Genomic DNA, 57,671 nt, shown 5'->3' on the forward strand with positions numbered 1-57,671 from the left:
CAGCACAACCGCACCCAACCTGGAAAGCTCCCTCGCGTCGTCGCTGTGCTTGGTATTTGAGCCGGGATCTGGATCAGATCGATGCTGACGCCAGGCTGTTCCTCGGTCACTTGTTTGCGCGAGCTCCGGAACTCGCCACGACAGCAGAGCTAGCGAAGAGGTTTGTGTCTCTTCTCAGGGGCAGCGACATCGCCGAGCTCGATAAATGGATCGCACAAGCAGCCACCAGCGAGCTCAAGAGCTTCGCCAACGGCATCGCGCGCGACATCGACGCGGTCCGAGCGGCAATAACTACCTCCTGGACAACCAGTCCAGTCGAAGGCCAGATCAGCAGGATCAAAGCCATCAAACGACAAATGTATGGCCGGGCAAGCTATCCGCTATTACGTCGACGTGTCCTTCTGGCTGCTTGAGTATGACCGGGCAACCTATCCAACCCAAGCTACCAAGCTGCACCAAATGTGCGGAAGAACCCCTGATTGTCGCGCTATAGGGATCGGCGTTGCGCGCCGCCTTGAGGCGGCGCTCAAGTTCGTCTTCGATGAGGTGTCGGTCTTCAAGTAAACGCGCGATCTCTTTCCATACCACCTCGTCCAGCAAATCCTGGCGCATCGGGCGACTGTCGCAGACCGGCCCGCCGAGCCGGCGCCGGCCATCCGAGCCCAAGCAGCGGTAGTAATGGATGGTTCGAGCGCTCGACCTGGTGGAGGTGCGATAGAGCCCATAGCCGCATTTGGCGCAGCTCAACAATCCTTGCAGGGCGCTCGGCGTGATCGTGCGTCGCGGGGCATGCTTCTTGTTGGCTTCCAAAAGCTCGTTCGCCAATGCGAAGGTCTCTTCGCTGATGATGGTCGGCACGGGGATTTCGATCCACGCTGTGCGAGGAAGCTCATGATTGGCGCTATTGCGAGGCGCGACGCCGCCGCGCAATCGCAACGGCCGCGTCACACGCATGCGCGGCGCGATCCGCGTCTTGCCAAAGCAGGCCGTTCCTTTATACGCCGGATTGCGCAGCATCGCCCAGACCGTCGAGCGCTCCCAGCGGCCTGTTTCTTTGGCTGTCGGAATCTGGCGCTCATTGAGCAGGCGCGTGATGGCGCCGATGCTGTGGTTTTTTGCGGTGTAAAGCTCGTAGACCCAGCGCACGATACCGGCCTGTCGCTCGTCGATCTCATAATAGGCGGCCGAGTGATCGGTCTTGCGCTTGTAGCGATAGCCAAACGGAGCGCCGGAAAGCACGCTCACTTGGCCTTGAAGGGCGCGATGGCGCTTCCCTCGCCGCGACCGTTCCAGGATTTGAGCGCGTTCATATTCGGCGATCATGCCCTGAAACTGCAGCAGGAGCTCGTCTTCCGGCGTCGCTGCCCGTCTCGAGCGAATGAACAAGACCTCGACGCCGGCGCGCGCGAACTCTTCGATAAGAAGGATTTGATGCGCATAGCGCCGGCTCAGCCGATCGGGAGCGTAGACGAGCACGGCTTGGATCCGCCCTTCTGCGGCGAGATCGCGCAGTCGTTCAAGTCCGGGGCGCAACAAGCTCGCGCCGCTATAGCCGTCGTCTTCGATCACCCATTCCGCCGGCACGTCGCAGTTCTGCTCGCGCGCGAAAGCGATCAGCGCGCTCGTCTGACTGGCGATCGTGTTCTCCTCCTTCTGTTTGTCCGACGACACTCTGGCGTAAATCGCGGCGGTCTTCATCTTCGCCTCCCGTCACATCGGCGCCAGCGCGCGCGAAGCGCACCTGATCTGGAACGAGAATTTCGTAAACCTGTTCAAGTTTGACGGCGACGAGGCGATCGAACGCAAATTCGAGTCGAACGTCGCGTTTTCTTCGCCGCTCAGCCATCTTCGCGGACAGACGCGAGATAAGCGGCCACCGCTCGGCGCATCACCTCGCTTGCCGAAAGCCTGGAAGCCGTCGCATGCGTCTGGAGTTTTTGGGCAAGATCGGCCGGCATCTTCAGGGAGAGCGTCACTGATGGCTGCGGCGCGGGAAGGAGCCGCTCCCTGCTTTTGGCCACTTCGAGATAGCGATAGGCCTGCCGCAGCGACAAGCCGCTTTCGCGCGACAGCACCAAGGCCGCCTCCGCCATGCCGATTTTCTTCGCGAGCAAGCGTCGCGCCGCCCTCAGCCGCTCGGCTTTCTGCGCTTGCGTCGATCGAATCATATGACATAACGGTATTACCTTTTGCGTCTCAAATCAACAACGGCTCTATCACGCCAGCCGACGATGACGCGTTCAAAGCGGAAGTTATCATTTGCGTTCAGGGAGCCGTCAGTCCAATCCTGGCAAACTTGTTCCTGCACTACGTGTTCGACGTTTGGATGAAAGGGTCTTATCCCCACATTCCGTTCGAACGCTACGCCGACGACATCATCTGCCATTGCCGCACGCGGCAGGAAGCGGAGGAACTTAAATCGGCGCTGGAACGACGGTTTGCTGACTGCCATTTATTGCTGCATCCGGAGAAGACTAAAGTGGTCTACTGCGCTGACAGCAATCGACTACCCGCGTATCCATTTTGACTTCCTAGGCTTTAGCTTCCGCCCCCGTATGGCGAAGAACCGGTGGGGCAGGATCTTCACCTGCTTCCTTCCGGGCGTGAGTCCGAACTCTCTCAAGAAGATGAGGGCTCGCATTCGAGGATGGCGCTTGCCTCGGCACTCGCCGCTTCCGCTTGAAGACATCGCGCGTAGTCTCACCCCGTCCTTCGGGGCTGGGATCAATACTACGGGCGATTCTACCCGACGGAACTGCGTAGGCTCTATGAGTACTTCGATGAGCGCCTCGGCGCGTGGCTTCGGTGCAAGTACAAGCAACTGAAGGGCCATCGGGGACGGTCGTTGCGGAAACTCAACGAGATGGCGAAGCAAAATCCAAAGCTCTTTGTCCATTGGCAAAAGCTTGGACGGGCCACGGTTGGATGACAGGAGCCGGATGATGCGAGAGTATCACGTCCGGATCTGTGAGCGGCCGAGGGTGAAACTCCCTCGGCCTACTCGACAATATTTCTGCGGCGAGTTGAGCTTCTGCCACCGGCTGCCGTTCGATCGATCGTCGATGACGCGCTGGCGCCAGCGGCTCGGCGAGGAGCAGCTCGTCGCGCTGATCCAGGAAAGTCTGTCGGTGGCGCACAAGACAGGCGCCATCGGTCCCAAGGACCTGGAGCGGGTGGTAGTCGATACCACGGTGCAGCCCAAGGCCGTTGCGCATCCGACCGACACGCGGCTGATGCATCGGGCCATCACCAAGCTCGTCGGGCTCGCCAAGCGCAACCGTGTGCCGCTGCGCCAGAGCTATCTGCGCCTGGCCAAGCGCGCCGCCATCATGGTCGGCCGCTATACCCACGCTCATCAGTTCAAGCGCGCTCGGCGTCGACTCAAGTTCCTGCGGACGCGGCTTGGCCGGATCATCCGCGACATCCGCCGCAAGATTGATGGCGATGCGGTGCTGGAAGCGCGCTTTGGCCCGCTGCTCGATCTGGCGCAGCGGGTGCGCACCCAGGATCAGCATCAGCGCGGCCCCAAGGTCTATGCGTTACATGCGCCGGAGGTCTCGGCAAGGGGAAAGCCCGCGCGCCCTACGAGTTAATGGCATGGACCACGCCCGCTCCCGGCGGCAACATAAAGTCCCCGGTAAGAGAAGGAGCGCAAGCCATGCCCCATACGATGGTCACGATCGGTATCGATCCAGGCAAGAACACCGCATGGACCGCAACTATCTCAAAGGTCGCGTCGGCGACCGCATCAATGCCGTCCTCGCCGCGGGCCGGCTACAACGTCGGCCTGCTCCTGCGATGGCTCGCAGAACTCTTGCGTGCCATCATCCGCGCCTTCGCCGAAACTGTCCCGGCTCAAAAGATCGCTTAAATCAGCGCTCGTCCGCGTTTTTCACGGAGGACATCCGAAGTTGCTCGTAGCTGCCGTATGCTGCGCGACCTCAGGCAATGCCCTCGTCAACCCGCCCGTGCTCCGCTGAGCGGCTAGACGACGATCTGAGCGTGACTATGGCGTGGGCGATCTCAGACGGAGAACGATCCCGGCATCAGCAGGTCAATCATAGACCGATTCAGCTGGATGAGCAGAATCAGTCGTGCTTGCGTCATCATCCTCAACCCTGACTATCGCCAATGGGAGTGAGCGTTACCTTCCTGCCGCTCGAGTGGAACGGTCGATAACAATCGGGAATTGCGGACAATGGGGAGATCCAAGTCGGCTCCTGGTTACCCAGCCTGCAACCGCTTTGCAGGGCCAGATTAGCCTGAAACGCGATGCAGAACTAATCCTCACACCTTGCCGAAGCCGACGAGCAAATCGGTGCAGACAGCTTCGGGTCGCTCCGCCGCGGCTAATTCATTGGCAGCGCCTGCGCGCGACAACTTACTTTTCATGACCGCCAGCATTCGCGCCACGTCGGGAAGTTGAGCACGCGCTTCGCCCCCGAAACGATTGCTTGGGATTAGCGGTCGAGTTTCTCCCTTAGATCGCGCGTAGCAGCAACTCATTCAATCCGGTTAAGCCGCACGCGCCACCGCGGCCCTCCCCACCTGCTACGCGTCATCAAAGGATCGTTAGAAACCGGACATTCCCGCGCAAAGCCGAGCGCCTGGAATCAAGTGCAGGTAATTCGCCGCGTCGGAAGGACGCGGCGCCACCGGCTATGTGCGGCAGGCAAGTATTATTGGCCATTATCTGACCCAGCGACAGCCGACCGGCTCGTATAGCAGGATCGACCAGCCTCGCGGCGACGCGGGATTTGGCACGACTGGCAAATTCGGTTGGTGGGCCAGCGATCGCATCGGGTTCCTATCGCGGAGCCGTAGATCTGGTTGACCAGAACAACCGCTCCTCATTCTCGGCATGGGAATTGCTATCCCGCTCCTCGAACGAGACTGCTGTCAGCGCATGTCTGGGAGTGCGGCGCCGTAGGGCAGCCTCTACGTCTCTATCGTTTCAACGCTCGCACCGAAATATGATTATGCACGCAAATCTTAGGGTCACAACCTCAACAACGCAACATAGTGAGCTGGCTTGCTGGGTTAGGCGTCCGTTCGCAATACTCCAAGGAGGAACGAGATGAATGATCGGAATGTGGCCGAAGTCGATCTTCACGACCTACAGGTCTTGGATCCGCTGATTGGGAAATGCCAGCAGCTGGTCAGGGAAGTGACAATTCCCTACCAATGGGAGGTGCTGAACGATCGCGATCCCGAGGCAATACCGAGCCACGCGGTAGAGAACTTCCGCCTTGCCGCCGGACGTGCGAGGGGCCAGTTCCATGGCACGGTTTTTCAGGACAGTGACGTCGCAAAATGGCTTGAGGCGGCTGCATGGTCGCTATGCCAGGCACCCAATCCAGACCTGGAGAAAGCCGCTGATGAGCTGATTGAATTGATTGCGGCGGCCCAATGCGGCGACGGCTACCTCAACACTTATTTCATACTGAACGCGCCTCAGGAGCGCTGGACCAACCTAGCGGAGTACCACGAGCTTTATTGCGCCGGCCACTTGATTGAAGCGGGTGTCGCGTTCTTTCAGGCGACTGGCAAACGGCGATTGCTGGAGGTCGTTTGCAGGCTTGCTGACCACATCGGCAGAGTTTTTGGCCCGGAGCGCGATCAGTTGCACGGCTACGATGGCCATCCGGAAATCGAACTTGCGTTGGCACGCCTCTACGAAGCGACAAAGGAGCAGCGATATCTCACGCTAGCCAACTATTTCGTGGAGCAACGCGGCACGGAGCCACACTTCTACGACATTGAGTACGAGAAACGCCAGCAATCCTGCGTCCCCAAATCGGACGGCACGCCTTGGATGATAAAAAATAAAGCGTATAGCCAAGCGCACTTGCCACTTTCGGAGCAGCGGACTGCAATCGGTCATGCGGTTCGTTTTGTATACCTCATGACCGCGGTAGCTCATCTCGCGCGTCTGCGCCAGAACGAGCAGCAGCGCCAAGCTTGCCTACGGCTATGGCAAAACATGGTCCAGCGCCAGATCTATATTACCGGAGCCATCGGCTCGCAAGTCGCTGGCGAAGCGTTCAGCAGCGATTACGATCTGCCGAATGATACGGCGTACGCGGAAAGTTGCGCATCGATTGGCCTGATGATGTTCGCACGCCGTATGCTGGAGATGGAACTGGACGGTCGCTATGCGGAGGTGATGGAGCGCGCGCTCTACAATACCGTTCTCGGCAGTATCGCGTTCGACGGGCGTCACTATTTCTATGTTAACCCGCTCGAAGTGCATCCTAAAACGCTGAGGTCTAATGGCATCTACAATCACGTCTCGCCGGTGCGACGACGCTGGTTTGGCTGCGCGTGCTGTCCACCGAACATCGCACGCCTTTTCACATCGATTGGTCATTACATCTACACGCCCCGCACCGACGTGCTCTATGTAAACCTCTACGTTGGTAATAGGGTGGCTATATCCATCGACGGACATACGCTGCAGTTGCTCGTAAGCGGCAGCTATCCCTGGAGAGACGAGGTGGAAATCGCCGTCGAATCTGCGCCGCCAATTGCCCACACGCTCGCCCTGCGCCTGCCGGAATGGTGTAGCGCGCCGCAGGCGAGCCTGAACGGCGAGCCTGTCAATTGCGAGCCGCGCAAGGGCTATTTGCACATTCGTCGAACATGGCGGCAGGGAGATCGCGTCAAACTATCGCTGCCGATGCAAGTGCGTCGCGTATACGGCCATCCACAAGTTCGCAATTTGGCCGGCAAGGTGGCCATCCAGCGTGGCCCGTTAATTTATTGTCTGGAGGAAGCCGACAATGGGACCGAGTTACACAACGTTTGGCTTCATGCAGACAGTCGGTTTTCCCTTGTCGAAGGAACTGGTCTCTTTAACGGCAAGATCTTGCTGCAGGCTGACGGGGCGCGGTTGCAACACACCCATTCTGAAGAAGCGGTTCTTTATCAGTACGACAAAGTGGCTGGACAGCTAGAACCGCAGCGGCTGACATTCATTCCGTGGTTCAGCTGGGCTAACCGCGGCGAAGGCGAAATGCGGATTTGGATAAATGAGCATTGACGCCGAACGCGCGGGGCGCGCTTCCACGAATCGAAGTTTGATAACTTTTCTAGCGATATCGTTGCTCAAAGTCTGGAAATCGGCCAAAATATGGAAGGCGGCTCGTCCGCGAACTCCACTGCAACGTCGACACCCAGAACCCGACATGAGGTGGCGCGGCGCAACTCCGGCGTCAGCAGGTCAATCATCGATCGACCTGATTTCTAATGGAGGAGCATCCTCGGGCGTGCTCGCCGCCTCTCATCAAACCTGATGAATGCCAATGGCACGAGCGTACCAAGGCGCTGCAGGCAATCCCTTTGACGGCCACACGCTCGGCCCCGTGGTCGCCGACATGGAGAAGCTCACCGGCATGGAGGCTCGTCGTATCCACGTCGAAAAGGGGTACTGCGGCCCAACTACCCGCACCGGTTCAGGGTCTGGATCTCGGGTCAGGTTCGCCGCGTCACGGCTTCCATCCGGAGCGAGATGAAGCGTCGCGCGGCTGTCGAACCCGTCATCGGTCACGTCAAGGCCGAGCACCGCATGGACCGGAACTATCTCAAAGGCCGCGTCGGTGACCGCATCAACGCCGTCCTCGCCGCGGCCAGCTACAACTTCGGCCTGCTCCCGCGATGGCTCGCAGAACTCTTGCTTGCCATCATCCGCGCCTTCGCCGAAACTGTCCCGGCTCAAAAGATCGCTTAAATCAGCGCTCGTCCGCATTCGTCACGGAGAACAACTTAATCCGTCGTCCTGGCGAGATTGTCGTCGCGTGGAGCGTTTAGATCGGACATGAACCCAAGCTGCAGGTTGATTGCATCAGATGCCCTCTCGGCCACCATACGCCTTCAGTGCGGTATCGAGGAGCTCGATTAACGCTTGTCCGCCAAAGGGTTTGGCGAGGAAGCCAATCGCTCCGGCGCCCAGGGCTGACGCGCGCACGCGGTCGTTGGGGAAAGCCGTAATGAAAATGAACGGTGCGTCGTAGCCACGCGTCCGCATCTCTGCCAACAGCTCCAGGCCGCTCATAGCCGACATCTGCACATCGGTAATGACACAGGATGTCTCGTTCAACTGCGGCGACCGCAAGAGTTCCTCGGCCGACGCAAATATTCGGACGATGTAGCCACGCGATTTCAAAAGGTTCTCTGTCGCCGCACGGACTGAGGCGTCGTCGTCAACGACGGAAATCAAAGGCGTAGACAACACGAGCCCTCCCGACGCGGGTATAGTGGCTGCCAAAGTAGTAGCCACATTCGCCGAAAGTGGGCTTGAGTGACGAAATTGTAAAATCATACGTGGGTTTATTCGGGACGATTGGCGCGGATTCCCAGCGTCTCAGTCATTCTGATCAAGTCGGCCAGCGACCGGGCACGCATCTTTTTCATGACGTGTCCACGGTAGATCTTGACCGTAATCTCGGCGAGCCCAAGCTCGGCTGCTACCTGCTTGTTCATCAGGCCGGCCGCGACCAGTTTCATCACCGCCTGCTCGCGCGGGCTTAAGGTTTCAAATAGAGACTGCAGCTTCGCGACGGTCTGCTGAGCCTGCCGTCTTTTGCGATCGCGTTCGGTCGCCGCAACCACGGCATCAAGGAGTTCCTGGTCGCGAAACGGTTTGCTGAGAAAATCGACCGCTCCTTCCTTCATGGCCCTGACGCTCATGGGAACGTCGCCATGGCCGGTAATGAAAATGATCGGAATATGTATGTTTAACCTCGCCAGCTCGGTCTGGTATTCAAGGCCGCTCAAGCCTGGCAGCCGGACATCAAGAACGAGACAGCTAACAACGTCCGGAACTGTGCTCTGCAGCATTTCGCGGGCCGATCCGAATGCAACCACGTCCAACCCTACCGATCGAAAAAGGTTCGTAAGCGAGCGACGCAGGGAGATGTCATCCTCGACGACGAAGACTATCGGCTTTGTCGACGCCTCGGCATTGCTGCCTTCACCTGGCGAGTCAAATCGTCCTGTCACGAGACGGCCTCCTTATGCAGCGGCAGGGCAAACTGGAAGGTCGCGCCCGGTCCATCTTTGTGGACGATTGACAGCCGCCCTCCGTGAGCTTCCACGATCGATCGGCAGATCGAAAGACCCATTCCAAGGCCACTCGCCTTTGTGGTGAAGAAGGGATCTAAGACGCGGTCCGCGTCGTCTTCGGCGACCCCGACGCCGCAATCGGTCACGGCAAGCTGCACGTGCCCCAGATCGTCCTTTGATGATTGAATCAGCAGTTCGCGCGTCCGGTCTGTAACGGCGTCCATGGCTTCGATTCCGTTCATCACCAGATTGATGATCACCTGTTGTAGCTGAATCCGGTCGCCGAAGATCATGGGCAGCGCGGCCGTCAACTCGGTTCGTAACGTCACTCGGTGGCTAACCAGCTCTCGTGTTACCAGCGCAATGACGTCCTTAACGACCTCATTGATATCGAGCGGCACCATCTCAATCTGGCCTTTCTTCGCGAGTGTGCGAACACGACGGATCACCTCGCTTGCCCGGATCGCGTCTTCGATGATCCACTCCACCGAAGAGCGCGCGGCGGAAAGATCAGGAGCGTCGCGACCCATCCAACCGAGGCACGCATCGGCGTTGCTGATAATAGCGGCGAGTGGCTGGTTTATTTCGTGGGCGATGGAAGTTGTCAGCTCGCCTAACGTCGTTACACGCGTCACATGCGCAAGCTCCGCCTGTGCCTTTCGTAGTGCTTGTTCGGCTTGATCGGCGCGAATGGTAGCGGTGATATCAGTGCTGACGCCGCGGTAGCCGAGAAAATTGCCCTTTCCATCGAAAAAAGGCTTGCCACTCGTGCGGACGTAGATCAGAGATCCCATCCGAGTCACGGTGCGGTAGACGAGATCCCGAAACGGGAGATGGGCCTCCAACATCGCCCGATGCTGCCGCCACTTCTCGGGTTCCTCTTCGACGTCGCACGCAATGTCCCAGCGAAGCAGGCCCATCACTTCTGTCGCCAAAATTCCCGCAGTGCCGGTGTGCTCGGATAAGTGAGTGACCTGATGATCCGGCCCGGTCTCCCAGAGCCAGTCGGAAGCTGTTTCGGCGTAGTCGCGAAAGCGCTGTTCGCTTTCGCGCAGCGCAGCAAGTGTGTTCTCCAGGCGTTCCCTAGCTGCGTGCTGTTCGGTGACATCCATATGTGTTCCGATCAGCTCGCTGACGTTACCGTCGCTGCCGACCACCACGTGCGCAACGGCGTGTATGCGCCTGATCCCGCCATCTGGTAGAAGGATACGGAAATCATATTCGAACCGCCCCTCCTTGTGTTCAATTGCCTGGCGCTGCACCTCCTGTAGCCGCGGCAAGTCGTCCGGATGGATGCGCGATCGAATGGTCTCTATCGATACCGGCTCTTGTGGGCTAAAGCCAAACAGACGATCGACCTCGGCGGAGCGATACACGAAATCTAGACCGTAGACGTCCCAGGACCAGCTGCCCGTGTGACTGAGATGCTGGGCTTCGGCCAGATAGGCCTCGCTCCGGCGCAGCTGCTGTTCTGCTCGCCTCGCCGCCGTGATATCCGTAGCTGCCCCAACAAACTCGATCTCACCAGAGGCAGTTCTCGTGACTCGTGCCCGCGCATGGATGTGCTTCACCGAGCCGTCCGGTAGCAGCAGCCGGTATTCGTGCTCGAAATCGCTCAGGTCTCGCATCCCTCGATCGATAGTTTCTCGAACCGAAGCCCTATCATCTGGATGAGTGCGCTCAACGACGAGCTGCGGCGTCGGGACCGTCTCAGGGTCTAGTTGGAAAATCCGAAATGTTTCCTTTGACCAGAGGGCCTTGCCGGTGGTGGCGTTCCAGCTGAAGCTGCCCGTATGGCTCAACTCCTGCGCCTGGGCCAAATGTGCTTCGCTCCGCTGCAGGGCAAGTTCGGTCCGCTTTCGCTCCGTGATATCTTCGCAGGCTATAAGGATGATGGGCTGGTCATCGGTCCAGAGCATGGCTTTGGCGTTTTCACGTACCCACAATATCGAGCCGTCCTTCCTGACTTTCTGGACATCCCAAGTGCGCGATTGTCCGATATCCTCAAGGCATTTCCGAACGCATTGGCGAACGAACGCGCGATCCTCCTCAAGAAAAACGCGCAGCACGGATTGACCGGTCAGTTCAGCACGAGCATAACCGAGTTGTGTCGCGCCGAACGTATTGACGTTGAGGACAGTGCCGGCTTCATCGACCATGAAGTACATGGCCGGATTGTGCTCGAAGATTGCGCGCCAGCGTTTTTCGCGATCCTCTAAATCCGCCGCACTCTGCTGAAGCTTGGCCGCGGCCACACGCGCAGCCTCTCTTTCCTGGCGGAGCTTTCCGATCAGGTGCGTTCCCACAATCGAGACAATAAAAAAAGCAACAACTACCGGAAGATCTTGCGGGTCATCGATTCGCAGACTGAACGCCGGCGGCGCAAAGTAGTAGGTGAGAGCAGCGATGGCTAGGATGCAGAGCGCTGATGACGCGACGAAGCTGCCCATCAATGAAAACAGCAAGACCACTAACAAATAGGCGAACGCCGTCGCGGCGAAATGCGACTGAAGGTACAAGCAAAGCAGTGTTACCGCGGCCAGCGTTATGCTGCCGAAAGTAAATTGAGGAGCTGAACGTTTAAAATTGCTGATGTGGCTACGCATTTTGATAACGTCCGGCCTTTCCGGCGGGAGAACTATAACATTTTAGGCAAAAATGGGGCAATCCCCGCCGCCCGGCCCCTGGTGGGCGGTTCCGAGATTGATTGCTTGCTGCGGAACTCAGCACGCGCCGAGAAAAAACGCATCATAGACATACGTATAGTTGTTCTAAACATTCTAATATTGCGCGCCGGCGCGCCTGCATTCGAAGCTGAGATGTCTGCTTTCCTCAGCTGTCGATAACCTCAGGGCAGGCGCTTGAGGCTGCGGCCGATGACAACCCCCTTACGCCAACGGCACAAGGACAGCGGCTGCAGTTTCCCCAAGACCTGGAGGCGGAACAATCAGGCGCCCCTCGCCGAACCCGGCAAGAGCAGGGACAAGCTGCCGGACCACTCATCTCGCCGGCACGATCGGTCATGCGGAAGAAAGCGCAATGGTCATGTGTCAAAAAGCGAGGGCGAAGTTACGCGACTGCTTTGGTGCCCTAGGGCCAGCACGCCAGATGTGGAGGACCTTTCCCCGAGTAGTTAGCCGCAATCGAGCGCGCAACGACGCCGGACCGGCACCAGCCGTGTGCGTGGTCGGGCGAGGCAAGTGCAGTGACCGCGCACATCGGCATTTGTTGGCTGGACCAACACCCAGCTCCGTCAGGCTGACACGTTCTGTCGCTATCATGTTATCTAGCCCGGCAAAATGTTGCACAAGCGTTCAGATAGCCGGGAGCATTGACGGCCAAAGACGCGCTTGAAATGACTGTTAAAAAGCTCCTACTCTTTTTGCTCGCGTGGGGCATCTTTTCAGGGGCGGCTGCCGGGCGCGACGCGGAGGGCTGCGCACTGGAGATCGCGTGAGAAAGTCCCGGCTCGTGTCAAGTCGACTGTGCGGATTCGAAGTGCGAGAAATGTGGCTCCGCTTGCATTCGATGCGTCTTCGAATGGCGGCGGTCAAGTCCGGGACCTACCTCATTGTTCTTTTACGATAGTGCTGGAAACGGTGGGCTGGTTGAGACGAGCCTGCAGCGTCTTGTGCTCGAGCTCGTTTTCCCACCAGGATACGAACACGGCGGCGATGCCATTGCCGGTGATGTTGGTAAGGGCGCGCACCTCGCTCATGAACTTGTCGATCGAAAACACGATTGCCATGCCCGGCACCAGCGCCGGATTGACCACCGACAGCGTTGCAGCGAGCGTGATAAAGCCGGCGCCGGTGACGCCGCTTGCTCCCTTCGACGTTAGCATTGCCACGAGCAGGATCGTGAGCTGCTGGCCAAAGGTGAGATCGACCCCGAGTGCCCGGGCAATAAACAATGTCGCAAGTGTCATGTAGATATTGGTGCCGTCGAGGTTGAAGGAGTAGCCAGTAGGCACCACCAGGCCGACCACGGGCTTGGAGCAGCCCAGCCGTTCGAGCTTCTCCATCAATTGCGGCAGCGCGCTTTCAGAGGACGAAGTGCCGAGCACGATCAGAAGCTCGTCCTTGATATAGATAATGAACTTGAATATTGAAAAGCCTACGAGGCGCGCGATCAGACCGAGCACCACCGCCACAAATAGCGCCGCCGTAGCGTAAAACAGCGCGATCAGACCGATCAGATTGCCGAGTGCTGCCGGCCCGAACTTGCCGATCGTGAAGGCCATGGCGCCGAAGGCGCCGATCGGGGCCGCTTTCATTATGATAGCGATTACGCCGAACACCGCGTTCGCGACGTCGTCAATGATGCCGCGCAGGCGCTCCCCACGCTCTCCCAGCGCCATCAGCGAAAAGCCGAATAGGATCGCGAATAGGAGAACCTGCAGAACATCGCCGCGAGAGAAGGCGCCGACCACGGTATCGGGAATGATGTTGAGAAAGATATCAACGGTCTTCGAGGCTTCCGCCTGCTTGACGTAATTGGCGACCGCCGCAGCATTCGGCTTAACCGCAAGGCCATGTCCGATTTGGACCAGATTGCCCATAACGAGGCCCAAAAGCAATGCAAAGCTGGAGACGATCTCGAAATAGACCAGCGCCTTGACGCCGACGCGCCCGACTTTCTTCGCATCTTGAATATGCGCGATACCAGATGTGACGGTGCAGAAAATAATCGGCGCGATCACCATCTTGATGAGCTTGATGAACCCGTCACCGAGCGCCTTGACCCAGTCGTTGGTCGCGACGGACGGCCATAGGCAGCCGACCATGGCGCCAATCAAGATCGCAATCAGCACTTGGACGTAGAGAATCTTATACCAAGTTTGCGACGCGCGCGCGGGCGCCGCAGTTGCCATGGTGGTCATGACGCTTCCTTCCCGAAAATACTCGAATGTGAGCCGTCCCGTCGTTGAGAGGAGACAGCGTCATACGAGACTCATCATTTTTTAGCCGGGTCCAATTGGAGACGGTTCCGAGAGCCGGCGCGTCGTTCCAAGGGCAGGCGTTCAGTTACGTATCCTTTCTCGTTAAGCAAGATATGCACCAGACGCGCAAACTGCGGCCGATTAAGTAGTCGCGGACAAACTGCCTGTCTCCGGGTGGCATCGGCTTGAGTGCTCAAACCGCGTTCGCAAGGTCGAACGAGAAGTTGCAGCGTGACTCGTAACTTGATCGGCTGGGCGCATTAGCGGAGTCACGGATCGGCCTGGAAGCCTAGCGTGATCGACATGCGCCGATTGCGGAGATGGATGCAACAGTAGGCTACATCGGTAAAATTGATAGTTTGGATTGTAGGCATCCATGCGATGGAAGCCTGATTTAGGAAGTCGATTGCACGGAAAAATCGCCTATGGATGCACTGCGTTGTCGCTAGCGGCGAAGCTTGTTTTCGTGCAAAGGGCATTTGTCTCCAGGCGTGTGCTAACGATTCCCATTAGGCAGGTTGGTTGAGAGGCGGCCTTCGCTCTTGGCCCCGCGCGCCTTTTGCCGCGTCGCAGAAGCAGCGTTACAATGATTTCTCCGCTAGATCGTTCGCGTTGCTGCCAACGGCAGGCTTTCTGCGATCCGTTCCATTACCGGCGCGGCGAGTGCGGCCTTTGAGCCATCGACAAACCAAACAGGCATGTCTCGGGGCGTCAAATGCTGCCGTTTCGTTGCGCGACTGTCGCTGTCTGCTCGGGAACAAAGATGCCGTAAATCTGACAGATCGTTAGATCCGCTCCACAGCGACGTCGTGCGTCTATGCGAATTTCTCTCACGTAGAGCATAGAGCGCGCCACAGTGCGCACGCGGCACAGGAATTGCTGATGGCGAACGAGCAGCTGCCGCCGTCAGATGGATGGAAAGGTGGCCCAGTCACAGGAGTTGCCGATGAGGCTTGCGAAGCTGCTCTTGCTTGCAGAAACGACGCGCGTGAATGTGGCGGCTACAAAGTGCCGCGCGACTAAAGGGCGATCCGCGCCACATCCCTGGGCGAGCCGGACGTGCAGGCGATCACTGTGCCGATACGGCGACCTGATCTCATTGTTGGGCTGACGCATGGATGTCTTTTCGGCAGAGATTGCGAATCCGTTGCGCTCACGATTGAGCTCGCCGGGAGAGAGATGACAAATCTACCGAATGCGAGCCCATGTTGTCTGAAACCCTAATTCGCAAGGCCCCCTGTTGCCGATTCCTTCAATCAGGCAACCGAAAGCCCGCCGCAGCAGTACTGTCCGTGATTTAGCGAAATTGCTGTCCCTTAGTTAGCGAAACCACTGTCCGGTTTTTGCGAAATACGCACTGTGAACCAACTGTCGAAGAGCGTCGGTGCGGGAACAATCCGCACGCCACGATCTGTGGGAACCGGGGCGGGCCGCCTTCGGTGACCCGGTGAAGTCTCATTGTTCGAGGCCACGGTCTGCGAGCAGTCGGTCCATGATTTCGCGATTGATCTCGCCAGCGATTTGGTTTCGGACTTGGGCTCCGAGCACCCGCTCGGCATCCAGGTCGCCTAACAAGCCCTTCTCGGCCAGTCGATGATTCAAGCGGGTTTGAAATTCCTCGCCCATGGCTTCGACGCGCCGGTCTTGCATCGCTGCATGTTCGCCCGGAGCGATGCGCCTCAGCACCGTCTCCCAGGGGTGCCAGCGGGTTGCCATGTAAGCGTCGAACTGGTTCGCTTCCTGCTCCCGAACCAGGTCCAGCGCCCGCGCAGCATCATCCGGGGTTACGTGAGAGACCGCCAGGAATTGCATGTTGGGGGCGACGTGACTGAGCTCGAGCGGCTCGCGCAGCAGATGTTGATAGGCCAGGTAGACTTCGATCTCGTCTATGCTCGGGTCGACCCTGACGAGCGAGTTGACCCTGTCGCGCGCGATCCCGTCCAGCGCCTCCAAGCGGAACGCAACACGGCCGCGCTGGATCAGTTCGCCGAGCCGATCATCATAAACTCCGTCCTCGACGTCAGCGTTAAGGCGCGCGGTCTGCATACCGTTCCAGTGCAAAGTAACGCGATCATCGCAACTCAAGTTGGCCTCGGAAGCATGCGTGAAAAACTGCTCGCGCAATCTCGGATTGGTCGCCGCCCGCCGCAAATCATCAGTCACTGCCTGCCGAAACTCGTGATTGCCATGGTTCACGGTCCCTCGTAGCCGCTCTAGGAACCGTGCGTAGTCTTGGGCGCCTGGCTCATCCGCAAAGTGCTGCCATTCGGCCAGTGTCGTCGGGTCGTCTGCGAGCCAGTCCGCGATAACCTCGTGCAGAGGCCGCGGCTCAACTTCCATCGCTCCTTCGGGCACCGGGAAAAAGATCTGCGGACCGGCATAGTCTCCGGCATGCATTGCTATCGCCAGATTGGTCCGCACCGGCTCGGGCAGCGGATTATTCTCCAGATCAACGCTGGACTCTTGGCCTAGCTGCGTCAGCAGGGTCTCGGGCACGCTGGTCAGCTGATTGTTGCTGGCGCCGAGCCACAGGAGCTCGGCCGGTACCGGCTCTGGCAAGCTGGTCAGCTGGTTGTGGCTGGCGCTGAGCCATTCGAGCCCGGCGGGGAGGGGGTGGGGCAGATTGGTCAGCTGATTGTAGTCGACGTTCAGCCGCTGGAGTTCGGCGGGAAGCTCGGGCAGGCTGGTCAGCCTGTTGCCACTGGCGTCCAGCTCCTGAAGCGTTCCCGGAAGGGGGGGCAGACTAGTCAGCTGGTTGTTGTCGACGCTCAGGCGACGCAGCCCGGGCGGCAAGTCTGCGGGCAGGCTGGTCAACCCGTTGCTGATGGCATAGAGCCGCCGGAGCCCGATTGGAAGGTCGGGCAAGCTGGTCAGCCGATTGTTGCTGGCGTAGAGCCGCTGGAGACCGGCCGGAAGGGTATCGGGCAAGCTGTTCAGCTGATTGTCGTCGACGTTCAGGCGGCGCAGCCGGGCCAGGAGGGGGGCGGGCAAGGCGGTCAGGGACAAGGACGACAGATCCAGCGCCTCATCGACATCGCCCGCTTCTCGCCAATCCCTCATTCGACTGACCGCCTCTTGCCGATTCTCGTGTTCGCCCTGCCCCTCTTCGGCAACCCAGCCCGCCAGGACCTGGTCGCGCGACGAGGCGGCGTCGGTGCCCGCCTCCGTCAAGGCTTCGACCCACTGCGCCGGGGCGGGAGCCCCTCGTTCGGAAGCCTCGGATTCTGAAGTTTCGGAAGGAGTGCCAGCGCCAAGCCGGGCCTGTTCTGCATTCATGGATGTCGTCTCTTCGGTCGTCAGATGAAGTCTAGATGGAGACGTTCTCATGCTACGAGGCTTTGCTGTCGACAATCTGACAAGCCTCGGAACGATCCCGCATTGCCTCGTCAGAAATGCTCCTGAATACGGAGTTGTTGCCTCACGTAAATTGCTCCCCAATAGCAACGGAGCGCAGAGGCGGCGATGAGGCGATTGAGCATGGCGACGCGCACGGAACTGAAGTCTGTTTTGGCACGGCGTTACGGGATGTCGAGCCGCGTCGAGAGCCGCATTCTCGACAGTTCGTTGCGATTACCTGCTTCCATCGGAAGCATGTGATCCGGATGTTGTCGGCGACCTCGTCGACTTTTCTGGCGAGCGGCTTGGTGCCGGACAGACCGAGGATGTAGTCGATGCCGTTGGTCTCGCACCACGCCATTGCCTCCGGCCGGGCATAGTGCCCGTCGCCACGGAACGTAATTCGCGTGTCGTGCCATCGCGTGCGGATGTGCCGTACCAGGCGGCGCAGATGGGCACACACCTCGACGCCGCCCGGCGTCTTGCCGGGCCGCAGCACGACTGCCACGGGCCGGCTCTTCTCCGTGTCGTAGACGTGGATCGGCAGAAAGCAGCGCTCGTCATAATGAGCGTTGAACAGCGAGAGCTGCTGATGGCCGTGGACGACATCGCAGCTATCGTCGATGTCGAGCGTGACGGATGCCGGCTCGCGCGGGTAGCTATCCATCCATGCGTCGACCAAAGTGTAGGTCAGTCGGATCACGTCGCGCTGGCGCGGAGCATTCTCCAGGCGCGACAGCGTCGGTTGGGAACACAGATCGCGACCGCTGTCCGGCAGCCGTCCGCAGGCCAGCTTGAATGCGGGATCGGACCTCAGATGATCGAGGTCGTCGGCGTCCTCGTAGCCGCAGCAGATCGCGAACATGCGCGCGCGGAACATATCGACAAGGCTGTGCACGACCCGCGTCGGATCGCGCCGATCCGGGAACACCCGGGCCAAATTGTCGGCCAAGCCAAGACGCCGCTCGGCCATCGCCAGAAGCATCACGCCCCCATTCGAGGTTAGGCGCCCACCATCGAGGCAGCTGTGACTTTCTTGGCGTGAACGGCTGGAAACGAAAAGGGCGGAATCGTATCGTCGGTCATGGCGGGTGTGGCGTTCGCGGTTGAAGGTGATGGGTTGGCTTCGCAACCGAATCCTACGCCGTATCAGCGCTTTACACCACGCTCGCCAGCCCCTCAGGCGCACTCTTGCGAATAAGACGGGCTAGCTTTTCCACAAGCCGAGAACGCAATTCGAAACGAAGTCGTCGCCATCGCGCACTTTCGACGGTTAAGCACAGCGGGCATGCTCACACGAGCCGCTCGGCACGCCGTGGGTTTGAAATCCTGCGAAATTTGTCAAATATCGCTGAATTCCTGTGCCATTTTGGCGGCTCCATCGCGATATCGCTGCGCGCTTCCGATTAGAAAGGCGCTCTAGGCAGGAGTTTTCAAATGAAGGTCGGAGTCCCCAAGGAAATCAAGGCGCACGAATATCGCGTGGGCCTTACCCCTGGAGCTGTCCGCGAATACGTGGCAGCGGGTCACCGCGTGATGATCGAGACCGATGCTGGCGCTGGCATTGGTGCAACCGATGACGATTATCGCAATGCTGGCGCAACGATTCTAACTTCCGCAGTTGAGGTATTCGCATCGAGCGAGATGATCGTAAAGGTTAAGGAACCTCAGCCGTCCGAATGGTGTCAGCTGCGGGAGAATCAGATCCTGTTCACTTATCTGCATCTGGCCCCCGACCCCGATCAGGCCATGGGCCTCCTGAAATCTGGATGCACCGCGATCGCCTATGAGACCGTAACTGATGCGCATGGTGGTCTTCCACTGCTGGCGCCGATGAGCGAGGTCGCGGGTCGGCTTGCGATCGAAGCGGCAGGTAGCGCCCTTAAGCGGAGTGCAGGCGGACGAGGGCTGTTGATCGGTGGTGTGCCCGGTGTTCAGCCGGCCCGAATCGTGGTGCTTGGAGGTGGCGTCGTTGGTACGCACGCGGCACGCATGGCGGTCGGTCTGGGCGCTGAGGTGACCATCATCGACCGTTCGATACCTCGGCTCCGCGAGTTGGACCAGCTATTCGAAGGACGCGTTCGCACCAGGTTTTCGACCATTGACTCCGTGGAGGAAGAGGTATTTGCGGCGGATGTGGTGATTGGTGCGGTGCTCGTTGCAGGTGCGAGCGCGCCGAAGCTGGTCCGCCGGAGCATGCTGAGCTCGATGCGCAAGGGGGGGGTGCTCGTGGACGTCGCTATCGATCAGGGCGGCTGCTTTGAGACATCGCATCCAACCACTCACGCTAATCCAACTTACGAAGTGGATGGCGTCATTCATTATTGCGTGGCCAATATGCCCGGCGCCGTGCCGCTGACCTCGAGCCAGGCACTGAATAACGCGACGCTGCCGTTTGGTTTGGCTCTGGCTCAAAAAGGTTTTTCCGCCGTGCTCGAAAGCCCGCATTTGCGCGCAGGCCTCAACGTCCATCGAGGCCGGCTAACTTACAAGGCGGTGGCCGAAAGCCTCGGGCTACCCTTCTCACCGATCGACCAGGCTGCTGCCTGATCCCAGAGGCCCGTTATGGCGTTTCCTCCCTGACTTTGGCCACCCTTCGGGGTGGCTTTTTTTGGCTCTATCGATCTGCTGACCGCCGCCGGCATTTATTTGTAACGCGGAGCGAAGTGGAGGATCACCAGACGAACGCCCGGCTTCAGTCGCCCTCGTGACGCGAAGCAATGTACTTTTGCTCCATACAGCGTATATGAATGCCGGTCTTGCCAGGTAAATCCAAGGCAATTGAGAATGCGCCCCGCGGGTCCCCAGGGGACCCGCGATCACCGGTGCGACATTATCTGACGCGATCGCCGCGACCTTTTCGGACTGGCTGTGGAGACGCGGACCAAGCCGGTGACGACTGCGCCGGTTGTTCATCGTGGTGCTGTCGCCGAAGCCGCCGCCGTCCCGGGTGGGGAACCAACAAGATGCGGCTCGCGGTCGACCTGACGTGAAGTGGCGCGGCGCATCGATCGTAGCCGCCGCACCGCGGCTAGGATCGCAGATCGCTCCCTCGTGCTGGCGAACGCGGTTCACCTGATCGGCTGACTGCCGGGAGATCGACCATGCGCAAACGACGGCATCGAGATCAGCAGCTGTCATGCCGATTGTAGGATTTGCGACACCGTGTCGAGGCGGCGACTTGCGTTGTCGAAAATAGCCGAGACAAATCAAGGTTAAACTGTCTGGCACAAGACTTGAAAGCAAGAAGCTGTCCCGCACCTTTTTGCTCATGGAAGCGCAGTGATGGCCTACAAGATAATCGCATCCCAGTGCACCGTCTGTGGTGCGTGTGAGTTCGAATGTCCCAATGCTGCGATCAGCCTGAAGAACGACATATATGTGATCAATCCGACCCAGTGTACCCAATGTGAAGGGCATTTTGACGCGCCGCAATGCGCCGTCGTTTGCCCGGTGCCTGATACCTGCGTGCCGGCATAGGTAGCCGATGAGAGGAGCTCCGACGCGAAACATGATGAAGACGCTATCGACAGCCGCCGCCCTTTGGATCCACCTCCTGTTTCTCTCACTGGCTGGTCCCGAGTTGGCCGTGATTCGCGCGATCCACTCGGAGAGGGCGCCGCGCAATCGTCGCCGGCGGCCGTTGTCCTTGCGCGAGCGGAGCGGGCAATGGTAGCTGTACAAGAGACCGTCGAGCGCGTGAAGCGCATCGACGTCGATCAGTATCGTTATGGGTTTGAGACCCTGATCGAGTCCGACAAGGCCCCCAAGGGATTGTCGGAAGAGACCGTCAAGTTCATCTCCGAAAAGAAGAACGAACCCGCCTGGATGCTCCAGTGGCGGCTCGAGGCCTATCGGCGCTGGCTGACCATGACCGAGCCGACCTGGGCCCGCGTCGACTATCCCAAGATCGACTTCCAGGATCTCTATTATTATTCGGCGCCGAAGCCGAAGAAGTCGATCACCTCGCTCGACGAGATCGATCCGGAGATCCTGAAGACCTACGAGAAGCTCGGCATTCCCTTGCGGGAAGTCGCCATGCTCGAAGGCGTCGAGCCCAAGGTGGGCGAGGAAGACCCGGCCCGCCGCAAGATCGCGGTCGACGCGGTGTTCGACTCGGTGTCCGTTGCCACGACCTTCAAGGCAGAGCTGAAGAAGGCCGGCGTGATCTTCATGCCGATCTCGGAGGCGATCCGCGAGCATCCCGAACTGGTGCAGAAGTATCTCGGCTCGGTGGTTCCGACCTCCGACAATTTCTACGCGACGCTGAACTCGGCGGTGTTCTCCGACGGCTCGTTCGTCTACGTGCCGCCGGGCGTGCGCTGCCCGATGGAGCTGTCAACCTATTTCCGCATCAACGAACGCAACACCGGCCAGTTCGAGCGCACGCTGATCATCGCCGACAAGGGCTCCTACGTCTCCTATCTCGAAGGCTGCACCGCGCCGCAGCGCGACGAGAACCAGCTGCACGCCGCCGTGGTCGAGCTCGTCGCGCATGACGACGCCGAGATCAAATATTCGACGGTGCAGAACTGGTACCCGGGCAATTCGGAAGGCAAGGGCGGCATCTACAATTTCGTCACCAAGCGTGGCGACTGCCGCGGCAACCACTCAAAGATCTCCTGGACCCAGGTCGAGACCGGCTCCGCCATCACCTGGAAATATCCGAGCTGCATCTTGCGCGGCGACAACTCGCGCGGCGAGTTCTATTCGATCGCGATCTCGAACGGCTTCCAGCAGGTCGATTCGGGCACCAAGATGATCCATCTCGGTAAGAACACGTCGAGCCGGATCATCTCCAAGGGCATTGCCGCCGGCAAGTCGCAGAACACCTATCGTGGGCTCGTGACGGCGCATCGCAAGGCGACCGGCGCGCGCAACTTCACTGCCTGCGATTCGCTGCTGATCGGCGATAAATGCGGCGCGCACACCGTGCCGTACATCGAGGCCAAGAACTCCTCGGCGACGTTCGAGCACGAGGCGACGACCTCGAAGATCTCCGAGGACGTGCTGTTCTACTGTGTGCACAGAGGCTTGACCGAGCAACAGGCCACTGGCCTCGTCGTCAACGGCTTCGCGAAGGACGTTCTGCAAAAACTGCCAATGGAATTCGCAGTGGAGGCGCAGAAGCTGATCTCGATCTCACTCGAGGGATCTGTCGGATAACCAAACCTCCGCGAGCCCTCTCGAATGCGGCTCGCCATTCGCATGGCATTTCAGGGATCAGATCAGAATGGCGCTACTCGAAATCCGAGATTTGCATGTTGGTATCGAAGACCACGAAATTATTCGCGGCCTCGATCTTAACGTCAATGCGGGTGAGGTGCACGCGATCATGGGGCGGAACGGCTCCGGCAAGTCGACGCTCTCGCACGTCATCGCCGGTAAGCCAGGCTATGAGATCACCGGCGGACAAATCCTGTTCAGGGGCGAGAACCTCTTGAGGATGGAGCCAAATGAACGCGCCGCCAAGGGCGTGTTCCTGGCATTCCAGTATCCGGTCGAGATCCCCGGCGTGACCACCGTGAACTTCCTGCGGGCGGCACTAAACGCACAGCGCAAGGCGCGCGACCAACAGGAACTCTCCACCCCCGAATTTCTGAAAAGAGTCCGGGAGGTGGCCGGTTCGCTCAACATTCCCCATGACATGCTCAAGCGCGGCGTCAATGTCGGCTTCTCCGGCGGCGAGAAGAAGCGCAACGAAATTTTGCAGATGGCGTTGTTCGAGCCGAGTCTGTGCATCCAGGACGAGGTCGATTCCGGCCTTGATATCGACACGCTGCGTATCGTCACCAGCGGCATCAACGCCTTGCGTTCGCCGGAACGAGCGATGATCGTGATTACTCACTATCGGCAGCTTCTCGACTATATCGTGCCGGACGTTGTGCACGTGATGGCGAAAGGGCGGATCAGGAAGAGCGGCGGCAAGGAACTCGCGCTGGAGCTCGAGGCTGGTGGCTACGCCCAATTCGAAGACGCGGCCTGACGGCTCTAGGGAGAATTCCCCGATGAAGCAGGTTATGGCCAAAGCTGACGCCGGACGCGCCATGGGCAATGTTTTCGCTGCGGCGCGTGGACAGCTGCCTGGCGTAGGCGCTGTCCCCCACATCCGTGCCAGGGCATTCGAGGCCTACGAGCGTGCCGGCCTCCCGCACCGGCGCATGGAGGATTGGAAATTCACCGATCTGCGCGCCCTGATCGGCGAGGTGCTGCCACTCGCTCCGCGACCGGATGCGAAGGCGCTGGTGCGCGCAAAGGCGTCGGCCAAGCAAGTGGCCGCCGATCAGGCGGTCAAGCTGGTTTTGGTGGATGGCAAATTCGCGCCAGAGCTATCCGATCTCGGCAGGCTGGAAAATAAAATCGATGTGCGGTCGCTGCGAGAGGTTCTGGAGAATTCCGCCACTGGGGCCATGGCCGGTCTGGTGCTGTCGACGACTAGCGATGCGGCGATCTCGCTCAATGCCGCAATGGCGACAGATGGCCTGGTGATTACGATCGCAGATGGCAATGCGGTGAAGCGTCCAATTCAGATCGTTCACGTCGCAACCGGAGTGTCGGTGTCCACGTTTACACGCTCCTATCTGCAGCTCGGTAAAGGAGCGCATGCGTCCATCGTGGAAAGTTTCGTCCCGGCTGAAGGCGCGAGCGGCTATCAAGCCAACGATGCGATAATCGCCCTGGTTGGTGACGAGGCGAGCCTGTCGCTTATCCGCGTGGCAGCCGATGCCTCTGACGCCGTGAACATCTCGTCGGCGATCATAGCAGTCGGCGCCAGGGCTAAGCTCGACCTCTTCAGCATGACCTGCAGCGGCTCCGTCAGTCGCTATCAGGGATTCATCACGCTGGCCGGCGAGGAAGCCGAGCTCTCGGCTAACGGGGTTAATCTCATCAGGGACAAGCTGCACGCCGACACAACGTTCGTGGTCGACCACGCCGTGCCACATTGCACCAGTCGGGAGAGGTTCCGCGCGGTCGTCGATGATTGCGGCCGCTCGGTGTTTCAGGGCCGAATCGTCGTTCGTGCCGCCGCCAGGAAGACGGACGCCACCCTGACGACGCGCGCGTTGCTCCTGTCCGACCAGGCCGAGGCCGATAATAAGCCCGAACTTGACATCTTGGCCGACGACGTGACCTGCGGCCACGGAGCGACATCGGGTGCGCTGGACGACGCTCTCGTATTCTATCTGCGCGCGCGGGGTCTATCGGAGAAGGATGCGCAGATGTTGCTGATTAAAGCGTTCCTTGGCGAGTCGATTGAGGGGATCGCCGCCAAGAATCTGCGCGATTTTGTGACAGCGCAAGCTGAACACTGGCTGCAGGGGTGGCGATGAGCGCTCATCCCGCGATGAGCGATGATAGTTACGAGGTCAAGCGTCTGGGTACGGACTTCCCCGCGCGGCTATGACGGTGTACCGCAAGCCGCTTGTCACCCGATAACGCTGCATCCGCACAAAGGCCCAACGCGGTACTTGACCGTATGATACAGGTGTACTCCAGCGAATACGCCAACGTTCGTCGCGGCTTGCACTACCTCGCTAAAACGCGGCGACCGAGGCGTATGAAGGCGCCCGTACCAAGGTGGCGCGGCTTGTGAACGCGCACTTAAACGAAGAGATCATCTTCACCTGGAGCGCCACGGAGGCAATCAATCTGGTCGATAAGACTTTGGCCGTGAACGCATTACCCGGGTGATGAGATCGTTCTCTCGATTATGGAACACCACTCCAACATTGTGCCATGGCATTTTCTCAGGGAACGACTCGGTGCAGGGATCAAATGGGGGCCAGTGGATGATGACGGAAACGTCTTGCGCGGTAAGTGTGAGCGACTGCTGACCCCGCGCACCAAAGATGGTTGCAACCACACAAATGTCGAACGTGCTTGCCACAGTCTTGCCGGTGAAAGGCGTGGTGAGGATCGCGCATGCTCGTGGTATCTCGGTGCTGCGTCGAAGGTTCGCAAGGATGCGTCCATATGAGCGCCGACGTCTGCGACATTGATTGCGATTTCTACGTCATGACAGGCCACAAACTCTATGGTCCGACGGGGATCGGTGTGCTTTAGGGCAAATCTGCGCATCTGGAATCGATGTCGCCCCTCAATGGCGGGCGGAGAGATGATCCGCGAGGTCTCGCGTTCCGGCGTCATTTATGGTGATCCGCCACACCGGTTCGAAGCGGGTATGTCGCCGATCGTCGAGGCCATCGGTTTAGGCGCGGCTATCGATTACATCAATTCAATAGGCAAGGTCCAGATCCGCAGGCACGAGAGCGTACTGCTCCCTTACGCGCAGGAGAGGCTGGCGGACATCAACTGCGTGCGCATGATCGGAGCTCCGCCGAAAAGGGGCCGATCATTTCCTTTGATATGAGGGGTGCGCATGCGCATGATATTGCCACCGTCATCGACCGCGCCGGTGTAGCGGTGCGGGCGGGGATCCAATGTGCGATGCCGCTGCGCAAGCGCTTCGGCGTTCTGACGACGTGCGGTGCGTCCCTCTACGACGTCCAGGTGGCGAGGCAGCTCGCGTTGAGGTCTGGTGGATGATGGTCGTGCACCTCATCGTCATCGCAGCACCCGTAGGTCTCGGCAACCATAGATAGTATGGGCAGGCCTGTGTCGGCCAGCCGGCCTTGCAGCCGGTCTTCCTGTTACGGCGCCTTCAGCGATCGTGGACGCGATCGAGAATTGGGCGCGGCAAATTTCACGCATAGCCGGCCCTTGTTCTATTTCGGACAGGGCCAAACCAAGAGTTCTCCGCCCAAAGCGTGATGTCGCGTTCGCAACAACACCCCGTGCCCCGGCAAGAGACGCGCTAAGCGATTTTAATCGCTCTGCTTTTATGTGCTCAGGACGCGCTGGCATGCCGGTTGCAAAACTCTCGGCCAAGAAGCCGCCCTTGCAACAGCTAACCTTTGAAGGACATCAGATGAGTCTCGCCACGACCCAGAGCATCGCAGAAATCAGGGCTCGCAACAAAGAGCTGATCGAAGAGGTGCTGAAGGTCTATCCGGAGAAAACCGCGAAACGGCGTGCCAAGCACCTCAACGTTCACCAAGCCGGCAAGTCAGACTGCGGAGTGAAGTCCAACATCAAATCCATACCTGGCGTGATGACGATCAGAGGCTGCGCCTATGCAGGGTCAAAGGGGGTAGTCTGGGGACCGATCAAGGACATGGTCCACATCAGCCATGGCCCGGTCGGCTGCGGACAGTATTCGTGGGGCTCGCGACGCAACTATTACGTTGGCACGACGGGCATCGATAGCTTCGTGACCCTGCAGTTCACCTCCGACTTCCAAGAAAAGGATATCGTTTTCGGTGGCGACAAAAAGCTGGTCAAAATTCTTGACGAAATCCAGGAGCTGTTTCCACTCAACAACGGCATCACGATCCAATCGGAATGCCCGATCGGACTAATCGGTGACGACATCGAGGCCGTGTCAAGAGCGAAATCCAAGGAATACGGCGGCAAGACCATCGTGCCGGTCCGTTGTGAGGGCTTTCGCGGCGTGTCGCAGTCACTAGGCCATCACATTGCCAACGACGCGGTGCGCGATTGGATTTTCGACCGGCTCGAGTCCGACGGCAAACCAAAGTTTGAGCCGACGCCGTACGATGTTGCGATCATCGGAGACTACAATATCGGCGGCGACGCCTGGTCATCACGTATTCTGCTAGAGGAGATGGGCCTGCGGGTGATCGCGCAGTGGTCCGGTGACGGTTCACTGGCCGAGCTCGAGGCAACGCCGAGGGCAAAGCTCAACATTCTGCATTGCTACCGTTCCATGAACTACATCTCACGCCACATGGAAGAGAAGTTCGGTATCCCGTGGTGCGAGTACAACTTCTTCGGACCTTCAAAGATCGCAGAATCGCTTCGCAAGATTGCGGGCTATTTCGACGACAAGATTAAGGAAGGCGCCGAGCGGGTGATTGAAAAGTACCAGGCGCTGGTGAACGCCGTTATCGCAAAATATCGCCCGCGCCTGGAGGGCAAGACGGTGATGCTATACGTCGGCGGGCTCCGTCCGCGTCATGTGATTGGCGCATACGAAGACCTCGGGATGGAAGTCATCGGCACCGGATACGAGTTCGGTCATAACGACGACTATCAGCGCACAGCTCAGCACTACGTAAAGGACAGCACGCTCATCTACGATGACGTCAATGGCTATGAGTTCGAGCGCTTCGTCGAAAAGCTCCAGCCTGACCTTGTCGGCTCGGGCATCAAGGAAAAATATGTTTTCCAAAAGATGGGTGTGCCGTTCCGGCAGATGCACTCCTGGGACTATTCGGGCCCATATCACGGCTATGACGGCTTTGCGATCTTTGCGCGCGACATGGACATGGCTGTCAACTCGCCGGTCTGGAAGAAAACGAAGGCCCCCTGGAAGGAAGCTTCGAGGGCCAAGCTCCTCGCTGCAGAATAAAGCAACTCATCTCGCTCTCTGGGAAAGCCGGGGCGATACCAATCTCGATAGTGAAGGATTTCAACAATGGCGCAGAGTGCCGAACACGTGCTCGATCATCTCGAACTGTTCCGCGGTCCAGAATACCAGCAGATGCTGGCCAAGAAGAAGATATTCGAGAATTCTCGCGATCCCGCCGAGGTCGAACGTATCAAGGAATGGACGAAAACGGCCGAATATCGCGAAAAGAACTTTGCGCGGGAGGCGCTGGCGGTAAACCCGGCCAAGGCCTGCCAGCCGCTTGGCGCCGTGTTCGCCTCTGTTGGCTTTGAAGGCACGCTGCCCTTCGTCCACGGCTCGCAAGGCTGCGTGGCCTATTACCGCAGCCATCTGTCACGGCACTTCAAGGAGCCTAGCTCCTGCGTCTCTTCGTCGATGACGGAAGACGCTGCCGTATTCGGCGGCCTGAACAACATGATCGACGGGCTCGCGAACAGCTACAACATGTACAAACCCAAGATGATTGCGGTCTCTACGACCTGCATGGCCGAGGTGATCGGCGATGACCTCAACGCCTTCATCAAGACGTCAAAAGAAAAAGGTTCTGTTCCGGCGGACTTCGACGTGCCGTTCGCCCACACGCCGGCGTTCGTCGGCAGCCACGTCACCGGTTATGACAATGCGCTCAAGGGCATTCTGGAGCATTTTTGGGACGGCAAGGCCGGAACAGCGCCGAAGCTGGAGCGCAAGCCGAACGGGGCGATCAACATCATTGGTGGGTTCGATGGCTATACCGTCGGAAACCTCCGCGAGATCAAGCGCATCTTGGCATTGATGGGCATTCACCACACAATCCTCGCCGATAATTCTGAAGTCTTCGATACTCCGACAGACGGCGAATTCCGGATGTATGACGGTGGCACGACGCTGGAAGATGCGGCCAACGCGGTTCACGCCAAGGCGACAATCTCCATGCAGCAGTGGTGCACCGAAAAAACGCTGCCATTCGTGGCTGAGCATGGCCAGGACGTTGTATCCTTCAACTACCCGGTGGGCTTATCCGCAACGGATGACGTTATCATGGCGCTGTCACGCATCAGCGGCAAGGAGATCCCCGAGCAACTCGCGCGAGAACGTGGCCGCCTGGTCGACGCCATCGCTGACTCCAGCGCGCATATCCATGGCAAGAAGTTCGCGATCTATGGCGATCCGGATCTTTGCTATGGGTTGGCTGCGTTTCTGCTCGAACTGGGCGCCGAACCGACCCATGTGCTGTCCACCAACGGCAACAAGGCGTGGCTCGAAAAAATGCAGGCGCTGCTCGCAAGCTCGCCATTTGGGCAGGGCTGCCAAGCATACCCGGGCCGAGACCTCTGGCACATGCGCTCACTCCTGTTCACCGAGCCGGTCGATTTTCTGATTGGCAACACCTATGGCAAGTACCTGGAGCGTGATACTGGAACGCCACTGATCCGCATCGGCTTTCCGGTTTTTGATCGGCATCACCATCACCGCTCCCCCCTATGGGGCTATCAGGGCGGCCTGAATGTGCTGGTGAAGATCCTGGACAAGATCTTCGACGAGATCGACAAGAAGACCAACGTTGTCGGCAAAACTGACTACAGCTTCGACATCATTCGTTGATGAGCGACTGTGCGCGCGCCATCGCCCTAGCTCCGATGGCACAAGCACACGACGGTTGACCTTGTAACTAGTGCGCGCTGAGAGGAAAAAAGGATGAGTTCACTAGCGGCCACGGTCCAGAATATTTTCGACGAGCCGGGCTGCGCCGAGAATGGCAGTAAGTCGGAGGCTGAACGCAAGAAGGGCTGCACCAAACAGCTCCAGCCGGGTAGCGCTGCCGGCGGCTGTGCTTTCGATGGCGCCAAGATTGCGCTGCAGCCGTTCACCGACGTCGCTCACTTGGTGCATGGTCCGATCGCGTGCGAAGGTAATTCCTGGGACAATCGCGGCGCGGCGTCGTCCGGCTCGAATCTGTGGCGCACGGCATTTACAACCGATTTGAGCGAAACCGATATTGTATTCGGAGGCGAGAAGCGGCTCTGCAAAGCGATCAAGGAGATCATCGACAAGTGCGACCCGCCCGCCATCTTCGTCTATCAAACCTGCATCCCGGCGATGATCGGCGACGACATCAACGCAGTCTGTAAGGCAGCATCTGAAAGGTTCGCAAAGCCGGTGATCCCGATCAACTCCCCGGGCTTCGTCGGCTCGAAGAACCTCGGTAACAAGCTTGCTGGCGAGGCCTTGCTCGACTATGTGATCGGGACGCAAGAACCGGACTACACCACGCCGTACGATATCAACCTGATCGGGGAATACAACCTTTCGGGAGAGCTCTGGCAGGTGAAGCCATTGCTAGACGAGCTTGGAGTACGGATTCTCTCCTGCATCTCCGGCGATGGCAAATATCGCGAAGTCGCTTCATCTCATCGCGCGCGGGCGGCGATGTTGGTATGCTCAAAGTCCATGATCAATGTCGCACGCAAGATGGAGCAACGCTACAGGATCCCGTTCTTCGAGGGGTCGTTCTACGGTATTCAAGACTCGAGCGAATCGCTGCGCCAGCTTGCCCGCTTATTGGTTGAACGCGGCGCGCCGACAGATCTGCTCGGGCGCACCGAAGCGGTGATCGCGCGCGAGGAAGCTTGGGCCTGGGCTGCAATCGAGCCGTACAAGCCACGATTCGAAGGCAAGAAGGCCTTGTTGATTACCGGCGGCGTCAAGTCATGGTCGGTCGTTGCGGCACTCCAGGAAGCCGGGCTTGAGGTAGTCGGAACCAGTGTGAAGAAATCAACCAGGAAAGACAAAGAGCGCATCAAGGAGCTCATGGGGCAGGATGCCCACATGATCGAGGACATGACGCCGCGCGAAATGTACAAGATGCTGAAGGACGCAAACGCGCACATCATGCTATCGGGCGGCAAGTCGCAGTTCGTCGCGCTGAAAGCGGCGATGCCCTGGCTCGATATCAACCAGGAGCGTTGCCACGCCTATATGGGCTATGTCGGAATGGTCAAGCTGGTGGAGGAGATCGATAAGTCGCTCTCCAGTCCGATGTGGGAGCAGCTACGTCGACCGGCACCATGGGAGGCATTGGCCAAGGCGATGGAGCAGATGCAATCGCCGGTGGCCGCGATCGCCCGCGATCCGGCGCTCGCCGAAACCGCGCGCCGCGCGAGGAAGATCTGCGTGTGTAACAAGGTCGATCTGGGCACGATCGAGGATGCAATCTACGCGCACGGCCTCAGGAGCGTCGCAGCGGTCAGAGAGCATACCAATGCGGTCGGTGGCTGCTGCCAAAGACGCATCGAAGGTATCTTGGTGTCCGAGCCATCTGCCATTCGACAGGCCGCAGAATAGGGAGGCGTCATGGCCATCGTCACGGCGCCGACAAAAGCCTGCGCTGTCAACCCGCTGAAGATGAGTCAGCCGATCGGCGGCGCATTCGCCTTCATGGGGCTGCGCGGGGCCATGCCGCTCCTGCACGGTTCCCAGGGGTGCACATCCTTCGGGCTCACGCTCTTTGTCCGGCATTTCAAAGAGGCAGTACCGCTGCAGACCACCGCGATGAGTGAGGTCGCGACCGTACTCGGCGGCTATGAGAATCTCGAGCAGGCGATACTGAACATCTACAACCGTGCCAAGCCAAAGATCATCGGAATCTGCTCGACCGGTGTCACTGAGACCAACGGCGACGATGTGGATGCCTACCTCAAGCTAATCCGGAGCAAGCATCCGCAACTCGCAAAGTTGCCACTGGTGTATGTCTCGACGCCTGATTTCAAGGGCGCGTTCCAGGACGGCTGGGAGAGAGCTGTGGCGCGCATTGTGGAGGTGCTGGTGGAAGGGCCCAACACCAATGGCCTGCGGGATCAATCGAAGGTGAATGTTCTGCCGGGATGTCACCTCACGCCCGGCGACCTTGATGAACTCCGTGTCATACTGGAGGATTTCGGGTTGTGCCCATCCTTCCTCCCTGACCTGGCGGGATCGCTCGATGGGCATATCCCCGATGAGTTTACGCCAACGACCATCGGCGGCATCGGCGTCGACGAAATTGCGAGCATGGGCCGCGCCGGATGGACGATTGCAATCGGCGCGCAGATGCAGCGAGCGGCAGAGGTCATGCAGGTCAAGACCGGCGTTCCTTTTCGTGTCTTCGAGCGGCTGTGTGGTCTCTGTCCGAACGACGAATTTATGATGTTCTTGAGCGAGATCAGCGGCCGCCCCATACCATTGAAATATCGGCGCCAGCGCGGTCAGCTCGCCGATGCAATGCTGGACGCGCACTTCCATATTGGCGGTCGCAAACTTGCAATCGGCGCTGAGCCAGACCTCCTGTTTGATCTGTCCGGCATGCTGCACGACATGGGCGCGCAGGTGACCGCGGCCGTGACGACCACTCAGTCGGAGGTGATCGAGCGGATCAAGACCAAGGAGGTACTCATTGGCGATCTGGAGGATCTGGAAGGGCTTGCTGAAACAAGGCATTGCGACCTGCTGATCACGCATTCGCATGGCAGGCAAGCGGCGGCTCGGCTGAAAGTCCCGTTCTATCGTACCGGTTTTCCGATGTTCGATCGACTTGGCGCGGGCCACCAACTATCCGTGGGCTATCGTGGTACCCGCAATCTGATCTTCGATATCGCCAATCTCGTGATTGCGCACCGCGAGGAGAACGATCGGCCTACGCCCGATAGATGGCGGACTGCGCCCGGATCGCCACGATGCTCGGGGTATCGCAGCTCCACCGGCGCAGCTGAGAGGTCGACTGCATGAAGGTCGCGTTTGCCACTCAAGACCTGAGACGCGTCGATGCCCATTTTGGTTGGGCAAAGAATATCGCAATCTACGATGTCACGCCTGGCGGGCACGTGTTTCTCAAAGCGATTGAGTTTGAGGGCGATCTTAAGGAAGACGGCAACGACGACAAGTTGGCGCCGAAGATCGAGGCGATCAAGGATTGCGCAATCCTTTACGTCGCCGCCATTGGCGGTGCCGGGGCTGCGCGAGTGGTGGCCAACAAGATCCATCCTATCAAGGTGAATAAGCCAGAAAGCATTCTGGTGTTGCTCGAAAAACTCGAGCGCGTACTGAAGGGCACGCCACCTCCCTGGCTGCGCAAGGCCATGGCAAAGGACCGACGGCGTACGTTCGAGTTCGACGAATGAGGTGATATGACCACAAAAATAGAGCAGCAGGGCAGTGCCGTGGACGCGCCGTTCCTCATGGAGTTGATCAAGATTTGGCGCGCTCAGGATACCAACGGAGCCTGGGAGGCGAAGAGCGATCTCGACCTGCTCGAACCCTATATTCTGGACAAGGAGAAGCGGCGCGCATTGCCGATTATCGGTGATCCTGATCCCGATACACTGTGGCGGCTTGAGCTATTCTTCGATGCGGTCGCGCTCTCGATCGAGAGGGTGACCGGCGTGATGATCCAGCCGATTCTGAAGCTGCATCGTGAAGGCTTCGGCCGCGTGGTGCTGATCGGAGGCCGGCTGATCGCCGTAAACAAGCAGCTGCGCGATGTGCATCGCTTCGGCTTCGATAATTTCGTAAAGCTCGCGCAGGAGGGCGACAAATATGTCAGCGACGGAATCGACCTGATTCGGAAATTTCCGGACGTGGCGAACTATTGAGGACACTCATGGGCGATCGTGAAACACTGAAGACAGAACTAAAGAAGCTGTCTGCCAAGGCGATACAAGCCAAGATGGATCTGCACGACCTTTCGGAAGAATTGCCAGTCAACTGGACCTCGATCATGGTGGTGGCGCAGAAGGCGCACAATGCCTATGCCGAACTTGAGCGCAAGACCCTTGATTTGAAAGCGCTGGAAGATACTTAAAAGGGGGCCCGACCCATGTCATTTGCAACGCGCGATGGACGCGACTGGACGCCAGAATATCTGATCTCGATCAATAGCAAGAAGTGCATCGGCTGTGGCCGCTGTTTCAAGGTGTGCGGTCGAGATGTCATGACCTTGAAAGGAACGAACGAGGAGGGGGAACTTGTCGACCTCGACAATGACGAGGACGATGAAATCGAAAAGAAGATCATGGTTCTGAACGATTCGGGCGCTTGCATCGGCTGCGGTGCATGTGCCAGGGTTTGTCCGGCCAACTGCCAGACCCACATTTCAGCCGCAGCGGAAGCTGCGTGAGCGAAGGCGGCGCTCTCTCTCTCTCTCTCGCAGCAGCAGGCGAGATATAGGAAGACTCGTTGGTGATCGGGTAAACCCGCAACGGAGACTCGGGCGGCGGGCTCGAATGGCCCCGATCTTTCACTGAACAGCAAGACGGAACGATCTGCTTAGTCCCGAGGCAAGCCATACCGACTGAGTGGCGCTAATCGCTCTCCTATCGCAGGGTCCACGTTATCGCGAAAGCGCCCTGGCCTTTACGCTGGGCGGGTGATCAAACTGCCTTCGTGGTCTTCATAGATTGCGAATTGCTGGTTTCCGAAGTAGGGGACGTTCCTGCGGAGCCAATGGTGCCTATCTTATCCTGTGGCCTGCCCGGTTGCGGGATGGGCAGGAGCGTAAATCGGCCGCGGTGCGCCGGGCGTGGACATTGTCTGCCCGATCATTGCCGATCGCGCTGAAGTGCATGTGATGGCGGCACCTGTGTCCTCCGCAATTCTCCACTGGGGACCGGATGGCGCTGCCGGAATTGGATGGACGGTGCAATTGCGTATGCGAGTTTGTGGACGCCTCGAGCACGCGGCAAAAGCACCGAGCGGAAGTTCTGCTCCACAAGCGCTGGCCAAGCTAATGAATCGGGAGAAGGCGGAGATAGCCTGCGCTTTGCGGAAACAGTTGCAGGCATGGAGCCAGGTGAGTCGTCATCCGAAACAACGGCGCCATGCTCTCTGGTTTCCGTGGCAGCGGGTCGACAGGCCTACGAAGTATCTTTCGAAAGCTGAAGGCAGTGCTATCGATACTGAGGGAAGCTGCGAGACGGATTCCTCGGACGATAACCCTTCATTATTACTTGGAGCGCGCTCTTATGGGGCTCAGCGTGGAGCACAGTGGCTGCAGCAGCAGCACCGGGCCTGAAATGACGGACATTTCGCCGTTCCACGCGCGGGCGCAACGGTCTTAGCCTAAAGGAGGCACACGCTCGCCGCGTGCGCCCCTCACTGGCTGGAAGCGAGCGTTCAACCTTTCTGCGAAGGCACTTGGGATGCCGCGGTGGGATACCCCATCCGAGGGCATCGTAACCGGGCCTTCCACAGCGTCGCGATCAACGAGCAGCAACGACCAGCCACCGCGTTTAGCTGAGAAAGGTTGGAGCGCGAAAGCTGCAGCTGCGCAGCCAGCATGGAAAGGGCAACAAGGCTCAATGCTCGTGCGAATTGGTCTGAATTATGCGCCCGGGCCAATGAGGTGTGCGGCAATGGCGAAGCTTGCGTTGGATTGTCAGAAACGCGAGCCGTTCCGGCACTTGTACGGTTCTTGCAGGATTGTTTGCACAGCGACAGTGAAGAACGTCTTGCAATAAACGAGCGATGAATGCAGCCAGATGCCATCTATGCGATTTGCGGCTTTAACCACATTCCGAGCCGCCAGGCCATGGGATTTCATCTTATTGTCGTCGATGATGACGGCACTCACCGGCCGTGGTCCATCATTGTGGTGCGCTGGGGCAAAAAGGTGCTTGGCTATGTCAATAAATGCCCGCACAACAGGGTCAATTTGGACTGGGAGCGGAACGAATTCCTCGATCCATTCGGTATCCGGCTGATGTGCGGCAAGCACGGTTCGACCTTCGAACTCGGCACCGGGCGGTGCGTCGAAGGTCCATGTCAAGGTAGAGCGCTCACACCGATCGCGTTGGCAGTTCTGGATGGTGATATCTGTGTCCTCGGCGTGCGTCTTGTCGAAGACGATGCATCGCCCAACAACTGAAGACCGCGCTCAGACCGGCCGGTTCTCGTTGCGGTTTTTCACGGGCTCTATCCTCTTTAGCCCGTCGTCGTACGAGATCTCCTCATAGGACAGATCGAGATCCCTTGCGGCATCGAGGAGGCAATCAAGCTTGCCGCCCGGATCGAGCTTCTTGATGTCGTCCTTGTTGAGCCCGACCAGATCCATCATCTCCTTCCAAACGGTGGATTCATCGCACGGTAGGACGAGGAAATTGATATCACCGAGCTTGATTTGGTATTTCGCTAGCAAATCTATGTTGTTGCAGAACATGAAGTAGCTGCCGTTTGGGCTTAAGGCACCGTCAAGGACGGTCGCGACGTCAGCAAGATACGCGAAGGAGTGCAGGTAGCCGGCCAGCACCGGAATAGTCCATTCTCCGTCCTGCGCGATTGTCAACACCTGCTCGATCGAATAGTCCGGCGGCCGTTTCTCGTCCGCGACTTGAGTCTGGAATTTTAGTGCGACGTCGCCGCGAAAGCCGAACCGGCCCGGCTTGGTCGTCCCGCCTTTGAGTACGGCATTGAGCAGGCGGCCCTCCTTCTCAAGTCTGCCGAGTGCGGTGTTCTCGATTGCAGTCATTAAAGTCGTCCTCGATCTAAGCTCTTCACCGACGCCTTGGCCGGTGCCTGATGCGATGCAAATTGCTTGCCGTCGCATGTGTAGCGGCCTTCGGCGTAGCTTAGAAAGAAAACGCGTCAGTGGGCTGCGATCGCCGAAAGTAACCTCGTCAGGAACCCGACACCGGTTCCAAAGCCAACAGGCGCGATCCGAAAAAGTGAGCAGCATCAAGCGTCTGCACGCTGGCACGTGACTTGCCCTTGGCAGCTAAATCCAAGCTGATGAGGATAAGCCGTGATCAATCTGACGGATAGCGCAGTGAATGCAATCAAGAGCGCGATTTCATCGTCGACCCACCCGACCGGCGGTCTGCGCGTTATGATCGAACCAGGCGGCTGCAATGGATTCAAATACAAGATGGATCTGGCCGAGGAACCGAAGCCTGACGACACCGTGATCGAACGCGACGGGCTGAAGGTGTTCGTCGATAACAAGAGCCGCGAGCATCTGGTCGGCACGACCATCGATTTCGTGATGGCACTGGAGAGCTCTGGCTTTACCTTTCATAACCCGAACGCCACCGCGAACTGCTCCTGCGGAAAATCGTTCAGCTGATGAAAAAATCGTTCAGCTGATGAGGAGGAGACATCGAAGCATGCAGGCCGAAGAACAACTGAGGCAATTATCGTGCACTGCGACAGACCGAGCGCGTCGTATTCGCGGCGCTCTCGAAGAGATCCGACCCAATCTGCCACGCGACGGTGGCGACTGTCAGAGGATCGGCATCGATGGCAGGATTATGGTCAGGCTAACCGGTGCCTGTATGTTCTCTAAGCTTTCGAGCGTGACGCTGGAAGGCATTCAGGCGCGGCTGGTCGATAAACTAATCCCCGTTGCTGCTGCAGCCGAGGCAGTGGATTGAGCGAAAATCGAGTGCCGATTTACCTCGATAACAATGCAACGACGCGGACCGATCCATCCGTCGTGCAAGCCATGTTGCCGTTCTTCACCGAGCAATTCGGCAATGCCTCGTCCACGCACGCCTTTGGCAGCGAGGTCGCAGTCGCTCTGAGGCAGGCCCGGCGTAGCTTGCGGGGCCTGCTAGGGAACGCATGCGATCATGAAATCGTTTTCACCTCGGGAGGGACCGAGGCCAATAATGCCGCGGTCCTCTCTGCGCTTGCGACGCAGGAGGACCGCGACGAGATCGTCACGACCTCGGTAGAGCACTCCGCCGTTCTTGCGCTAACCGAGCAATTGGCGACCAAAGGAGTCAAGACGCACATCGTACCCGTAGATTCCCGCGGCCGGCTCGACATCGAGGCGTTTCGCTGCGCGCTCGGGCCACGCACAGCGATTGCTTCGGTTATGTGGGCCAACAACGAGACCGGAACGATGTTTCCTGTGGAGTTTCTGGCCGGGTTGACCCGTGAGGCGGGCGCGCTGTTTCACACCGATGCGGTCCAGGCCATCGGTAAGGTGCGCGTCAACCTAAAGGACAGTGCGATCGACATGCTGTCGCTATCCGCCCACAAACTGCACGGTCCCAAGGGGATCGGCGCGCTATATTTGTGCAAAGGGACAAAATTCCGGCCGCTGATCTGCGGCGGATCACAAGAACGAGGGCGCCGCGGCGGGACTGAGAATATTCCCGGCATCGTCGGCCTGGGAAAGGCTGCCGAGCTTGCGGCGGAGCGGCTCGAACCGGAGCGCCTTCGCATTGGCGCGTTGCGCGACCGCCTCGAGCAGGGAATTTTGCACAATGGCGAGTGCGTTTCGCTCGGCGATATCAGCAATCGGTTAGCGAACACGGCCAACATTGCCTTCGACCATCTCGAAGGCGAAGCCATCGCCCACCATCTCAATCGGGCGGGCATCGCCGTGTCGCTCGGATCAGCCTGCAACTCCGGCTCAATGCAGCCATCGCATGTTCTGCGTGCCATGCAGGTGCCGGCGTGGCGGATGCGCGGCGCGGTACGCTTTTCTCTGTCGCGTGAAACCTCCCTCGCGGAGGTCGATGAGGTCGTGTGCGCAGTTTCCGACATCGTGGCTCGCCTGCGCGCCACCTCCTGCGTCACAGTCGGGGAGTTGACCTCGTGAAAATCATGATCCGCCGGTCTCCGGACGCGGGCCTGTCGATCTACGTGCCAAAAAAGGATCTCGAAGAGCCAATCGTGGAATCCGAGTACGAGACGCTATGGGGCGGCTGGATCAAAGTAGCCAATGGCTGGGTGCTCGATTTGCCCGAGATGGCGAGCGACACACGGTTACCGATCACAATCAACGCTAAAAAACGAGGCGAGAAAGGGGACGATCCGTGAAGGCGCCCCCGCAGATCGACTTTGTCCATGCGGCCGATGCAAAGGCCACTCTCGTGGACATCGCTGCCGGCCTGAGGGCCGCCAGCATTATTCCCTATCTCGGTCCTGGCCTCGCCGAACTGTGCAGATCCGATGTGCCGACCACACCAGAGGCATTGGCCGGCTTCTTCGCCAGCAAGGTTCCGCTGCCGCGGCGGGCTAGGGGCAATGCGTGGGCGTCGGCGCAGCATATCGAGATCAGCAAACATCGGTCCGCCGTGACCGCATTGATGACACAGGCTTTCGCTCGGCCAGTCGAGCCGACGCGGTTGCACCATCATCTTGCGTCCCTGTCGCTGCCCGTCATAGTAGACGCGTGGTATGATGACGCCATGCGCGCGGCGCTGGGTAAGCGCGATGGATGGGGCGAAGTGCAGGGTATCACCCGCGCAGGTATTGGCGAGAATCGCTGGTATCGCTTTTACGATCCGGTTGGCCAAGAGGTCGACAGTGTCGTGGCCGGCAGCTGGGCGACGGTGCTGTACAAGCCGCATGGCAGCGTGCAGCCGGCCAACAATTTCCTTGTCTCCGACGCTGATTATGTCGAGGCGTTGACCGAAATCGACATTCAGACGCCAATTCCGGACATCATCAAGGAAAGGCGAACCGGACAGACCTTTCTCTTCATCGGCTGTCGCTTCAACGACCAGCTGTTGCGTAGCTATGCGCGGCAGATCATCAAGCGCTCGGCCGACACCCACTATGCGATCGTTGATCCGGACGCGCTCTCTCGCAATGAGCTCCGCTTTCTACTCGAGCAAGGCCTGACGCCGCTTGCGATTGGGCTCCCTCGCGCGGTTGAGATACTGCTGACCCATTAGTGGCCTTCTGAAGCCCGCATCCCCCAGCTCGTATCGGCATAGCGAGAAAATCCGTTCAGATGGAGTCGGGTTCCGGCGAGCTTGGCGCGAGAATGAATGCGCAAGTCATGGAGCTCTGCGTGAGAATGACGACGTACCTGTCGCATCGTCAACACGCGCATCATTACTGTTCTTACATGCGCCAGCGCCGATCGTTTCCGCTAACTCGTTGGCGTATGGCTGCAATTTCATCGTCTCCGCCATGGCATGCAAGTTGCTACTCAGCTGCTTGAGGCTCGCTCACGGATGGTCCTGGGAGGCCGATGATGCCTGCAGGGAAAATGAAAATGAACGCGGTCGTCGGACGCGGAAAATATGTCAAAGCTGCAGTGGATAACGGCAAGATGATGCAGCCCGCCGCCGAGCATAAGGGCTGCTGCGCTTCGGCCACGACCGGGCAGGCGAGCTGCGGCTCGCGGGCCGGCCAAGCCGATCTGCCGACCGAAATCTGGGAAAAGGTCAAGAACCATCCCTGTTACAGCGAAGAAGCGCATCATCATTACGCCCGCATGCATGTCGCGGTCGCGCCAGCCTGCAACATCCAGTGCAATTACTGCAACCGAAAATACGACTGCGCCAATGAATCGCGTCCGGGTGTGGTGAGCGAGAAGCTTACCCCTGAGCAGGCGGCAAGAAAAGTGCTCGCGGTCGCGACCACCATTCCGCAGATGACGGTGCTTGGCATCGCTGGTCCCGGCGATCCCTTGGCCAATCCAGCAAAGACGTTCAAAACGTTCGAGCTGGTCGCCAAGGTGGCTCCCGACATCAAGCTATGTCTGTCAACCAATGGACTGGCTCTGCCGGACTATATTGATACCATCGCCAGGTCCAAAATTGAGCACGTCACCATCACCATCAACATGGTCGATCCCGAAATCGGCGCCAAGATCTATCCGTGGATCTTCTTCAACCACAAGCGCTACACCGGCATCGACGCGGCAAGGATACTCACCGATCGCCAGCTGCAAGGCCTCGAGATGCTTAGCGAACGAGGTATCCTGTGCAAGGTCAACTCGGTGATGATCCCAAACATCAACGACGACCACCTGGTCGAGGTCAACAAGGCGGTGAAGTCGCGCGGTGCCTTCCTTCATAATATCATGCCGCTGATCTCCGCGCCCGAGCACGGCACAGTATTTGGCCTCAACGGTCAGCGCGGACCGACGGCGCAGGAATTGAAGACGCTGCAAGATGCTTGTGAAGGGGAGATAAACATGATGCGGCATTGCCGCCAGTGCCGCGCCGATGCGGTCGGTCTACTCGGGGAGGATCGCAGCGCAGAGTTCACCACCGATCAGGTCATGAAAATGGACGTCCAATATGACTTAGAGATGCGCAAGGCTTATCAGGACAGGGTAGAGGATGAGCGTGCCGCCAAAGTCGCGGCCGGCCAAAGGGAGCTTGCGGAATTGGCCGGAGAGATGAGCGCGATCACTCTTCTGGTGGCCGTCGCAACCAAGGGCTCGGGGTTGATCAACGAACACTTTGGGCATGCAAAGGAATTTCAGGTGTACGAACTTTCTACAACCGGCGCCAAATTCGTCGGCCACCGGCGCGTGGACGTTTACTGCCAGGGCGGTTATGGCGAGGAGGACAGGCTTTCCGCCATTATGCGTGGCATCCATGACTGCCATGCGGTCTTCGTGGCCAAGATCGGCGGCTGCCCGAAAAGCAATCTGATCAAGGCGGGGATCGAGCCGGTCGATCGATTCGCCCATGAGTTCATTGATAAGTCGGCGATCGCCTGGTTCAGATCCTATCTGGACCAGGTGAAACGCGGGGAGATTCAGCACGCGCCGCGCGGCGACGCCGCGATCCGGCAAGGAGCTCTGATCTCTGCGGCGTAAGGGGGAATATGTGCCATTCAAGATCATCGCCTCGCAGTGTACGAGCTGCTCAGCCTGCGAACCCTTATGCCCGAACGTTGCCATCTCGGAGAAGGGGGGGGACTTTGTGATTGAAGCGGCGAAATGCACCGAATGTGTTGGCTATTTCGACGAGCCGCAATGTGTCGCCGCCTGTCCGGTCGACAATACCTGCGTGGTTGATACGTCCTTACCTCGCTACCAAGCGCCAGCCTAAAGCGTGAGCCCCCATGAACGGCATGCCAAGAGCTGGTGCTGAAAACGTCGCACGCTTCGTGCTGCGCGTTGGGGGCGTCGCAGGCGCCGACGTTCGGTCCCCTTCACGGACGACGACTGCTCTGGATTGCCTTGCGATAGTGCTGTTGCTGGTCGGCCGCACGGCCCTGGAGCATTTCATTCTGCGCGGCGGTCTAAAGGCGCTTCTCGATGGCGAGAGCGGCCTCCCAGGCAGCGCTGCGATCGTCGATATGACTGACGATGCCGCGCGAGCACGAAGTGATGCAGGATCTCGCCTGCGGTGGGCCACGCGGCGTCCCTGCATCTCTACGAGGAAGCGATGCATGAGGAGCGGTACATGAACAGCATTGTTCGCGACAGCGACGTCGTCGAGCTCAGCGACCCGCCTGTCTTCAGCTTTGGCCAAAAGCTGCGAGCCAATCGCACCATCCGCAATGATGGCACCTATCGCGGCAAGGAGATTGGCGACGTCTTAGTCAAGAAGGGAGAGGTGGGTTACGTCGTCTCGATCGGCACGTTCCTGCAGCAATTCTACATCTATGGCGTCGAGTTTCTGGAAAGCGGTTACCGCGTTGGCATGAAGCGCAAGGAACTAGAGCCGGTGGACGCCTGCGAGGAGATCGATGATCTGCCATTGCCGGAGGAGTCATGACTGAGCCCGGCTTTCCGAAGTATCGGCGGGGCCAGCGGGTCAAAACCGTAGTCGACCTCGTCAACGACCGCTCATTTCCCAATACGGAGCCCGAGGGAGTCTTGCTCGCCGCCGGAGCGACCGGCGAGATCATCAACGTCGCTATCCATACCGACGCGAACGTGCCGATCTATATTGTCGATTCTGGTGAGCAGCTGCTCATCGGCTGTCTTGAAGAAGAAATCACAGTGCTTTGAAGGGAGGCTTTCGCTATGAATGCCGCGCTGATGAGGAAGGTAAACGCCGGGCTGGTGCCTCACCCCAACGAGCTCGATCGCAAACGGATCGAGCGCGGCTTGAGCTCGCGCAAGCGTTATCTCTACGTCTCGCCGAACGTGACGCAGGTGAGGGGCGGCTACCTCGTCGAGAGCCCCTGTTGCTCGCACAACATCGACAAGGATGGCGCTCTCATCGATGTCGCGCTGATTCTTTATGATCCCGTGAGCGGGATCTGGAAGCTGTTTTGCAAGAATCACGCGCGAGGAATCTGGGAGTTTTACAGCCTTTACCATCGCTTGACTTCTGCAATCGACGACTTGAACGCGGATCCGGAGCGTCTGTTCTGGCAATGACGAACCACCTTCGACGAGTCATAGAGGAGCCACGATGGCGCTCACCGAGGAGGAATTGATCGAAATCGAGCGGCTGCTTGCAGCCGATGGCACCGAGATGGGTCCGTTTGTCGAGCTGCGGCGCCGCTTTCCGCAGCTTGCTTGGGTGCGCTGTGATGCGTCGGATGTAGCGGATCAGCCGTTCCGGCAGTTTCCTCGTTTCGACCTTCATCTCCTCGATGGATCGGATCACTGCGTGCAGATTACGGCCGATCCGATGCGAGCCACCGGCATCGTACTGGCCAAAAGGAATGTTGGGCGGTGAGCACTGAACTAGAAGAGTATCGGCTGGATGGCGCGCACACTGTGGAGAGAAATGAATTTTTCGTTCCACTGTCCGATTCTGATATCACCTTCGCCGAGCTCTCTGCTGTGAAAACGCTGCTGTGTTCGCCGCAAATCTCCAACGGGCAGATCACTGAGGCGCTTGAGCACGCTTTCGCAGCCTATCTTGGCCGCAAATATGCTGTTGCGGTCTCGAGTGGTACCATCGGGCTCCTGCTTGCGCTGAAGGCGCTTGGCATCGGCCCGGGGCAGGAAGTTATCGCCTCGCCCTACTCCTTTCGTGAGACCGCGCATGCAATCAATCTCGCAGGCGCACGAGCGGTATTTGCCGATATCGACTATTGGTCCGGAGCATTGATCCCAGCGAAGGCCGAAGAGCGCATCACGGCCAACACGCGGGCGATCGTCGCCGGCAATCCCAGCGGTCATCCCGCGCCATGGTCGGAACTGCGCGCGGTCACGCAGCGCCATCAGCTGCTGCTTTTGGAGGATTCCACTGAGGCGATCGGATCGAGCTACAAGGCTGAGCTCGTCGGCCGGTTTGGCGACCTCGCGGTGTTCGACTTTGCCCAGCCGGCGGCCCCAACCTGTGGCGAAGGCGCAGTGGTGGTGACCGATGATATCGACATCGCGGTCGGCTTGCGTCGCCATCGCGTCCATCGTCTGGACGAGCGCTCCTCCGTTGTTGTCGGGAGCACGGCACCTTACCAGGCCGGCATGAGCGATCTCGCGGCTGCCTTGGGCCTGGCGCAGCTGAAGCGTCTCGATGAAATCCTGGAGCGGCGTCGGTTGGTCGAGCAGCTTTACAACGTACATATGCAATCATTTGAGGGCATCAAGCCGCCTTATGTTGGCCTCCATGTGACCGAGGTGAGCTGGTTGCTTTATCTCGTTCATCTGGGGACACGCTCCACGCGATCGGGGCGCGCCGCCATTATCGATGATCTACGCGACGCACAGGTTGAATCCGCCGCCTATAGCCAACCGCTGCATTTGCAACGGCACTACTTTGACTTCGGCTATCGGCGTGGCGATTTCCTGGTTACGGAAAAAATGGCCGATCGCGCTCTGGCGCTTCCGTTTCACACCCATTTCGCGAACAAGCAGATCGAGTTTATCGTCGAGACCATGAAAGATGCGTCGATCAACGTGGGTGCGGGTGCAGCGATCTACTGAGATGATCGTCATCCACGACACGGAAGCACGAGGATTGAATGGCGATGATCGTAGTTTTTGTCATCGGGAGAGATGGGCAAGAGGATCGAGGATACGTCGTTTGTGGCAGCGTTGTCGGGCGCAGCTCGTGATCCACACAAATGCGGGAGCGCGCCGGATGCCGCTCGAGGAATGTACTCGTCTGGGAAGGCCGCAAGAGAAATGCTCCAAGCGAACGCGAAGAAGACCTGCTCGATAGTAGCAAAGGCGCCGCGTCCAAGGCGCGGCTTGAGCCCCACGCGCCAAGGTGCCAGAAACCAAGCCCATCACAGTCGACAGTCTCGGTTTCCGCTGGGAATCGTCAAAGTTACCAAAACAGGGGATCGGTATGAACTCGCAACAAGTCATAATCCACGTCCGTTTCGGTCCGAACGGGAGGGTGATCCAAATCAGCGAGCGTCCGGCGAAGCTCACGCCGAACCAATGGTTTGATGTCCTCAACGCCCGTGCCAGCTCGGCTTATCGGCCGCTCGCTCGTGGCCGTGGGATTTTTCGGCTGAGCCGGACTGCGATCGATGCTTTCAAGCAGGAAACTGCGGGGCCGGGATGAGCGAACGGATAATCCGCAACCTGATGAGCGATCAGATCGAGGTTTTCGCCGTCTGTCCGGCCGATGCCATCGAGCGGAGTGGCGCCATGGGCTTTAGCCTGTCGCAGATCGATGATAGTGGCGAGAGCCGGCCGTTTCCAATTATTGTGGTGCGCACCTTCGGCAACGACTATTTTAGTTACGTCAACCGTTGTCCGCATGAGAGCGTCTCAAGCTGCCTGGGGCGCTTTGCCGTCGGATGAGGCCGTCGTACTCGTGAGCGTTAGCGCGGATGCGTGTCACGGCTTTTGACTTGTGAGACAAAACAGGCAGCCCGCCGGATTGCGGCCTTGCACCCTGCGACCTCCGCCGCACCAAGAAGCTGCTCTTGCGCTAGCTCGCCAAAATCGAGCCGGCTGGCAGGAGATGCTTCCTGCTGCCGGCGGTATGTTCGAGCGGGAAATGCCCCCGACGGCTGGAAGTTCGCCGAGGGCATCGTCTGGGGGGACCCAGACTGACAGGACCGTTTAGGCAGGAGGAATGACGATCCTGTGTCAGAAGTCTTTGGCGGCCGGCGCAGCTGGCGTTATTGCCTGCGTTGCAACTGCAATGCCAAACCTCAGCTCGTGCGACGTCCTTAGCGAATGGCGCCACCATCGTCAGCTAGGGACCAGTTAGGAGCAGATGCATTAATGAGCACGTGCTCGTTGTTCCGCATTTGCCGCTGCAAGCGCGTCTTGACATGTATCGTCCGAAGCGTGGGCCCAATCTGGGACCGCTGGGTTGCCGGTTTGCCGTTGCTGCCAATCGGGATTGCGGCCGGCTTGGTCTGCAGTCCCAAAAGGTGGCTCGGCGATCATCCCTGCCTCGTTGGGGCCTTCGCGACAGCCGCTGTCTATTGAGGCAAACGATAGATCGGCAGCAGCGGAACGCAGCGTCCAGCTTCAGGGCGAAAAAGATGCTGTGGGCTCGCGCCGGACGGTGCGGCTAGCCGACCACCCCATGGCAGAACGGAGCGCTCGATCCACCGCGCGATCGTCGAGGATCAAGGCTCCTCGATAGGCGGCACGAAGATCATGAAGATCGCTGCTCATTCCAAGATATGATAGCGCAAGAGCTGGGAAAAATAACCGAGAGTCTAGCTCATTCTGCGTACAAGCTGCCGAAGGTTGAAGCGGGAGGTCAAACGCTATGCGAGGTTTGTCGTGTCCGAAACAGAAGCGAACGACATTGTCGCAACCTCGGCAATAATTGTGAGTCGCGCCAGGCAGAGCAAGGGATCATTTCAGAAACGAACGTTACGCGTCTGGTGTGCAACTTGCTTTTGAGAAGTTGGATGGTGAGCAAGTGATGCGTATCGCGATGATGAAGGTTGGAATTGATCAAGGAGGCTGCTTCGGACGCGAAGATATCTATCGCTGATCTTCAGCGACCACAGTAACTATGGCGCCCGCTCATTTCGCCTGCGTTCGCAAGCGCGAGTGGGAATCAGTAGCATTAATCGGTCGATGCGGCATTCAATCATAATAGATTGTGGGGGCGATGTGATCACACCTTGTCTCCTTTCAGATGAAGCCGATTGATCACAGGGTAGGCGCATGAACTCAGAAACCGAATTCGAACTTCCTCAACTTTATAGGCATCATGTCTTTGCTTGCCACACGCAGCGTCCGCCAACTCATCCGCACGGCAGTTGTGGCGCCTCCGGCGCGCAAACCCTGTGGGATCGAATGGACAAGGCGATCGAAGCGCAAGGCCTCAACGATGTTGGCTTCACGATGGCAGGCTGCCTTGGCTTTTGTAACTGTGGTCCCTTGATGGTCGTCTATCCCGACGGAGTCTGGTATCGCGCGACCACGCCTGAGGACGTTGACGAAATCGTAAACTCCCACCTCAAGCAGGGCAAACGTGTCGACCGCCTTGTGATGGTGCTAAAGCGAAGCTAGAGGCTTCGCTTAGCGGCCATTTGCCCGGGCTAGTAAGCATGGACGGCTTGTCCATCCATGAGCTGGCCGCTCGGAGCTCGGATCGCCTGAGGTTGAGCGGGGGCGTCACGCTCCCGGTCTGCCTTGGCGCGGCGTGCCGCCTTTGTTCTCCGGCCCAATAAGCAAATGGCGCCTTTGCAATGCGCGACGAAAGAAGAATATGATCATATGCTGGGTCGATCTGTTTGTGTACCGTCACTCCATGCCGCGCGATCCGTAGCTCACAGCGAGAGCAATGCTGCGAATGGCTCCCCGCGTCTCGCGAGATGACGCGTCGTTGGCTCGTCATCTCACTCCCCGCTTGCACTGCGGTGAGGTTAGGGGACGCGCTCGATAAGCTCGCCGCGTCCGGGTTGATCAAACGGATTCCGCTTTCTGGTCCCGTTCTAGCGTCAGAATTTGTAAGTGACGCCGCCGCTGAGGAGCCATGGGTCGATATTGGCGCGCCCGGTGACGGCAATCGCATTGTTTACGGTCGCGGAGTACTCCGGCCGCAGCCACAGCTTCTTCACGTCAAAGTTGAGGCCCCAGTGACGATCAAGCATGTAATCGAAGCCGAATTGGACCGCCGCGCCGAATTGGTTGCTGATGCGCAAATCCGTTACGGCAAGACCGCCGAGCGACGTATTGGCTGCCGATTGGTTGAAGAATGCGGTGTAGTTGACGCCCGCGCCGATATAGGGCTTGAGCGGGCCGAAATCGGTGAAGTGATATTGCAGGGTCAGTGTTGGCGGCAACAGCCAGGCTTTGCCGATATCGAGCCCAGTGAGCGCGCCATTGCCGCTGATGTGATGGCTGGTCACGCCGAGAACGAGTTCGGCGGCAACGTTTTTTGTGAAGAAATAGGTGATGTCGAGCTCGGGTATGGCTTGCTCGCTGATCGAAAGCCCAGAACTTGGTGAGGACAGCAGGGGCGCCCCGGCAACGCTGACCGAGCTGCCTGCGGTATCCGGCAAAACGCCGAGCACGCGCAGGCGAATCATCCATGGATTGAAGGGTTCGATCGGAGGCGCTTTGTAGTAGACCGGCGCCGGACCCAGATCCGCGGCCAGTACCGAGATGCTGGCCAACGAGGTCGCGAGCGCGAGGAGCGATGCCGTCGTCAGAACTGTCCTTGTTCTCATCTTATTCTCCATTCCAAATTCCGCGCGAAGAGCCGCGCGAGATCTCTGTCACACAGCGGGAATGGCGAAGGATTTGATACCGATCAAAATGGGAGCGGCCATAGCGCAATTATGCCGCTAAGTTGCATAAGGATCACGGCCGGGAAGCGTGGTGGTCTGTTCTGATCGTTATTCAATTCAAGAATCCGTCTAAGCCGAATCTCTTCAAAAAACTGCCTCTCGGCTTGGTACTCTGAACCAATCCGGGCCACGGAGGTTATGCGTGATAAAGGCGGCAACTGCGGCGGCCTCTCACACACTGCATAGGCGAGAAGTGCGGCATTCGAGCGCAATATGGGCGATGCCGCCTTGCGGAGCAGCCACTCGCTCGGGTCGTCTCAGCGAAGGTCCTGTCGACTACTACCCGTGAAGGAAGCCGGAAGTGGGAAACGTCATTCTTTGCTTCGTTTGATGGTTTGGGGGGCGCTCCGCCGTTTCCTCACCTCTGCGGACAACGCGTGCGGTTTGCTTCGTGCAAGCATTCCTCGACATCATTTTGCGTCTTGCCACCAAGCAGTGACAGCACGGGCTCATGATCGAGTCCGGCACATCGTGCCCCGTCTACGTCGATCAGCGGTCGTCGTATCAGGAGCGGATCGCCTACCATCAATGCGAGTGCGATTGCCGCGTCGATAGTATCGGGATTGACTTCGCCTGACTTGATACGGGGTGCGGCTCGGTTGAACCAGGATTCGACGGGCATATTGCCGAAGAAGAACGCGCAATTCCTCCGCATCCCATGGCTCCTTCAAGATGTCTTCGGCGATCACGTCGTGACCGGCGGACTTCAGCGCTTGAATCTGACGCGCGTTAGTGGCGCAGCCGGGCTTCTGCTAAAAGATCATTGTCGCCACGACATATCCATGTAGACGCGCTTAGCTGAACGATTCGCGCGGCGCTGCTGCTTCCGGGAGCCCATTCGAATTTATTGCCGATCATCTCCAATGTCAGCGCACCAAGCGCCGTACCGTATGTGCAACACTCGCCGCTGGTCCGCCAGGTTTCGAGCTCGACCGACATATTCACTCTCCTCAAATCGCCCGGCTTGCGAGAAGAGCGGCAAGTTCCGTTCCACACCTGAAGGCATCGGAACAGGTCCCGCCAAATCGGCATTTCGCGTTGATGGTTGTGGTCGTTGTTAGTTTTCTGACAGCCGCGCAGATCCAAAACAGCCAGGATCACTCACCGGCTGGTTGGTTTTTAGAAACGTAATCAGAAGCTTAAGGAGCGCGGTCAGCGTTGGCACGGCGGTTGCTAATAAGCGGCAGCAACACTGAGTGAGGGCTGAGTGCACGCCGACGCGTAAGGCGAGCGATGCGCTCCTTCCCTTGATCCCGTGTGCCCCCGTTTCTGAGAGAGAAACAAGCTCGCGCGCAAGAAGCGCGCAACTTTTGGCAAATCGGTTGATGGAGAGCAAAATGTCTTCACTGAGACAAATCGCGTTCTACGGGAAGGGCGGCATCGGCAAGTCGACCACTTCGCAGAACACGCTGGCGGCGCTGGCCGAGATGGGTCAGAAAATCCTGATTGTAGGGTGCGATCCGAAAGCTGACTCGACCCGCCTGATTCTGCACGCCAAGGCGCAAGACACGATTTTGAGCCTTGCAGCGAACGCCGGCAGCGTGGAGGACCTCGAGCTCGAGGACGTTATGAAGGTCGGCTACAAGGACATTCGCTGCGTGGAGTCCGGTGGTCCTGAGCCGGGTGTCGGCTGCGCCGGACGCGGCGTCATCACCTCGATCAATTTCCTGGAGGAGAACGGCGCCTACGAGAACATCGACTATGTCTCATACGACGTGCTCGGCGACGTCGTTTGCGGTGGCTTTGCGATGCCAATCCGCGAGAACAAGGCGCAGGAAATTTATATCGTGATGTCCGGTGAAATGATGGCGATGTATGCCGCAAACAACATTTCCAAGGGCATCCTGAAATACGCGAACTCTGGCGGCGTGCGGCTGGGCGGTCTGATCTGCAACGAGCGGCAGACCGACAAGGAGCTGGAACTGGCGGAAGCGTTGGCCAAGAAGCTAGGCACTCAGCTGATCTACTTCGTGCCGCGCGACAACGTGGTGCAGCATGCCGAGTTACGCCGCATGACGGTGCTCGAATATGCACCCGAGTCCAAGCAGGCCGATCACTATCGCAATCTTGCGACCAAGGTTCACAATAATGGCGGCAAAGGCATCATCCCGACCCCGATCTCCATGGACGAGCTCGAGGACATGCTGATGGAGCATGGCATTATGAAGCCCGTGGACGAATCCATCATCGGCAAGACCGCCGCCGAACTCGCGGCCTCGTAAAGGTCGCGAGTCGCGGCCTCGTGAAGGCGCGCGACGGATGCCGGTCTCCCTCACCGCCCATCCCGGGAGGCCGGCATTCTGACGATCGACCCTGACCAAAACCAGGTGCGGCGGAGCAAACCTGACCACTGTGGAAACCCGCAAAATTATGTCCGAAGCGCACTTCCTTCCGTTCATCGCTGCTTGTGCCGTTGATTCTAACGGCCAGATGCACAGGGGAATTGCAACCTACCGCCTGCTCACCGGTGTGCCTCCTGCAGATGCCGATATTGCCATTGACAGCAATCTCGATCGCCATGTCCTGGCGTCTATCCTGGCGGCTGCCACAATGGATGGTGGCTCCCTTCCGGAGAAGGCCGGCCTGTCCGGCCTTGAACTGGCGGCCTTGCTGGAGCAGTACTTTCCCTCGCTTGAGATCAAGCTCGTGGAGCAGCTCTCGGCTTTCAAGTGCGAAGAGGACGACGAGATCGCAATGCTGCGTGATCTCTTGCTCAAGCAACGCTCGACGGAAGGGGATATCGGCCGCTGGCTGGCTGCGATGATCGCGCGCCGCGCCATTGGGCCAGACCATCTGTGGGAAGCTCTCGGCTTGCGCAATCGTGGCGAACTCTCTCGGCTGCTGAGCCGCCATTTCGCGCCGCTCGCCGCGCGCAATGTCAACAATATGCGCTGGAAGCGCTTCTTCTACCGCATGCTTTGCGAGAATGAAGGCCTCGTGATGTGCACAACACCCGTGTGCAAGCAATGTGACGACTTCAACCTCTGCTTCGGCGAAGAAAGCGGTGAGAGCCGGATGGCCGAGCGCCGGCGCGATGTTCTGCCGCAGGCGGCTCGGCCGGTCCTTGCCGGCGTCTGGCCATCTGAACTGCCACAAGGGTCCGCGATCGCACCGTCATCCGAGAAAGCCTCGCCGGATTTGGTAAGCCGCACAGGAGGTTGAGGGCGCGGCTGACGCCGTTTCGATGCGAGCGAGTGACCATGTGTCCAAGGCGGCGGCGGTCCCCAGTGCTCCGCGACAATTCTCACATCCTGGCGCGCCGCAATTACATTAACGTTCAAACTCGGCGTAGCAACAGGCAAGGCGTCCGGTTCATGAGCGTGTCGGATTTGCGACAATCCATTTGCGGAAGGACGCCGAGGACGGAAGCGTTAGCTTCGTCGACGACTTTCTCGGACGACGGGCTGGCATGCTGGTTGCTGAAGCGTAGGTAGATCAAACTATGAGGAGCTCTCGCGTGATTGCCGCCAGCACCGCCGCCAAATCGTCTTGGTCCGACCAGGTGTGCGCCAAGCCAACCGTGCTCAACGACACGACATTACGCGACGGCGAGCAGGCACCTGGCGTTGCGTTCACCACAGAGGAAAAGCTGGCGATCGCGCAGGCTCTGGCGCGGGCCGGAATCACGGAGATCGAGGCGGGAACGCCGGCGATGGGCAACGAGGAGATCGCCGCCGTCCGCGCCATTGTCGAAGCAAATCTTCCGCTGACCACCATAGGCTGGTGCCGGATGCGGGAATCGGATGTCGATGCGGCGATCGAAGCAAAGGTGTCCATGATCAATATGTCGATCCCGACCTCCGATGTCCAGATCGTGGCCAACCTAGGTGGTCATCGTGACCTGGCGCGGGAACGGGTGGAGCGAGTGGTAAGCTGTGCCTGTGAGCGCGGACTTAAGGTCGCCGTCGGTGGTGAGGACTCATCCCGCGTCGACATCGAGTTTCTCATCAGACTGATGGCAACTGCAAAAGCCGTGTGCGCATGTCGCTTTCGTGTTGCAGATACGCTTAGCGTGCTCGATCCCGACGCAACCTACGCGCTGGTCAGGAATTTGCGTGCGACCACCGCTCTCGAACTCGAATGTCACGGTCACGATGATCTCGGACGCGCAACCGCCAACACGCTCTCCACCATCAAGGCTGGCGCGAGCCACGCCTCAGTGACCGTCATCGGGCTTGGCGAGCGGGCCGGAAATGCACCGCTCGAGGAAATCACGGTCGCACTCAAGCAGCTCTACGGGCGCGAGACCGGCATCATACTTCCGCAGCTCGAGAACGTTGCCGCGGTGGTAGCAGCCGCGGCCGCACGTGCGATTCCTATGAACAAGGCGATCGTCGGAGAGCATGTATTTACGCACGGGTCCGGCGTTCATGTCGTTGGCCTTTTGAAGGATCAACGCACCGATCAATTGCTTGATCCCGTTTTGCTTGGCCGCTGCAACCGCTTTGTGATCGGCAAGCATTCCGGACTTGCGGCGATCACCGCGTTACTCGATGAACTGCAGCTCGTCGCCAGCGCCGACCAAGCCCAGACAGGTACTGTCGCAAGTCCGCAAATATGCCGTCGAGCACAGGCTGCCGGTCGAGCGCGAAACCGTGGCGGCGATCTGGCGCGACGTGTGCGGATGCATGACATCCCACCCCGCATGAAAAGCCGTGTCCAGAGCGTTTGGGTCGACCTTCGCAAACCGACGCGCCGCCAGGACGGTGTCCGATGTCGCTGATGGGCGCGAACGGCGTCGAGCTTTCGCACGTCAGGTCCCCTGGCGCGATCTCACCTCTAGATCTTACTTGCCGTTCCACCATACATGCTGTGATCTCCTACCCAATGGCGAGCCGTCCCCGGACTGCCAGTCGGCGTCTTCTCGCGCGGCTGATTTCCAGTCCGGCGACCGTCCTGACGAGTGTCAACCGCGATCGTGGTGTGGCCATTGATCCCGGATCTTCATCGGGACTGACGTCGTCACCGGCGGACCTGCCGATCCGGGCAGCGAAGTTGAGGGCACCGCTTTTTGGAGTCAGGCTTTGGCGATGCGCACCAGCTCTGCGGGGTAGGACGGCAGCAGTCAACAGGCGCCACCCCATCCCATTGACCGTCCAGAGCTAATCCGAAGGAGAATTTTCGATGACCAACTCATGCCCGGCAGCCGGTATCCTGGATCGGCTCAGCAAGGCCTCGTCGGCAGAGGATTTTTTTTCGCTGCTTGGCGTCGATTACGACCCTAAAATCGTGAATGTCGCGCGCCTTCACATCTTAAAGCGCATGGGACAATATTTTGCCAAAGAGCAATTTGCTGGTGCCGCGGAGCCGGAAATCAGGGCTCGGTGCAAGGCGATGCTGGAGCAGGCCTATGCCGATTTCGTGGCATCGTCACCGATCGACCAGCGAGTGTTCAAGGTTTTGAAGGATGCCGTCGCAGACCCTAAGAAGGCCGCGGCTTTTGTCCCGTTGAGCGAGCTGAAGTGATCTCGCGATCCACTGTAGCAAGGTTTGCCCGACGGGGCGCCGTGGCAACCCGATGTGGGGCCTTCGTCTTTATCCGGGTCAACTCTCTGCAGCAATGACCCGAGCGGCGCCTGTCGTATTCCCGACCCATGTCTGGACTGATCGTGTCCACGGTATCAGCGGCTATTTCAAGTGTCTCCCAAACCATTACTTTCGACTGACTTTCAATGTTTTTTGCAACTGGTACGACACTTGCTGTTGTCCTGCCGATCCGTTCATCGCTGCCGACAGATGGTAGTCGTCCGAGATGAGATTGAAGGAATACCCATGATGCTGCTTTTACTGCCTGCCGAGCGCTGCGGGATCATCTCGTGGCCTACGATCGCGCCAGGTCCGTTCGAAATGGTCTTTGACGCGGTCGAAGTTCCGTATCGACGGTGAGATGCTGGTCAATGGATAAGTCGCCCGTTCGCGCTACATCTGGAGAGGGTATGCACAGCGTCGTCCGCATCAAATCCGTCCGCGATTCCGCTCAGATTTGTATCCATCTCATGGCGGATAGGAACATGCGTCAGCAAGAGGGCCAACGTCGGCCCATACGGGTTGTCGGCGCTGGAGGCTCGGCATGGATTGCGTGACAGATGCGTTGCCGGGATCGCCCTCGTCGTCACCGTCGATGTGGAGCCGCTGGGCCGAAATTGAGGCGCAGGTATTGCGCAGCGAACGGACTCGCCAACTCAGGCATGGAAGCGACCGGTTCACCGCGGCGCCCTGGCCGCCGCGGTGGCGCTCGTCGAACCCGGCGCGGAAGGCTTCAGTGTGGAAGACCTCTCCAAATCCGGCCGGACCGGTAAGTCTATCGCGACGACGCGTTGTGCGGCCGGTCGGACCAAGCAGACGGGGCAGAGCAGCCGGCCACTGCTGACCAAAGGTGATCTTCAGTTAACGAAGCTAAAAAGCGAACCTGTGGCGCGGGCGCGCCTATCTTTGAGGGGAATTTAGAGTATGAGCAATGTCACCAGAACGGCCATGCCGGCGGCGGCCGGCCGCGCAGCAGCCAAAAAAGAACTGCCGGAGCACTTTAAGGCGTACAAGCACGTCTGGGTCTTTGTCGAGCTGGAGCGCGGCCGGGTGCATCCGGTTTCCTGGGAGCTCATGGGTGCGGGGCGCAGGCTTGCCGACAGGCTAAAGGTGAATCTTGCCGCTGTCGTTATCGGTCCGGAGGGGCCGCAGACACGTAACGCCGCGCTTGAAGCCTTTTGCTATGGCGCCGATCTGGCCTATCTCGTGAGCGACAATGTTTTGTCGGATTACCGCAACGAATCCTATACCAAAGCGCTAACCGACCTCGTCAACACCTACAAGCCCGAGATCCTGCTGTTGGGGGCGACGACGCTCGGTCGCGATCTCGCAGGTTCCGTGGCGACGACCCTGTCGACGGGGCTCACTGCCGACTGCACCGCGCTGGACGTCGACGCCGATGGTTCGCTTGCGGCGACGCGTCCGACCTTTGGCGGCACACTGCTCTGCACGATCTATACCTTGAATTATCGTCCGCAGATGGCAACCGTCCGCCCGCGGGTCATGCCGATGCCTGAGCGCGTCGTACGCGATGCCGCTCGTATCATCGTCCATCCGCTCGGCCTTGTCGAAGACGATATTGTCACAAAAGTTTTGTCGTTCCTACCCGACCGCGATGCAGAAACGTCCAATCTGGCCTATGCCGATGTCGTGGTTGCGGGCGGCCTGGGACTGGGATCGCCTGAGAACTTTCGGTTGGTGCGCGAGCTCGCAACTCTGCTTGGCGCTGAATATGGTTGCTCGCGTCCTCTGGTGCAAAAAGGGTGGGTTACGTCTGACCGGCAAATCGGCCAGACGGGCAAAACCATCCGGCCAAAGCTCTATATTGCCGCCGGCATTTCCGGCGCGATCCAGCACCGGGTTGGCGTGGAGGGCGCGGATCTGATCGTCGCCGTCAATACTGACAAGAACGCTCCGATCTTCGACTTCGCCCATCTCGCGATCGTCAGTGACGCCATGCAATTGCTACCGGCGCTGACGACCGCATTTCGCGCCCGGCTTTTGCCGAATTCGCGCGCCCGGATCGCGGTCTAGAGGAGGTGATGATGATTGAAGAGAGATTCGATGCGATCGTGGTCGGAGCCGGTATGGCCGGCAACGCGGCGGCATTGACCATGGCCAAACGCGGCATGAAGGTGCTGCAGCTCGAGCGGGGCGAATATCCCGGATCGAAGAATGTGCAGGGCGCCATCCTCTATGCCGACATGATGGAAAAGCTGATCCCCGAGTTTCGAGAGGAGGCGCCGCTTGAACGTCACTTGATCGAGCAGCGGTTCTGGATGATGGACGATCGCTCCCATGTCGGCATGCATTACCGCTCGGACGACTTCAACGAGGAACGGCCGAACCGCTACACGATTATACGCGCGCAGTTTGACAAATGGTTCTCTTCCAAGGTGCGGGAGGCTGGCGCGACCGTGCTGTGCGAGACGACAGTCACCGAGCTCGCACGGGACGACCGTGAAAGGATCGTCGGTGTTCGTACAGATCGCCGAGACGGAGAAATACATGCCGACGTCGTCGTGCTGGCCGAAGGGGTCAATGGCCTGCTCGGGACGCGCGCGGGCCTGCGCGCGCGCCCGACACCCGATAACGTTGCGCTCGCGGTGAAGGAAATGCACTTCTTGCCTCGCGAGACTATCGAGGCGCGCTTCAATCTCAAGGGCGATGAAGGCGTCGTGATCGAGGCGGCCGGTACCATTTCCCGCGGCATGACCGGAATGGGTTTCATCTACGCCAATAAAGAGTGCATTTCGCTCGGCATCGGTTGTCTCGTCGCCGACTTCCAGCGCACGGGCCAGACGCCCTACGGCCTGCTAGACCAATTCAAGAGACATCCCTCCCTGGCGCCGCTGATAGCGGGGTCCGAAGTTAAGGAATATTCGGCGCATCTCATTCCTGAAGGCGGTTACAAGTCGATCCCGCAGCTTTATGGGGAAGGCTGGGTCGTAGTGGGCGATGCGGCGCAACTCAACAATGCCATTCATCGTGAGGGCTCCAATCTCGCGATGACTTCCGGCCGCATCGCCGCCGAAGCGATAGGTCTGGTGAAATCGCGCGGCGAGCCGATGAGTGCAACAAATCTGTCGATCTACAAGAAGATGCTGGACGATTCCTTCGTCATCAAAGATCTAAAGAAGTACAAGGATTTTCCGCCCCTGATGCATACCCACTCACAAAACTTCTTTCTCACCTATCCGCAGCTCATCTCCAAGGCGATGCAAAACTTTGTGCGCGTCGATGGTACGCCTAAGACTGAGAAGGAGAAGGCGACCCTGAAATCCTTTGTGAAGGCGCGGTCATGGACAGGTCTGTTAGGCGATGCTTGTCGTTTTGCCCGAGCCTGGCGCTGACCGCAACAGTGTGAATTCCAACAATGGAAGGCCAAAGCATGAATGTCGAACCCCCAGTGCGCGTCGAAGACAAGCTGTATTACAACCGCTATGTTGTCGACGTCGGTCACCCTCACGTCAAGGTCCGTGCGCACACGAGGCCATCTCCGCAGCTACTTGCACTTTTGAAAGCCTGCCCCGCGCGATGCTACGAGCTCAACGACGACGGCCAGGTCGAGGTAACAGTTGACGGCTGCATCGAGTGCGGTACCTGCCGCGTGATCGCCGAGCCCACCGGCGACATTCAATGGAGCCATCCGCGCGGCGGATATGGAGTGCTGTTCAAGTTTGGGTGATGGTGGAACGAAGGGCCGTGGTGCGACCGACGTTAGGCGACAGGATCTTACCGTATCTGTGGCGCATTCCGCGTCACTTGCTCGGCGCCTGGAATACTTCATGGGGACGCTGCGCAAGACATGACTTGCGGATGTCACGCTCGTTCGGGAGCCGCGAAGGACTGGTTGCGGCGCCACTGAGTGGCGCCACAACCCCGTCGATCGGATGACAGAGGAAGGATCAGTCCGTCGCCCGAGAGGGGTTGGACCCAGCGGCCTCGATTGCGATCGCCACTGACTGCATGATCGCCGCAAAGCGCACGGCGGTC

Annotated in this window: 48 protein-coding genes and 7 pseudogenes (1 of these 55 running past the window's edge); 42 read left to right on the top strand and 13 right to left on the bottom strand. The window is 58.9% G+C overall.

What is annotated here, in order from left to right; genetic code table 11:
• Nucleotides 1–413 (top strand): transposase (locus WN73_RS18585; protein ID WP_271554191.1); only part of this gene is annotated, 413 nt, incomplete at its 5' end.
• Here the strand turns inward: WN73_RS18585 and WN73_RS18590 are convergent.
• Both WN73_RS18590 and WN73_RS18595 read right to left on the bottom strand, forming a co-directional pair.
• Nucleotides 346–1,698, bottom strand: coding sequence for a recombinase family protein (locus tag WN73_RS18590; RefSeq protein ID WP_271554192.1), 1,353 nt, complete (start codon nt 1,696–1,698; stop codon nt 346–348). The genes WN73_RS18585 and WN73_RS18590 overlap by 68 nt on opposite strands.
• Nucleotides 1,699–1,838: 140 nt before the next feature.
• The gene (locus WN73_RS18595; protein WP_011084760.1) at nt 1,839–2,168 is read right to left on the bottom strand and encodes a ribbon-helix-helix protein, CopG family; all 330 of its coding nucleotides are present in this window, start codon (nt 2,166–2,168) and stop codon (nt 1,839–1,841) included.
• A gap of 143 nt (nt 2,169–2,311) precedes the next feature.
• Here WN73_RS18595 and WN73_RS18600 point away from each other — a divergent pair, with 143 nt between their 5' ends.
• From WN73_RS18600 to WN73_RS18620, 5 genes and pseudogenes are all read left to right on the top strand, one after another.
• Nucleotides 2,312–2,527, top strand: coding sequence for a reverse transcriptase domain-containing protein (locus WN73_RS18600; protein WP_271554271.1), 216 nt, complete (start codon nt 2,312–2,314; stop codon nt 2,525–2,527).
• Between the two features lie 189 nt (nt 2,528–2,716).
• Nucleotides 2,717–2,929: pseudogene (locus tag WN73_RS18605) on the top strand (group II intron maturase-specific domain-containing protein); the annotation flags it as partial.
• Between the two features lie 67 nt (nt 2,930–2,996).
• Nucleotides 2,997–3,871, top strand: a pseudogene (locus WN73_RS18610) (IS5/IS1182 family transposase); the annotation flags it as partial.
• Nucleotides 3,872–5,077: 1,206 nt separating this feature from the next.
• A complete protein-coding gene (locus tag WN73_RS18615) occupies nt 5,078–7,042 on the top strand; it encodes a glycoside hydrolase family 127 protein (protein ID WP_161533236.1) in 1,965 nt (654 codons plus the stop codon).
• Between the two features lie 289 nt (nt 7,043–7,331).
• Nucleotides 7,332–7,729, top strand: a pseudogene (locus WN73_RS18620) (IS5/IS1182 family transposase); the annotation flags it as partial.
• Nucleotides 7,730–7,843: 114 nt separating this feature from the next.
• On the opposite strand, the gene WN73_RS18625 reads toward WN73_RS18620, so the two are convergent.
• The 6 genes and pseudogenes from WN73_RS18625 to WN73_RS18650 all read right to left on the bottom strand — a co-directional run.
• Entirely contained in the window at nt 7,844–8,230 is a 387-nt protein-coding gene (locus WN73_RS18625; protein WP_161533237.1) for a response regulator transcription factor, read from the bottom strand.
• A gap of 98 nt (nt 8,231–8,328) precedes the next feature.
• Nucleotides 8,329–9,000, bottom strand: a complete 672-nt coding sequence (locus WN73_RS18630) for a response regulator transcription factor (protein WP_097669510.1) — start codon at nt 8,998–9,000, stop codon at nt 8,329–8,331.
• Nucleotides 8,997–11,669 (bottom strand): PAS domain S-box protein, encoded by a 2,673-nt coding sequence (locus tag WN73_RS18635; protein WP_097669511.1) that lies wholly within the window; start codon nt 11,667–11,669, stop codon nt 8,997–8,999. The genes WN73_RS18630 and WN73_RS18635 overlap by 4 nt, the downstream gene beginning before the upstream one ends.
• 962 nt (nt 11,670–12,631) lie before the next feature.
• Nucleotides 12,632–13,945 carry a C4-dicarboxylate transporter DctA gene (gene dctA, locus WN73_RS18640; RefSeq protein ID WP_271554202.1) on the bottom strand — a complete coding sequence of 438 codons (1,314 nt, stop codon included), beginning with the start codon at nt 13,943–13,945 and terminating at the stop codon, nt 12,632–12,634.
• Between the two features lie 1,515 nt (nt 13,946–15,460).
• Entirely contained in the window at nt 15,461–17,281 is a 1,821-nt protein-coding gene (locus tag WN73_RS18645; protein ID WP_097669299.1) for an NEL-type E3 ubiquitin ligase domain-containing protein, read from the bottom strand.
• Nucleotides 17,282–17,603: 322 nt separating this feature from the next.
• A pseudogene (locus tag WN73_RS18650) lies at nt 17,604–18,427 on the bottom strand (IS1380 family transposase); the annotation flags it as partial.
• Between the two features lie 351 nt (nt 18,428–18,778).
• Here WN73_RS18650 and ald point away from each other — a divergent pair.
• The 15 genes and pseudogenes from ald to WN73_RS18725 all read left to right on the top strand — a co-directional run bounded on the left by ald (nt 18,779) and on the right by WN73_RS18725 (nt 35,688).
• On the top strand, nt 18,779–19,891 hold the full coding sequence (gene ald / locus WN73_RS18655) for an alanine dehydrogenase (protein WP_271554206.1): 1,113 nt from the start codon (nt 18,779–18,781) through the stop codon (nt 19,889–19,891).
• A 735-nt stretch (nt 19,892–20,626) separates the two neighbouring features.
• Nucleotides 20,627–20,821: a 4Fe-4S binding protein gene (locus tag WN73_RS18660; protein WP_035730311.1), complete on the top strand. Its 195-nt coding sequence runs from the start codon at nt 20,627–20,629 to the stop codon at nt 20,819–20,821.
• Between the two features lie 189 nt (nt 20,822–21,010).
• A complete protein-coding gene (gene sufB / locus WN73_RS18665; RefSeq protein ID WP_097669297.1) occupies nt 21,011–22,507 on the top strand; it encodes a Fe-S cluster assembly protein SufB in 1,497 nt (498 codons plus the stop codon).
• Between the two features lie 67 nt (nt 22,508–22,574).
• Nucleotides 22,575–23,327, top strand: coding sequence for a Fe-S cluster assembly ATPase SufC (sufC, locus tag WN73_RS18670; RefSeq protein WP_271554210.1), 753 nt, complete (start codon nt 22,575–22,577; stop codon nt 23,325–23,327).
• Nucleotides 23,328–23,349: 22 nt separating this feature from the next.
• Entirely contained in the window at nt 23,350–24,672 is a 1,323-nt protein-coding gene (sufD, locus tag WN73_RS18675; protein WP_097669295.1) for a Fe-S cluster assembly protein SufD, read from the top strand.
• Nucleotides 24,669–25,837 (top strand): annotated as a pseudogene (locus tag WN73_RS18680) (cysteine desulfurase); the annotation flags it as partial. The gene sufD and the pseudogene WN73_RS18680, both read left to right, overlap by 4 nt.
• A gap of 433 nt (nt 25,838–26,270) precedes the next feature.
• Entirely contained in the window at nt 26,271–27,773 is a 1,503-nt protein-coding gene (gene nifD / locus WN73_RS18685; RefSeq protein WP_097669312.1) for a nitrogenase molybdenum-iron protein alpha chain, read from the top strand.
• Between the two features lie 66 nt (nt 27,774–27,839).
• Entirely contained in the window at nt 27,840–29,396 is a 1,557-nt protein-coding gene (gene nifK, locus WN73_RS18690; protein ID WP_097669294.1) for a nitrogenase molybdenum-iron protein subunit beta, read from the top strand.
• A gap of 93 nt (nt 29,397–29,489) precedes the next feature.
• Nucleotides 29,490–31,136, top strand: a complete 1,647-nt coding sequence (gene nifE, locus WN73_RS18695; RefSeq protein WP_097669293.1) for a nitrogenase iron-molybdenum cofactor biosynthesis protein NifE — start codon at nt 29,490–29,492, stop codon at nt 31,134–31,136.
• A 9-nt stretch (nt 31,137–31,145) separates the two neighbouring features.
• On the top strand, nt 31,146–32,555 hold the full coding sequence (nifN, locus tag WN73_RS18700; protein WP_271554215.1) for a nitrogenase iron-molybdenum cofactor biosynthesis protein NifN: 1,410 nt from the start codon (nt 31,146–31,148) through the stop codon (nt 32,553–32,555).
• Complete coding sequence (gene nifX / locus WN73_RS18705) at nt 32,552–32,947, top strand: nitrogen fixation protein NifX (RefSeq protein ID WP_097669291.1); 396 nt, start codon at nt 32,552–32,554, stop codon at nt 32,945–32,947. Before nifN ends, nifX begins: the two co-directional genes overlap by 4 nt.
• A gap of 6 nt (nt 32,948–32,953) precedes the next feature.
• Nucleotides 32,954–33,418 (top strand): NifX-associated nitrogen fixation protein, encoded by a 465-nt coding sequence (locus WN73_RS18710; protein WP_097669290.1) that lies wholly within the window; start codon nt 32,954–32,956, stop codon nt 33,416–33,418.
• 8 nt (nt 33,419–33,426) lie between these two features.
• Complete coding sequence (locus WN73_RS18715) at nt 33,427–33,627, top strand: CCE_0567 family metalloprotein (RefSeq protein WP_097669289.1); 201 nt, start codon at nt 33,427–33,429, stop codon at nt 33,625–33,627.
• 15 nt (nt 33,628–33,642) lie between these two features.
• Nucleotides 33,643–33,942 carry a ferredoxin III, nif-specific gene (gene fdxB / locus WN73_RS18720; protein WP_097669288.1) on the top strand — a complete coding sequence of 100 codons (300 nt, stop codon included), beginning with the start codon at nt 33,643–33,645 and terminating at the stop codon, nt 33,940–33,942.
• Nucleotides 33,943–35,292: 1,350 nt separating this feature from the next.
• Nucleotides 35,293–35,688 carry a Rieske (2Fe-2S) protein gene (locus tag WN73_RS18725; protein ID WP_271554221.1) on the top strand — a complete coding sequence of 132 codons (396 nt, stop codon included), beginning with the start codon at nt 35,293–35,295 and terminating at the stop codon, nt 35,686–35,688.
• A 9-nt stretch (nt 35,689–35,697) separates the two neighbouring features.
• On the opposite strand, the gene WN73_RS18730 is transcribed toward WN73_RS18725, so the two are convergent.
• The gene (locus WN73_RS18730) at nt 35,698–36,288 is read right to left on the bottom strand and encodes a hypothetical protein (protein ID WP_097669286.1); all 591 of its coding nucleotides are present in this window, start codon (nt 36,286–36,288) and stop codon (nt 35,698–35,700) included.
• Nucleotides 36,289–36,561: 273 nt separating this feature from the next.
• On the opposite strand from WN73_RS18730, the gene WN73_RS18735 reads away from it, so the two are divergent.
• The 14 genes from WN73_RS18735 (at nt 36,562) to WN73_RS18805 (ending at nt 46,866) form a co-directional block, all read left to right on the top strand.
• Nucleotides 36,562–36,882: a HesB/IscA family protein gene (locus tag WN73_RS18735; RefSeq protein WP_097669285.1), complete on the top strand. Its 321-nt coding sequence runs from the start codon at nt 36,562–36,564 to the stop codon at nt 36,880–36,882.
• 40 nt (nt 36,883–36,922) lie between these two features.
• Complete coding sequence (locus tag WN73_RS18740; protein ID WP_097669284.1) at nt 36,923–37,189, top strand: NifU family protein; 267 nt, start codon at nt 36,923–36,925, stop codon at nt 37,187–37,189.
• Complete coding sequence (nifS, locus tag WN73_RS18745; RefSeq protein WP_097669283.1) at nt 37,186–38,367, top strand: cysteine desulfurase NifS; 1,182 nt, start codon at nt 37,186–37,188, stop codon at nt 38,365–38,367. The genes WN73_RS18740 and nifS overlap by 4 nt, the downstream gene beginning before the upstream one ends.
• Nucleotides 38,364–38,588, top strand: coding sequence for a putative nitrogen fixation protein NifT (gene nifT, locus WN73_RS18750; protein WP_097669282.1), 225 nt, complete (start codon nt 38,364–38,366; stop codon nt 38,586–38,588). Before nifS ends, nifT begins: the two co-directional genes overlap by 4 nt.
• Nucleotides 38,585–39,448, top strand: coding sequence for an SIR2 family NAD-dependent protein deacylase (locus WN73_RS18755; RefSeq protein WP_271554226.1), 864 nt, complete (start codon nt 38,585–38,587; stop codon nt 39,446–39,448). The genes nifT and WN73_RS18755 overlap by 4 nt, the downstream gene beginning before the upstream one ends.
• A gap of 326 nt (nt 39,449–39,774) precedes the next feature.
• The gene (gene nifB, locus WN73_RS18760) at nt 39,775–41,334 is read left to right on the top strand and encodes a nitrogenase cofactor biosynthesis protein NifB (protein WP_271554227.1); all 1,560 of its coding nucleotides are present in this window, start codon (nt 39,775–39,777) and stop codon (nt 41,332–41,334) included.
• A gap of 10 nt (nt 41,335–41,344) precedes the next feature.
• Nucleotides 41,345–41,569 carry a 4Fe-4S binding protein gene (locus tag WN73_RS18765; protein WP_271554228.1) on the top strand — a complete coding sequence of 75 codons (225 nt, stop codon included), beginning with the start codon at nt 41,345–41,347 and terminating at the stop codon, nt 41,567–41,569.
• A 357-nt stretch (nt 41,570–41,926) separates the two neighbouring features.
• Nucleotides 41,927–42,241, top strand: a complete 315-nt coding sequence (locus WN73_RS18770; protein ID WP_097669310.1) for a nitrogen fixation protein NifZ — start codon at nt 41,927–41,929, stop codon at nt 42,239–42,241.
• Nucleotides 42,238–42,477, top strand: a complete 240-nt coding sequence (locus tag WN73_RS18775; protein WP_271554230.1) for a nitrogen fixation protein NifZ — start codon at nt 42,238–42,240, stop codon at nt 42,475–42,477. The genes WN73_RS18770 and WN73_RS18775 overlap by 4 nt, the downstream gene beginning before the upstream one ends.
• Before the next feature lie 15 nt (nt 42,478–42,492).
• Nucleotides 42,493–42,852 carry a DUF3024 domain-containing protein gene (locus WN73_RS18780; RefSeq protein ID WP_097669278.1) on the top strand — a complete coding sequence of 120 codons (360 nt, stop codon included), beginning with the start codon at nt 42,493–42,495 and terminating at the stop codon, nt 42,850–42,852.
• A gap of 34 nt (nt 42,853–42,886) precedes the next feature.
• The gene (locus WN73_RS18785; protein WP_271554231.1) at nt 42,887–43,156 is read left to right on the top strand and encodes a hypothetical protein; all 270 of its coding nucleotides are present in this window, start codon (nt 42,887–42,889) and stop codon (nt 43,154–43,156) included.
• A 41-nt stretch (nt 43,157–43,197) separates the two neighbouring features.
• Entirely contained in the window at nt 43,198–44,352 is a 1,155-nt protein-coding gene (locus tag WN73_RS18790) for a DegT/DnrJ/EryC1/StrS family aminotransferase (RefSeq protein WP_271554272.1), read from the top strand.
• Nucleotides 44,353–44,964: 612 nt separating this feature from the next.
• A complete protein-coding gene (locus tag WN73_RS18800) occupies nt 44,965–45,183 on the top strand; it encodes a hypothetical protein (RefSeq protein WP_271554233.1) in 219 nt (72 codons plus the stop codon).
• A 1,335-nt stretch (nt 45,184–46,518) separates the two neighbouring features.
• Entirely contained in the window at nt 46,519–46,866 is a 348-nt protein-coding gene (locus tag WN73_RS18805; RefSeq protein ID WP_271554234.1) for a (2Fe-2S) ferredoxin domain-containing protein, read from the top strand.
• Between the two features lie 431 nt (nt 46,867–47,297).
• On the opposite strand, the gene WN73_RS18810 is transcribed toward WN73_RS18805, so the two are convergent.
• From WN73_RS18810 to WN73_RS18820, 3 genes and pseudogenes are all read right to left on the bottom strand, one after another.
• A complete protein-coding gene (locus tag WN73_RS18810) occupies nt 47,298–48,041 on the bottom strand; it encodes an OmpW/AlkL family protein (RefSeq protein ID WP_271554236.1) in 744 nt (247 codons plus the stop codon).
• 466 nt (nt 48,042–48,507) lie between these two features.
• Nucleotides 48,508–48,868 (bottom strand): annotated as a pseudogene (locus WN73_RS18815) (ArsC/Spx/MgsR family protein).
• A gap of 10 nt (nt 48,869–48,878) precedes the next feature.
• A complete protein-coding gene (locus WN73_RS18820; RefSeq protein ID WP_271554238.1) occupies nt 48,879–49,088 on the bottom strand; it encodes a hypothetical protein in 210 nt (69 codons plus the stop codon).
• 398 nt (nt 49,089–49,486) lie between these two features.
• Here WN73_RS18820 and nifH point away from each other — a divergent pair, with 398 nt between their 5' ends.
• From nifH to WN73_RS18855, 7 genes and pseudogenes are all read left to right on the top strand, one after another.
• Complete coding sequence (gene nifH, locus WN73_RS18825; RefSeq protein ID WP_097669307.1) at nt 49,487–50,371, top strand: nitrogenase iron protein; 885 nt, start codon at nt 49,487–49,489, stop codon at nt 50,369–50,371.
• Between the two features lie 148 nt (nt 50,372–50,519).
• Complete coding sequence (locus WN73_RS18830; RefSeq protein WP_271554240.1) at nt 50,520–51,311, top strand: nitrogen fixation protein NifQ; 792 nt, start codon at nt 50,520–50,522, stop codon at nt 51,309–51,311.
• A 280-nt stretch (nt 51,312–51,591) separates the two neighbouring features.
• Nucleotides 51,592–52,798, top strand: a pseudogene (gene nifV / locus WN73_RS18835) (homocitrate synthase).
• A 475-nt stretch (nt 52,799–53,273) separates the two neighbouring features.
• A complete protein-coding gene (gene nifW, locus WN73_RS18840) occupies nt 53,274–53,615 on the top strand; it encodes a nitrogenase stabilizing/protective protein NifW (protein WP_097669272.1) in 342 nt (113 codons plus the stop codon).
• A 984-nt stretch (nt 53,616–54,599) separates the two neighbouring features.
• A complete protein-coding gene (locus WN73_RS18845; protein WP_097669271.1) occupies nt 54,600–55,709 on the top strand; it encodes an electron transfer flavoprotein subunit alpha/FixB family protein in 1,110 nt (369 codons plus the stop codon).
• 11 nt (nt 55,710–55,720) lie between these two features.
• Nucleotides 55,721–57,028: an FAD-dependent oxidoreductase gene (locus WN73_RS18850; protein WP_271554274.1), complete on the top strand. Its 1,308-nt coding sequence runs from the start codon at nt 55,721–55,723 to the stop codon at nt 57,026–57,028.
• Nucleotides 57,029–57,066: 38 nt separating this feature from the next.
• Nucleotides 57,067–57,363, top strand: a complete 297-nt coding sequence (locus tag WN73_RS18855; RefSeq protein ID WP_161533252.1) for a ferredoxin family protein — start codon at nt 57,067–57,069, stop codon at nt 57,361–57,363.
• A 220-nt stretch (nt 57,364–57,583) separates the two neighbouring features.
• On the opposite strand, the gene WN73_RS18860 is transcribed toward WN73_RS18855, so the two are convergent.
• A protein-coding gene (locus tag WN73_RS18860; protein WP_161533253.1) for a carboxymuconolactone decarboxylase family protein crosses the window boundary here: on the bottom strand, nt 57,584–57,671 show its 3' end. Its footprint extends 461 nt past the window's final position; the window shows 88 of its 549 coding nt (coding positions 462–549); the start codon falls outside the window, past its right edge — the gene reads right to left on this strand; its stop codon occupies nt 57,584–57,586.

The sequence above is a fragment of the Bradyrhizobium sp. CCBAU 45394 genome (genome assembly GCF_028128655.1).
GTDB classification, from domain to species: Bacteria; Pseudomonadota; Alphaproteobacteria; order Rhizobiales; family Xanthobacteraceae; genus Bradyrhizobium; species Bradyrhizobium diazoefficiens.

Bases quoted from the DNA above. Each gene is read 5' to 3' on its own strand.
- WN73_RS18710 (WP_097669290.1), top strand. From the start codon at position 32,954: ATGACCACAAAAATAGAGCAGCAGGGCAGTGCCGTGGACGCGCCGTTC.
- nifX (WP_097669291.1), top strand. From the start codon at position 32,552: ATGAAGGTCGCGTTTGCCACTCAAGACCTGAGACGCGTCGATGCCCAT.
- nifH (WP_097669307.1), top strand. From the start codon at position 49,487: ATGTCTTCACTGAGACAAATCGCGTTCTACGGGAAGGGCGGCATCGGC.
- WN73_RS18820 (WP_271554238.1), bottom strand. From the start codon at position 49,088: ATGTCGGTCGAGCTCGAAACCTGGCGGACCAGCGGCGAGTGTTGCACA.
- nifB (WP_271554227.1), top strand. From the start codon at position 39,775: ATGAACGCGGTCGTCGGACGCGGAAAATATGTCAAAGCTGCAGTGGAT.
- ald (WP_271554206.1), top strand. From the start codon at position 18,779: ATGAAGGTCGGAGTCCCCAAGGAAATCAAGGCGCACGAATATCGCGTG.
- WN73_RS18740 (WP_097669284.1), top strand. From the start codon at position 36,923: ATGCAGGCCGAAGAACAACTGAGGCAATTATCGTGCACTGCGACAGAC.
- WN73_RS18830 (WP_271554240.1), top strand. From the start codon at position 50,520: ATGTCCGAAGCGCACTTCCTTCCGTTCATCGCTGCTTGTGCCGTTGAT.
- nifD (WP_097669312.1), top strand. From the start codon at position 26,271: ATGAGTCTCGCCACGACCCAGAGCATCGCAGAAATCAGGGCTCGCAAC.
- WN73_RS18590 (WP_271554192.1), bottom strand. From the start codon at position 1,698: ATGAAGACCGCCGCGATTTACGCCAGAGTGTCGTCGGACAAACAGAAG.
- WN73_RS18725 (WP_271554221.1), top strand. From the start codon at position 35,293: ATGCAGCCAGATGCCATCTATGCGATTTGCGGCTTTAACCACATTCCG.
- WN73_RS18780 (WP_097669278.1), top strand. From the start codon at position 42,493: ATGAATGCCGCGCTGATGAGGAAGGTAAACGCCGGGCTGGTGCCTCAC.
- nifN (WP_271554215.1), top strand. From the start codon at position 31,146: ATGGCCATCGTCACGGCGCCGACAAAAGCCTGCGCTGTCAACCCGCTG.
- sufC (WP_271554210.1), top strand. From the start codon at position 22,575: ATGGCGCTACTCGAAATCCGAGATTTGCATGTTGGTATCGAAGACCAC.
- WN73_RS18645 (WP_097669299.1), bottom strand. From the start codon at position 17,281: ATGAATGCAGAACAGGCCCGGCTTGGCGCTGGCACTCCTTCCGAAACT.
- WN73_RS18855 (WP_161533252.1), top strand. From the start codon at position 57,067: ATGAATGTCGAACCCCCAGTGCGCGTCGAAGACAAGCTGTATTACAAC.
- sufB (WP_097669297.1), top strand. From the start codon at position 21,011: ATGGTAGCTGTACAAGAGACCGTCGAGCGCGTGAAGCGCATCGACGTC.
- WN73_RS18635 (WP_097669511.1), bottom strand. From the start codon at position 11,669: ATGCGTAGCCACATCAGCAATTTTAAACGTTCAGCTCCTCAATTTACT.
- nifK (WP_097669294.1), top strand. From the start codon at position 27,840: ATGGCGCAGAGTGCCGAACACGTGCTCGATCATCTCGAACTGTTCCGC.
- WN73_RS18800 (WP_271554233.1), top strand. From the start codon at position 44,965: ATGAGCGATCAGATCGAGGTTTTCGCCGTCTGTCCGGCCGATGCCATC.
- WN73_RS18810 (WP_271554236.1), bottom strand. From the start codon at position 48,041: ATGGAGAATAAGATGAGAACAAGGACAGTTCTGACGACGGCATCGCTC.
- WN73_RS18845 (WP_097669271.1), top strand. From the start codon at position 54,600: ATGAGCAATGTCACCAGAACGGCCATGCCGGCGGCGGCCGGCCGCGCA.
- nifW (WP_097669272.1), top strand. From the start codon at position 53,274: ATGACCAACTCATGCCCGGCAGCCGGTATCCTGGATCGGCTCAGCAAG.
- WN73_RS18715 (WP_097669289.1), top strand. From the start codon at position 33,427: ATGGGCGATCGTGAAACACTGAAGACAGAACTAAAGAAGCTGTCTGCC.
- sufD (WP_097669295.1), top strand. From the start codon at position 23,350: ATGAAGCAGGTTATGGCCAAAGCTGACGCCGGACGCGCCATGGGCAAT.
- WN73_RS18615 (WP_161533236.1), top strand. From the start codon at position 5,078: ATGAATGATCGGAATGTGGCCGAAGTCGATCTTCACGACCTACAGGTC.
- nifE (WP_097669293.1), top strand. From the start codon at position 29,490: ATGAGTTCACTAGCGGCCACGGTCCAGAATATTTTCGACGAGCCGGGC.
- fdxB (WP_097669288.1), top strand. From the start codon at position 33,643: ATGTCATTTGCAACGCGCGATGGACGCGACTGGACGCCAGAATATCTG.
- dctA (WP_271554202.1), bottom strand. From the start codon at position 13,945: ATGACCACCATGGCAACTGCGGCGCCCGCGCGCGCGTCGCAAACTTGG.
- WN73_RS18595 (WP_011084760.1), bottom strand. From the start codon at position 2,168: ATGATTCGATCGACGCAAGCGCAGAAAGCCGAGCGGCTGAGGGCGGCG.
- WN73_RS18785 (WP_271554231.1), top strand. From the start codon at position 42,887: ATGGCGCTCACCGAGGAGGAATTGATCGAAATCGAGCGGCTGCTTGCA.
- WN73_RS18805 (WP_271554234.1), top strand. From the start codon at position 46,519: ATGAACTCAGAAACCGAATTCGAACTTCCTCAACTTTATAGGCATCAT.
- WN73_RS18770 (WP_097669310.1), top strand. From the start codon at position 41,927: ATGAACAGCATTGTTCGCGACAGCGACGTCGTCGAGCTCAGCGACCCG.
- WN73_RS18660 (WP_035730311.1), top strand. From the start codon at position 20,627: ATGGCCTACAAGATAATCGCATCCCAGTGCACCGTCTGTGGTGCGTGT.
- WN73_RS18730 (WP_097669286.1), bottom strand. From the start codon at position 36,288: ATGACTGCAATCGAGAACACCGCACTCGGCAGACTTGAGAAGGAGGGC.
- WN73_RS18850 (WP_271554274.1), top strand. From the start codon at position 55,721: ATGATTGAAGAGAGATTCGATGCGATCGTGGTCGGAGCCGGTATGGCC.
- WN73_RS18775 (WP_271554230.1), top strand. From the start codon at position 42,238: ATGACTGAGCCCGGCTTTCCGAAGTATCGGCGGGGCCAGCGGGTCAAA.